This window comes from Streptomyces johnsoniae (assembly GCF_031845565.1).
In the GTDB taxonomy this organism is placed as follows: domain Bacteria; phylum Actinomycetota; class Actinomycetes; order Streptomycetales; family Streptomycetaceae; genus Streptomyces; species Streptomyces johnsoniae.
This window is the reverse complement of record NZ_JAVREV010000010.1, coordinates 170,981-228,651: the sequence shown is the minus strand read 5'-3', so window position 1 is coordinate 228,651 and position 57,671 is coordinate 170,981. Positions and strand designations below refer to the sequence as shown.

38 protein-coding genes and 1 pseudogene (2 of these 39 running past the window's edge) are annotated in these 57,671 nt (G+C 72.8%); 27 read left to right on the top strand and 12 right to left on the bottom strand.

The window, feature by feature from the left end:
• The 6 genes from RM779_RS19450 to RM779_RS19425 form a co-directional block, all read left to right on the top strand.
• A protein-coding gene (locus tag RM779_RS19450; protein ID WP_311619007.1) for a sugar ABC transporter ATP-binding protein crosses the window boundary here: on the top strand, positions 1–55 show its end. It extends 1,493 nt beyond the left edge of the window; the window shows 55 of its 1,548 coding nt (coding positions 1,494–1,548); the start codon falls outside the window, past its left edge; its stop codon occupies positions 53–55.
• Positions 52–1,023, top strand: a complete 972-nt coding sequence (locus tag RM779_RS19445) for an ABC transporter permease (RefSeq protein WP_311619006.1) — start codon at positions 52–54, stop codon at positions 1,021–1,023. The genes RM779_RS19450 and RM779_RS19445 overlap by 4 nt, the downstream gene beginning before the upstream one ends.
• Before the next feature lie 72 nt (positions 1,024–1,095).
• Positions 1,096–3,222 (top strand): hydantoinase/oxoprolinase family protein, encoded by a 2,127-nt coding sequence (locus RM779_RS19440; RefSeq protein ID WP_311619005.1) that lies wholly within the window; start codon positions 1,096–1,098, stop codon positions 3,220–3,222.
• Positions 3,219–4,934 carry a hydantoinase B/oxoprolinase family protein gene (locus RM779_RS19435; protein WP_311619004.1) on the top strand — a complete coding sequence of 572 codons (1,716 nt, stop codon included), beginning with the start codon at positions 3,219–3,221 and terminating at the stop codon, positions 4,932–4,934. The genes RM779_RS19440 and RM779_RS19435 overlap by 4 nt, the downstream gene beginning before the upstream one ends.
• A gap of 8 nt (positions 4,935–4,942) precedes the next feature.
• A complete protein-coding gene (locus RM779_RS19430) occupies positions 4,943–6,163 on the top strand; it encodes a metal-dependent hydrolase family protein (protein ID WP_311619003.1) in 1,221 nt (406 codons plus the stop codon).
• A gap of 93 nt (positions 6,164–6,256) precedes the next feature.
• Positions 6,257–8,002 (top strand): ABC-ATPase domain-containing protein, encoded by a 1,746-nt coding sequence (locus tag RM779_RS19425; RefSeq protein WP_311619002.1) that lies wholly within the window; start codon positions 6,257–6,259, stop codon positions 8,000–8,002.
• On the opposite strand, the pseudogene RM779_RS19420 reads toward RM779_RS19425, so the two are convergent.
• Both RM779_RS19420 and RM779_RS19415 read right to left on the bottom strand, forming a co-directional pair.
• A pseudogene (locus RM779_RS19420) lies at positions 7,968–8,796 on the bottom strand (helix-turn-helix domain-containing protein). The gene RM779_RS19425 and the pseudogene RM779_RS19420 sit on opposite strands and share 35 nt — an antisense overlap.
• 163 nt (positions 8,797–8,959) lie before the next feature.
• A complete protein-coding gene (locus RM779_RS19415; protein WP_311619001.1) occupies positions 8,960–10,882 on the bottom strand; it encodes a GDSL-type esterase/lipase family protein in 1,923 nt (640 codons plus the stop codon).
• Positions 10,883–11,076: 194 nt separating this feature from the next.
• On the opposite strand from RM779_RS19415, the gene RM779_RS19410 reads away from it, so the two are divergent.
• Both RM779_RS19410 and RM779_RS19405 read left to right on the top strand, forming a co-directional pair.
• Entirely contained in the window at positions 11,077–12,537 is a 1,461-nt protein-coding gene (locus tag RM779_RS19410) for a pectinesterase family protein (protein WP_311619000.1), read from the top strand.
• A 101-nt stretch (positions 12,538–12,638) separates the two neighbouring features.
• Complete coding sequence (locus RM779_RS19405) at positions 12,639–13,853, top strand: hypothetical protein (protein WP_311618999.1); 1,215 nt, start codon at positions 12,639–12,641, stop codon at positions 13,851–13,853.
• A 37-nt stretch (positions 13,854–13,890) separates the two neighbouring features.
• On the opposite strand, the gene RM779_RS19400 is transcribed toward RM779_RS19405, so the two are convergent.
• Both RM779_RS19400 and RM779_RS19395 read right to left on the bottom strand, forming a co-directional pair.
• The gene (locus tag RM779_RS19400; RefSeq protein WP_311618998.1) at positions 13,891–15,315 is read right to left on the bottom strand and encodes a glycoside hydrolase family 28 protein; all 1,425 of its coding nucleotides are present in this window, start codon (positions 15,313–15,315) and stop codon (positions 13,891–13,893) included.
• Between the two features lie 2 nt (positions 15,316–15,317).
• Positions 15,318–16,565: an FCD domain-containing protein gene (locus RM779_RS19395; RefSeq protein WP_311618997.1), complete on the bottom strand. Its 1,248-nt coding sequence runs from the start codon at positions 16,563–16,565 to the stop codon at positions 15,318–15,320.
• Positions 16,566–16,729: 164 nt separating this feature from the next.
• Between RM779_RS19395 and RM779_RS19390 the strand changes: the two genes are divergently transcribed.
• From RM779_RS19390 to RM779_RS19360, 7 genes are all read left to right on the top strand, one after another.
• Complete coding sequence (locus tag RM779_RS19390) at positions 16,730–18,703, top strand: hypothetical protein (RefSeq protein ID WP_311618996.1); 1,974 nt, start codon at positions 16,730–16,732, stop codon at positions 18,701–18,703.
• A 65-nt stretch (positions 18,704–18,768) separates the two neighbouring features.
• Positions 18,769–19,536, top strand: a complete 768-nt coding sequence (locus tag RM779_RS19385) for an RraA family protein (protein ID WP_311618995.1) — start codon at positions 18,769–18,771, stop codon at positions 19,534–19,536.
• Between the two features lie 79 nt (positions 19,537–19,615).
• Positions 19,616–21,478 carry a right-handed parallel beta-helix repeat-containing protein gene (locus RM779_RS19380; protein ID WP_311618994.1) on the top strand — a complete coding sequence of 621 codons (1,863 nt, stop codon included), beginning with the start codon at positions 19,616–19,618 and terminating at the stop codon, positions 21,476–21,478.
• Between the two features lie 211 nt (positions 21,479–21,689).
• Positions 21,690–22,610, top strand: a complete 921-nt coding sequence (locus RM779_RS19375; protein ID WP_311618993.1) for a CoA transferase — start codon at positions 21,690–21,692, stop codon at positions 22,608–22,610.
• On the top strand, positions 22,607–23,803 hold the full coding sequence (locus RM779_RS19370; RefSeq protein WP_311618992.1) for a carbohydrate ABC transporter substrate-binding protein: 1,197 nt from the start codon (positions 22,607–22,609) through the stop codon (positions 23,801–23,803). The genes RM779_RS19375 and RM779_RS19370 overlap by 4 nt, the downstream gene beginning before the upstream one ends.
• A 74-nt stretch (positions 23,804–23,877) precedes the next feature.
• Positions 23,878–26,322 (top strand): glycosyl hydrolase family 95 catalytic domain-containing protein, encoded by a 2,445-nt coding sequence (locus RM779_RS19365; RefSeq protein ID WP_311618991.1) that lies wholly within the window; start codon positions 23,878–23,880, stop codon positions 26,320–26,322.
• Between the two features lie 31 nt (positions 26,323–26,353).
• Entirely contained in the window at positions 26,354–28,624 is a 2,271-nt protein-coding gene (locus RM779_RS19360) for an Ig-like domain-containing protein (RefSeq protein WP_311618990.1), read from the top strand.
• On the opposite strand, the gene RM779_RS19355 is transcribed toward RM779_RS19360, so the two are convergent.
• Both RM779_RS19355 and RM779_RS19350 read right to left on the bottom strand, forming a co-directional pair.
• Positions 28,614–30,551: a glycoside hydrolase family 127 protein gene (locus tag RM779_RS19355; RefSeq protein WP_311618989.1), complete on the bottom strand. Its 1,938-nt coding sequence runs from the start codon at positions 30,549–30,551 to the stop codon at positions 28,614–28,616. The two genes, RM779_RS19360 and RM779_RS19355, sit on opposite strands and share 11 nt — an antisense overlap.
• 6 nt (positions 30,552–30,557) lie before the next feature.
• Positions 30,558–31,289: a GntR family transcriptional regulator gene (locus tag RM779_RS19350; RefSeq protein WP_311618988.1), complete on the bottom strand. Its 732-nt coding sequence runs from the start codon at positions 31,287–31,289 to the stop codon at positions 30,558–30,560.
• 193 nt (positions 31,290–31,482) lie between these two features.
• Between RM779_RS19350 and RM779_RS19345 the strand changes: the two genes are divergently transcribed.
• From RM779_RS19345 to RM779_RS19305, 9 genes are read left to right on the top strand one after another with little or no spacing between them, the layout of a single operon-like run.
• The gene (locus tag RM779_RS19345; protein ID WP_311618987.1) at positions 31,483–32,463 is read left to right on the top strand and encodes a dihydrodipicolinate synthase family protein; all 981 of its coding nucleotides are present in this window, start codon (positions 31,483–31,485) and stop codon (positions 32,461–32,463) included.
• Positions 32,453–34,447: an ABC transporter substrate-binding protein gene (locus RM779_RS19340; protein WP_311618986.1), complete on the top strand. Its 1,995-nt coding sequence runs from the start codon at positions 32,453–32,455 to the stop codon at positions 34,445–34,447. The genes RM779_RS19345 and RM779_RS19340 overlap by 11 nt, the downstream gene beginning before the upstream one ends.
• A gap of 18 nt (positions 34,448–34,465) precedes the next feature.
• A complete protein-coding gene (locus RM779_RS19335) occupies positions 34,466–35,467 on the top strand; it encodes an ABC transporter permease (RefSeq protein ID WP_311618985.1) in 1,002 nt (333 codons plus the stop codon).
• Positions 35,468–35,473: 6 nt separating this feature from the next.
• A complete protein-coding gene (locus RM779_RS19330) occupies positions 35,474–36,655 on the top strand; it encodes an ABC transporter permease (RefSeq protein WP_311618984.1) in 1,182 nt (393 codons plus the stop codon).
• A 22-nt stretch (positions 36,656–36,677) separates the two neighbouring features.
• Positions 36,678–37,751 (top strand): ABC transporter ATP-binding protein, encoded by a 1,074-nt coding sequence (locus RM779_RS19325; RefSeq protein WP_311618983.1) that lies wholly within the window; start codon positions 36,678–36,680, stop codon positions 37,749–37,751.
• 26 nt (positions 37,752–37,777) lie between these two features.
• Positions 37,778–38,821 carry an ABC transporter ATP-binding protein gene (locus RM779_RS19320; protein ID WP_311618982.1) on the top strand — a complete coding sequence of 348 codons (1,044 nt, stop codon included), beginning with the start codon at positions 37,778–37,780 and terminating at the stop codon, positions 38,819–38,821.
• Positions 38,818–39,915 carry a sialidase family protein gene (locus tag RM779_RS19315; protein ID WP_311618981.1) on the top strand — a complete coding sequence of 366 codons (1,098 nt, stop codon included), beginning with the start codon at positions 38,818–38,820 and terminating at the stop codon, positions 39,913–39,915. The genes RM779_RS19320 and RM779_RS19315 overlap by 4 nt, the downstream gene beginning before the upstream one ends.
• A complete protein-coding gene (locus RM779_RS19310; protein WP_311618980.1) occupies positions 39,912–41,327 on the top strand; it encodes a DUF5060 domain-containing protein in 1,416 nt (471 codons plus the stop codon). The genes RM779_RS19315 and RM779_RS19310 overlap by 4 nt, the downstream gene beginning before the upstream one ends.
• Positions 41,324–42,547, top strand: a complete 1,224-nt coding sequence (locus RM779_RS19305) for a DUF5605 domain-containing protein (protein ID WP_311618979.1) — start codon at positions 41,324–41,326, stop codon at positions 42,545–42,547. Before RM779_RS19310 ends, RM779_RS19305 begins: the two co-directional genes overlap by 4 nt.
• Positions 42,548–42,574: 27 nt before the next feature.
• Here RM779_RS19305 and RM779_RS19300 read toward each other — a convergent pair whose 3' ends face one another.
• Positions 42,575–44,065: an ABC transporter substrate-binding protein gene (locus RM779_RS19300; protein WP_311618978.1), complete on the bottom strand. Its 1,491-nt coding sequence runs from the start codon at positions 44,063–44,065 to the stop codon at positions 42,575–42,577.
• A 153-nt stretch (positions 44,066–44,218) separates the two neighbouring features.
• On the opposite strand from RM779_RS19300, the gene RM779_RS19295 reads away from it, so the two are divergent.
• On the top strand, positions 44,219–46,276 hold the full coding sequence (locus RM779_RS19295; protein WP_311618977.1) for a hypothetical protein: 2,058 nt from the start codon (positions 44,219–44,221) through the stop codon (positions 46,274–46,276).
• Positions 46,277–46,295: 19 nt separating this feature from the next.
• Here RM779_RS19295 and RM779_RS19290 read toward each other — a convergent pair whose 3' ends face one another.
• Genes RM779_RS19290 through RM779_RS19275 form a run of 4 tightly spaced genes read right to left on the bottom strand, consistent with a single transcriptional unit; the run spans position 46,296 to position 52,507 of the window.
• On the bottom strand, positions 46,296–47,996 hold the full coding sequence (locus RM779_RS19290) for an acyltransferase (RefSeq protein WP_311618976.1): 1,701 nt from the start codon (positions 47,994–47,996) through the stop codon (positions 46,296–46,298).
• Positions 47,983–49,335 carry a glycoside hydrolase family 28 protein gene (locus RM779_RS19285; protein ID WP_311618975.1) on the bottom strand — a complete coding sequence of 451 codons (1,353 nt, stop codon included), beginning with the start codon at positions 49,333–49,335 and terminating at the stop codon, positions 47,983–47,985. Before RM779_RS19285 ends, RM779_RS19290 begins: the two co-directional genes overlap by 14 nt.
• On the bottom strand, positions 49,332–50,792 hold the full coding sequence (locus RM779_RS19280; RefSeq protein WP_311618974.1) for a glycoside hydrolase family 28 protein: 1,461 nt from the start codon (positions 50,790–50,792) through the stop codon (positions 49,332–49,334). Before RM779_RS19280 ends, RM779_RS19285 begins: the two co-directional genes overlap by 4 nt.
• On the bottom strand, positions 50,786–52,507 hold the full coding sequence (locus RM779_RS19275; RefSeq protein ID WP_311618973.1) for a glycoside hydrolase family protein: 1,722 nt from the start codon (positions 52,505–52,507) through the stop codon (positions 50,786–50,788). Before RM779_RS19275 ends, RM779_RS19280 begins: the two co-directional genes overlap by 7 nt.
• Positions 52,508–52,820: 313 nt before the next feature.
• Here RM779_RS19275 and RM779_RS19270 point away from each other — a divergent pair, with 313 nt between their 5' ends.
• Positions 52,821–53,579: a DeoR/GlpR family DNA-binding transcription regulator gene (locus tag RM779_RS19270; protein ID WP_311618972.1), complete on the top strand. Its 759-nt coding sequence runs from the start codon at positions 52,821–52,823 to the stop codon at positions 53,577–53,579.
• 24 nt (positions 53,580–53,603) lie between these two features.
• Positions 53,604–56,240, top strand: coding sequence for a family 78 glycoside hydrolase catalytic domain (locus tag RM779_RS19265; protein WP_311618971.1), 2,637 nt, complete (start codon positions 53,604–53,606; stop codon positions 56,238–56,240).
• On the opposite strand, the gene RM779_RS19260 is transcribed toward RM779_RS19265, so the two are convergent.
• Positions 56,224–57,671: the 3' portion of a beta-L-arabinofuranosidase domain-containing protein gene (locus RM779_RS19260; RefSeq protein WP_311618970.1), read on the bottom strand. Its footprint extends 400 nt past the window's final position; only the last 1,448 of its 1,848 coding nucleotides appear in the window; its start codon lies off the right edge, out of view; the stop codon is at positions 56,224–56,226. The two genes, RM779_RS19265 and RM779_RS19260, sit on opposite strands and share 17 nt — an antisense overlap.

Genomic DNA, 57,671 nt, shown 5'->3' with positions numbered 1-57,671 from the left:
CATCGACCGCATCCTCACCGTCCTGTTCGACACCGATCAGAAAGCAGCACCGTGACCGCCACCACCGCAGAGACGCAGCGCAAGGCACCCGTGCGACCACTGCTGCTGGCCAAGGATCACGCCGTGCTGATCCTGCTGGCGGCCGTCATCGTGTGGCTGTCCATCGCCAGCCCCGCGTTCTTCACGTCGGACAACATCCTCAACATCCTCAACCAGAACGCCCCGCTGGCGATCATCGCGGCGGCCGGCACGTTCGTCATCGTCTCGGGCAACTTCGACCTGTCCACGGCCAGTATCTTCGCGGTGGCCAGCGTCTCCGCCGCCTGGCTCGCCGTGGAGACGGGCAATCCGCTGCTCGCGCTGGTCGCCGCGCCGGTGATCGGGATGGCGCTCGGGGCGCTCAACGGCCTGGTCGTCGCCTCCCTGCGCATCCACTCCTTCCTGGCCACCCTGGCCTCCTCGATGGTCTACTCCGCGCTCGCGGTGCTGATCACCGGCGGCGCGCTGATCACCGTCGACGTCGACGGCTTCGCCGACTTCGGCCGCGGCAGCTTCCTCGACGTGTTCATCCCGGTGTGGGTGCTGGCCGCCGTGGTCGCCGCGCTGTGGTTCCTGCTGTCGGGAACGGTCTTCGGCCGGCACGTCTTCGCCACGGGCGGCAACGCGGAGGCCGCCGAGCTGTCCGGCATCAAAGTGGACCGCGTCAAGGTGCTCGTCTTCGTGCTCAGCGGACTCGCCGCGGGCATCGCCGCGGCGATCGCGGTCTCCCGCATCTCCTCGGGGCAGCCGCAGGCGGGTGCGGGCATGGAGTTGCAGGCGATCGCGGCGATCATCCTGGGCGGCACCAGCATCCACGGCGGTGTGGGAGCGGTGTGGCGCTCGGTGGCCGGCGTGTTCCTCATCGCGCTGGTCGGCAACGGATTCGACATCATGAACTTCAACCCCCAGCTCAAGGATCTGGTCACCGGACTGATCATCCTCGCCGCGGTCGCCCTGGCCGCCGTGGGCAGGCGCTCCCGTTAGCACCGCCCGCTTCCGCCCAGCTCTCCGGAAGAACCACAAGCACAACGCAGGAAACAGGAAAGGTGCGCCCGCATGCCGCAGGACATCCGCGTCGCGATCGACGTCGGAGGAACGTTCACGGACGTCGTAAAGCTCGATCCCCGAACGGGTGAACTCCGCTTCGACAAGGTCCCCACGACGCCCGCCTCCCCGACCGAGGGCGTACTGAACGCGTTCGACCAGATCGCGGTCGACATGCCGGACGTGGCCATGTTCAACCACGGCACCACGCTGGGCCTGAACTCGCTGCTGACCAGGTCGGGCGCCAGGGTCGCGGTCATCTCCACCCGCGGCTTCCGCGACGTGTACCTGCTCGGCCGCACCGACCGGCGCGCCATGTACGACATCCGCCACCGCAAGCAGGCCCCGCTGCTCGAGCGCTACGACACCTTCGAGGTGACCGAACGCTCCTACTTCGACGGCACCGTGGGCGCCCCGCTGGACGAGGACGACGCGCGCCGGATCGCGCGGGAGATCGCGCACCGCGGGTACGAGGCGGTCGCCATCGCGTTCCTGCACTCCTATGCCAACCCCGCGCACGAGGCGCGGATGCGCGACATCCTGCTGGAGAGCAGCCCCGGCATCGAGGTGACGGTCTCCCACGAGCTCTCGCGGGAGTACCGGGAGTACGAGCGGACCTCCACCGCCGTCCTCGACGCCTACATCAAGCCCGTCGTGCGCAGCTACCTCCACCGCCTCGAAAACGAGCTGGAGAGCCGCGGCTTCGCCGGGCGCTTCCTGATCTCCCGCTCGGGCGGCGGCGGCATGACCGGCACGGCGGCCAGGGAGCAGCCGGTCAACCTGATCCTCTCGGGCCCCGCGGGCGGCGTGGTGGGGGCGGCGGCGTTCGCCAGGCTGACGGGCCGGCCCAACCTGATCACCATCGACATGGGCGGCACCAGCCTGGACGCCTCCCTGGTGCTCGACTCCCAGCCCGTACTCCAGCACGGCACCGAGTTTGAGGGGCTGCCGATCAACACGCCCTCGCTCTACATCCACACCATCGGCTCGGGCGGCGGTTCGCTCGCGTACCTGGACGACGCCGGCGCCCTCCAGGTCGGCCCGCAGAGCGCGGGCGCGGTGCCGGGGCCCGTCGCCTACGGCCGCGGCGGAACCCAGCCGACGTTCACCGACGCCGCGCTCGCGGTCGGCTACCTCGGCACGGACACCCCGCTGGGCGGGACCCTCACCCTGGACGCCGAGGGCGCCCGGGCCGCGCTCGGGTCCATCGCCAATGACCTCGGCCTCGGCACGACCGAGCTGGCCCGCGGCATCCTCCAGATCTCCAACACCAAGATCACCGGTGCCGTGCGGGCCATCACCGTCGAGCTCGGCCACGATCCGAAGGACTTCTCGCTGCTGTCCTTCGGCGGCGCGGGCGGCCTGGTCGCGGTGGACGTCGCACGCCAGCTCGGCATCCCTTCGGTGATCATCCCGCCGGGCCAGGGCGCGTTCTCCGCGCTCGGCATGCTCATGGCGGATGTGCAGCACGACTTCGCCAGAACCTCCGTCACCGCGCTCGCCGACGTGGACCGGGCCACCGTGGACGCGGCGTACGCCAGCATGGCGGCCGAGGCCGACGCCGTCCTGGCCGAAGAGGGCTTCGGCCCCGGGCGGCGGGAGCTGGCCCGCACCGTGGACGTTCGCTACACCGGGCAGGAGCACTCGGTCAGCGTGGCGCTGCCCGAGGACGCCGCGGACCCCGCGGCCGTTGTCGAGGAGGTCTTCGCGACCCTTCACGAACGGCAGTACGGGCATGTGATGACGGACCCACTGGAGATCACCGCGCTGCGGCTGCGAGCGGTCGGCGTGGTCGACAAGCCGGGGCTGCCCACCCTGGCCCCCCGCGAGAGCGGCGAGCCGGCCCCGCGCGGAACGCGCCAGGTGCACGCGCCCGACGGCGCGGCGGCCGCGTACGCGGTGCACGTGCGCGAGGAACTGCTCGGCGGCGACGCCATCGAGGGCCCCGCGATCATCACCGAGCACACCGCGACCACCGTGCTGCACCGCGGCGACCGGCTGACGGTGGGCCGGTACGGGGAGCTGGTCATCGCCATCGGCCGGGAGGCCGGGGACCCGGCGGGCGACGAGCGGAAGAACGAGCAGGGCAGCGAGCAGCGCAGCGAGCAGGAGAACAAGGGGAAGGACGAGAGCCGATGACCGACGCCATCACCATCGAGATCATCCGCCACGGGCTGCTGTCGGCCGCCGAGGAGGTCGCGCGCAACCTGTGCAGGACCGCCTACAACACCGTGGTCTACGAGATCCACGACTACGGCATCGGCATCCACGACGCGGCGGGCGACGTGGTCGCCGACGCCCCGGGCATCGCGATCTTCACCAGGGGGAACGACTACGGGATCAAGAAGTCCCTCGAATTCCTCGGCGCCGACGCGATGCGCCCGGGCGACGTGTACCTGCTGAACTACCCCTACTGGTCCTCGGCGCACACCCTGGACCCGCTGGTCTTCGCGCCGATCCACTTCGAGTCCGAGCTGATCGGCTTCGCCTCCTGCCGCATCCACGTGCTCGACCTCAACCAGAAGGACCCGGGCTACGTCCTGGACTCCACGCACAGTTCGCAGGAGGGACTGGTCTTCCCCGCCACCAGGCTGTACCGCGAAGGCGAGCAGAACACGGACGTGTTCAACGTCATCAGGTTCAACTCGCGGATGCCCGAGCGGACCATCGGAGACATCCAGGCGCAGGTCTCGGCCTGCGTGACGGGCGTTCGGCGCACTCAGGAGATCGCCCGCAAATACGGCAGGGACAGCCTGCTCGACGCCATGCGGGCGATCAACGAGCACGGCGAGAAGCTCGCCAGGATCGGTCTCGGCAAGCTGCCGAAGGGCACCTGGAGCGCGACCGACTTCGTCGACAGCGACGGCGTGGACCGCGAGACGCTGGTGAAGCTGACGGCCACCGTGACCGTCACCGACGAGGAGATGGTCGTCGACTGGACGGGCAGCGCCCGCGACGTGCGCGGGCCGATCAACCTGCCGCGCGGCCAGACCGAAGCCCTCTCCAGCCTGATCTTCAAGGCGCTCACCACCCCCGACAGCCCCGTCGTCGCGGGCAACTTCGCCCCGCTCCGGGTGGTCACCGAGCCGGGCTCGGTGATGCACGCCGAGCCGCCCATGCCCACCTTCACCCTGTGGACGGGGCTCCTGGCCGGCGAGGTGATCCTGAAGGCGCTCGCCGAGGGCATGCCCGACCTGGTGCCCGCCTGCTCCGGCGGCGACGTGTGCTCCATGATGGGCCTCGGCGTCAACCCCAGGACGGGCGAGGCGTGGCAGGAGGCCACCAACGAGGCCGTCGGCTTCGGGGCCACGAGGGACGCGGACGGCGAGGACGGCATCATGCACCTGTCCGAGCCGGGATGCCGCAACAACCCGGTCGAGGTCTTGGAGACCAAGTCCCCCATGGTCATCGACTCCTACGGCTACCGCCCCGACACCGGAGGCCCCGGGCGTTTCCGCGGCGGCGTCGGCGTCAGCCGCGTCTACCGCTTCACCGCCCCCGCCACCGGCATCTGCCTGGTCTACAAGACCCGCACCAACCCGTGGTCCATCGACGGCGGCGGCGAGGGGAAGCCCAACAGGATCGTGCTCAACGCGGGCACCGACCGCGAGGTCGTGCAGGGCGGCAGCTACAACCACCTCGAAACGGGGGAGACGCTGGCGAACGAGACGGGGGGCGGCGGCGGTTACGGCGATCCGTTCACCCGCGACCCGGCGGCCGTGGCCAGGGACGTCCGCAACGGCTTCGTGTCGGCGCCGGCCGCCCGCGAGCGCTACGGCGTGGCCGTCGACACCACCGACTTCACCGTCGTCGCCGCCGAGACCGCGGCGCTGCGCGCCGCGGGGAGGTGAGCCGCGCCATGACCGCGGGTGAGCTGACCCTTGACAACGCCCTGGTCTTCGACGGCTGGTCCGCCGAGCTGTCCGAGACCTCGCTGTTCGTGCGCGACGGCGCCATCGCCGAGATCGGCCCCTCGGTCACCAGGGCGGAACGGGTCATCGACGCCCGTGGCCGCGCCGTGGTACCCGGGCTGATCGACGCGCACTTCCACGCCTACGGCATCTCCCTGCACAACCTGGAGTTCGACGCCGGGCCGCTCAGCTACCTCGCCCTGGCCGGCGCCCGCAGGCTGCGGCGGGCGCTGCACCGCGGCTTCACCACGGTGCGGGACGTGGCCGGCGGCGACCCGGGGCTCGCCAGGGCGGTGACCACGGGCCTGATCGACGCGCCGCGCTACCTCTACACCGGGCCCGCGCTCAGCCAGACCGGCGGGCACGGCGACGCCAGGCCGGCCGAGTACGACATCTGCCTGCACGGCGGCCATATGAACGAGGTCGTGGACGGCGTGGAGAACCTGCGGGTGGCCGTGCGCGAGCGCTTCCGCCGCGGCGCCCACGCCATCAAGATCATGGCCTCGGGCGGGGTGGTGTCGCCCACCGACCCGATCAGGCCGGCGCAGTACTCCGCCGAGGAGATCGCGGCGGTCACCGCGGAGGCCGCGCGCCGCGGCTCCTACGTCGCCGCGCACGCCTACTCCCCGGAGGCGATCCGGCACGCCGTGGCGAACGGCGTGCGCTCGGTCGAGCACGGCAACCTGCTGGACGAGCCCACCGCGGCGCTGCTGGCCGAGCACGGCGCGTACCTCGTGCCGACGCTGGTGGCCTACGACGCGATGAACCGCAGAGGCGAGGAGGTCGGCCTGCCGGCCGTGGGCAGGGCGAAGAACGCCGAAGTCCTCGACGCCGGGCGGGTCGCCATCGAACGTGCCCACGCGGCCGGGGTGCCGGTGGGCTTCGGCAGTGACCTGATGGGCGATCTGGAGGACGACCAGCTCCTCGGCCTCCGCCTCCAGGCCGAGGCATCCGGGGCGCTGGCCACCCTCCGTTCGGCGACCTCGGTCAACGCCCGCCTCATCGGCCGGGACGATCTCGGCCGGATCGCCGTCGGCGCCCGCGCCGACCTGCTGCTGCTCGACGCCGACCCGCTGAACGACCCGGCGGCCCTGTGGGACGCCGCCAGGCCGCGCCTGGTGATCCGCGCCGGAACGCCGGTGGCCGCCGGGGACGAGCCGCTCGCGTGAACCCGCCCTGCCAGGACCCGGCGGAACGTTCGCCGCCGTATTCGACCCCCGGGCAGGACGGCGGGGACAAGTTCAATATCGTGAACGTCGATCATGGCCCAGTCGTTCGGAAACGGGGAGCACATGCGGCAGCAGGCGGGCGGACAAGGGCGGCGGGAACGGTCCGGTCTTGACCGCGAGCTGGAGCGGCTCGACGGCGCGCCGTACGGGCGCTACAAGGGGCTCGTCGGCGCCTGGGAGCTGCCCGGGGGAGCCACCCTGGAGCTGGTCAGGAGCCAGGCAGACCCGTTCGCCCCACCCGCCCGCGTCGCCGTGCACGTACCCGGCCGACAGGCCGGGTTCCCCCGCGAGTTGTGGGACTCGCCGGTGCGCCGCAGGGCGTTGGCCGGCTACCTGGTGCGCCGCGCGGCACGGGAGGCCGCGGGGGAGTCGGCCTACCAGGTGGACGCGGGCGGGCAGGAGGTGCTGGACCGCGGTTCGTGCACGATCGGCGCCGCCGACGGATCGGTCACGCTGCGCCTCGGCGTCGCGCTGCCGGGACCGCGTCGGCGGATCGACGGCCGGGACGCGCGGCGGCTGCTGTGCCAGGGCCTGCCGCGGCTCGCCGAACGCGCTCTGCGCCACGCGGCGCCGGACGAGGCGGCGGTGCGGGAGTTCGTCGCGACCGTGGAGGACTCCGACGCGCTGCGCGCCGCGCTGCCGGGACTCGGCCTCGTCGCTTTCGTCGCCGACGGGGCGCTGCTGCCGCGCCGTTCCGGGGCGGACGACCGTCCCGCCCGGGGCTCGGGTCTCGTCCCCTTCCTGGCGCCAGACGAGCTTCGGGTGACCGTGCGGCTGCCGCACGCGGGCCCGGTCACCGGCATGGGCATTCCCGAGGGGGTGACCCTGATCGTCGGCGGCGGATTCCACGGGAAGTCGACCCTGCTGCGCGGCCTGGAGTCCGGCATCTGGGACCACGCGCCCGGTGACGGGCGGGAACGCGTCGTCGCCCGTCACGACACGGTGAAGATCCGCGCCGAGGACGGCCGCCGGGTGGAGCGCGTGGACGTGCACGCCTTCGTGGATCACCTGCCGGGCGGGGCGGACACCACGGACTTCTCCACCCCCAACGCCTCCGGCTCCACCTCGCAGGCGGCCTCCCTGTGCGAGGCCGTGGAGGCGGGCGCCCGGGTCCTGCTCATCGACGAGGACACCGCCGCGACCAACCTCATGATCCGGGACGCCCGGATGCAGGCCCTGGTCGCCAAGGAGCGCGAGCCGCTGACCCCGCTGGTGGACTCCGTGCGCTCCCTCCACCGCGATCACGGCGTCTCGACCGTGCTGGTCATGGGCGGCTCCGGGGACTACCTCGAAGTCGCCGACCGGGTCGTGATGTTGGACGCCTACCGCCCGTACGACGTCACCGGGCGGGCCCGCGAGATCGCCGCCCGGCCCACCGGACGGCGTGCCGAGGCGGACTCCTTTCCCGGCGTGGTGCCCCGCCGTCCGGACCCGTCCTCCCTGGACGCCACCGCCCGGGGGCGTTCCCGCATCCGCGCCCGGGGCACGGACCACCTGGTCTTCGGCGAGCACGAGCTGGACCTGCGCGGCGTCGAGCAGCTCGCGGACGCACCGCATGTCACCGGCGTCGGCCTGGCGATGGAACTGCTGGTGCGCCGCGGCCACTTGGACGGACGGCGGTCCCTGGCCCAGGCCCTGGACCTGCTCGACCTGGATCTCGACGGCCAAGACGGCGTGGCGGCGCTGAGGTCGGTGCACGACGACGACTTCGCCGTGCCCCGCCGCTACGAAGTCGCCGCCGCCGTCAACCGGTTGCGGACCCTGCGGGTGTTCCGCTGACGGACGGCCGACGTCCCGGCTGCACGAGCTCGTGTTCCGTGGCCGGCCATGCGACATCGTCAACCCCTCAGAAACGGCTCGTGGGGCACGGTCGCGGGGGTCGCTCCGGTGAACGCCAGGACGTCCCGGTGCAGGTGCGACTGGTCGCTGTAGCCGCCGTCGGCCGCGACGCGGGCCGCGCCCTCACCCGCGACCAGGCGGTGGACGGCAGGGGCGAAGCGGACCAGCTTCGCGACCCGTTTGGGCGGCAGGCCGAGCTGCGTGTGGAACCGGGACCACAGGCGCTTGCGGCTCCACCCGAGGTCGGCCGCCGGTTGGCCGACCCGGACCCGGACCCGGCCGCGGCTGACGACGATCAGGTCCAAGGCCCGGGCCACCTCCGGGTCCACCCGCGCCCGCGCCGCCCAGCGGCGGGCGAGCAACGCGTCCGTCAGCGCGAAGCGCGCCTCCCACGAGGAAACGTCGCCCAGTTGCTCACCGATTCGGGACGCCTCCCGGCCCCACAGATCGTCGAGGGCCACCACCGCGCCGTCCAGATCGGCCCGGCAGGCGCCCAGCACCGCACGTGCGACCACCGGGGAGAGGCGCACCTGCACGCACGCCACGTCCTCGCCCCGCGCCCGGACCGCGCCTCCGCACCCGAATGCGGGCCAGGCGACGAGACTTCCCCACCGCCGCCGCCCGGCGGCTTCCTCCACGACGGGCCGCCCGGCGCCGAACACCAGAACCAGCATCACGGCCGGGTGCGGGACCATCCGGAGGCCGGTCAGGCTGCGGGCGGCGAACCCGGCCATGCTGATACCGGCCACCCGGCCGGGCCGCCGCGGACGTGCGACGTCCCACTGAGCCGGATCGTCATGTGCACCCGCCGTGGACCGCATCAGCCTTCACCGCCCGCCACGCCACGCCACGCCGCGCGGACGGACTGAACGGGACGGGGGCACCGGTCACTCGCCGTCAGGGGAGAGGCGGCGGGTCGGCCGTTCCGCGCAGGTCCTCGGGCGCGAGCAGCCCCGCGGCACACAGACCGCGCGCGACCAGGCGCGCCACCTCGGCGGCGCCGTGCGGCCGGAAGTGGGTGTCGTCCCGGGCACCGCGCGGGTGGTTGGGGTGCTCGCCGGGGGAGAGCCACAGAAAGGCGTCCTTGCTCCCTTTTGGCCCGAGCCGCTGCCACAGTGCGAGCGTCTCGGCCTGGAGGTCCAGCAGCGGAACGCCCTCCGCCGCCGCCAGTTCGCGCACCACCCCCGGGTAGTCGCCGTGGGTGGCCACGGCGCGGCCCGCCGCGTCGAAGCGGCGGCGTTCCACCGGCGTGAGGAGCACCGGACGCGCGCCCCGGTCGCACGCGGCCCGCACATAGCGCAGCAGGCAGTGCCGGTAGGTGCCGAACGGGTCGGTCAGCCGCGAGGCGTCCTCGGTCTTCTGGTCGTTGTGGCCGAACTGGACCAGCAGCAGATCGCCGGGGAGCAGGGCCCGCAGTATCGGGTCGAGCCGGCGCTCCAGCAGGAAACTGCGCGAACTGCGGCCGTCGGCGGCGTGGTTCGCCACGGCCAGGTCCTGGGCGAGGAACCGGGGAAGTGCCGTGCCCCAGCCGGTCATCGGAGCGGCCGAGGCCGGTTTCCCGGCCGCGGTGGAGTCGCCGGCGAGGTGGAGGGTGCGGCGCGCGGTCCGCCCGCCCCCGGCGCGGCGCCGCGGCGGGATCTGGGTGCGCCGGACGGCCCAGGGGGCGCCGAGCTCCGAGAAGAGGGAGAGGGACGCGGCGCTCGCGTCCACCAGCGCCCCGACGCCGGGAATCACGCGGCGCGGCGCCGCCCCGTCCGTCTTCACGTGCCAGGCCCCCGGCGGCAGGCGCGCCGGGTCCGGGGCCGTGCGGATCGCCTCGACGACGCGGGTGAAGGCGCCGCTGCGTTCCAGCGGGCTCAACAGCGCGTCACCGTCCCGCAGATGCGCGATCAGATTGTCCAGCAGATCGGTGCGGGGATGAACGCGCTCCTCCGGCCCGTGGCCCGCGCGCTCCAGGAGGACCCGGTCCTCGGTGTACCACAGGACGATGCGGCCCCGTTCGCCGTGCACGACGACGTACGGTGCGGCGTTCCGTTCGGCGCACAGGGTGGCGGCGACGGTCACGGTCGTCCCGCGCGTGGTCGTCAGCCGCAGGCAGGAGGTGTCGTCGGCCTCGATGTCGTGGGCCCGGAAGAGTTCGAGCTCCACCGCGGCGACGTCCTCGGCGCGGTCGCCGCCGTCGATCCGCAGGGCGGTGGCCACGGCGTGCGCCAGCGGGTTGGTCAGCACGCCGTCCACCACGTCGACCGCGTCCGCCGCTCCCGAGCCCGTGCCGAGACGGCGGCGCCCGGCCCACGGCGTGCGGACGTAGTACCGGGCGTCGCGCACCCAGGCGCCGGCGGCGCCGATGCCGTGCGGCCGGCCGATGGCGTCGTCCGCCACCAACTCCTGTACGGCGGCCAGGGCGCGGGAGCCGAAGGACTGGAAGCCCACCTGGCATGCCAGCCCCGTCGCCCGCAGCGTGCCCGCCAGCTCCAGGAAACCGGCGAGCGAAGGGGCGGGCGGCTTCTCCAGCAGCAGGTGGGAGCCGGACCGCACGGCGGTGAGCGCGAGGTCCAGGTGCGTGTGGATCGGCGTGGAGACGACCGTGATCGCGGGCCGCCGCTCGTTCAGCAGGGTGGCGAGGTCGGCGGACCACGCGGGCTCGCCGAGGCCGTCCAGCTCGCCGTCGGCGGGCGCCGCCGGATCGCAGACGCCGACGACACGCACCCGGCCTTCGCCGGCCAGCCGCCGCAGGTTCGCGCGGTGGTGGCCGCCGTAGCCGCGGATGCCGCAGAGCACGACGGGGACCGGCGCACCGGCCTGCGGGGGAACGGTCATGCGGACACTCCTCGGAGGAGACAGGCGTTCGGCGCGGGCGGTCCCGAAAGTGACCTCAAGGGGGGTGTTCAGCGCGGTGCCGCTGTGCTTCCATCAAGCTGGTATGCCAGATGCATGCCAAGGAAAGAGTAGCAGCGCTCTTCCGGTCTGCCGAGTCGTCGCTCCGCGGCGCGTCGGCGTAAGGAGCCCGTCCCATGCGCCTGTTCCGCCCACTCGTGGCACTCGCCGGGGTGCTCACCGTCCTCGTGCCGGTCGCATCCCAGCAGGCCGCCGCCGACACCCCCGCGGCGCGTCCCGCGCCTGACCTCCAGCCGCGCGGGCTCGCCGATCCCGTCTGCGTGGACACCGCCCTGCGGCTGACCTTCGACGGCCCGGTACAACTGGGCGACAGCGGCCAGTTGCAGGTGCACCACGCCGACGGGACGCTGGTCGACAACATCGACCTCGCCGACCCGGGCACGTACCAGCGCAGCATCGGCGGCGCGCTGTCGGACTACGGCGAGGTGCACCGCTGGTTCTACGAGCCGGTGGTGGTGGACGGCCGGACCGTTTCGGTCCACCTGCACTACGTCCTGGACCCCGGCCAGGAGTACTACGTCACCATGGACGAGGGCTTCGTCCGCGGCCGGGCGGGCATCGAGGACCCGGAGACCTGGCGGTTCCGTACCCAGGAGGGGCCGGCGCCCGGCGCCCGGGAATTGACGGTCGACCAGGCGGGTGGCGGTGACTTCTGCACCGTCCAGGGGGCCGTCGACTTCGTTCCCGAGGACAACACCGAGGACGTCCGGATCGACGTGGCGCCCGGGATGTACCGCGAGATCGTCTACGTGCCGCAGACGAAGCCGCACCTCACGGTCGGCGGCAGCGGCGCGGGCCGCACCGTGATCGGGTATCCGAACAACAGCGTGCTCAACGGCGACGCGGCCATGGCCGACGTACCGGCCCGGCAGAGCTACTGCCCGCGCCGTGTGCTCCCGCACCCCGACCGATTCAACTGCTGGCGGGCGGCGTTCGGTGTGGACGCGGACGACTTCCGGCTGGAGGACCTCACCGTGCACAACCTCACGCCCGACGGCGGTTCCCAGGCCGAGGCGTTCCGCGGCAACGGGGACCGCATCGTGCTGGAGCGCGTCGCCGTGCTCAGCCACCAGGACAGCCTGCGGCTCCAGGGCCGGGCCTTCGTGACCGACAGCTACGTCGAGGGCGATGTCGACTTCGTCTGGGGCACCGGCGGCGTGTTCGTCCAGGATTCCGAACTGCGCTCCCTCGACGCCGGTTACGTGACCCAGATACGCAACGCCGAGGACGGCCCCGGCAACGTCTTCGTCGACACCCGGCTGACCCGGGCCCCGTCGGTGCCCGAGGGGTCGGTGCTGCTCGGCCGCATCGACAGCCGTTTCCTCGGCAGCCAGGTCGTCTTCATCGACTCGGCCATGGACGACCACATCGCCCCCGAGGGCTGGGGCCTCACGGACGCCGAGTGTGCCACGGCGGACCGGCTGCGCTTCTGGGAGCACGGCAGCACGGACCTGGCCGGCGACCCGGTGGACGTCGGCGACCGGCTGCCCTGCTCGCGGCAGCTCGACGCGGCCGAGGCCGAGCGATGGCGCGACCCCGCGACCCTGCTCGACGGCTGGGACCCGCGCCGGCCGTAGCCGTCGCCCGGACCCACCGCCCGCCCCACCGCCCGGACCCGTCGCCCGGACCCTGCGCCCCCTCGAACGCGGCGACCACGACCACGGCAGGAGATCGCCTCATGTCCCCGGTATCCCGCAGAGCGCTCATCGGCACCCTCGGCACGGCGGCGGCCACCGCCGCCGCCGCCGCAGGACCGGCGGCCGGCGCCGCGCACGCCGCGGCGTCCCGGCCCGTTCCGGCGCCGCCCCGGCCGCGGCCGGTTGCCCCCGTCAACGCGGAGGTGGCCGCCGCCCACGGCATCGACTACAAGGCGCTGCCGCAGGAGGCCGTCGGCGTCGACTGCGAGCAGCTGATGACGGTGCACACCGAGGAGGACGCGCGCACCCTCAGAGCCGCCCTGGTCGCGGAGGTCTGGAAGTCCGCCGACGGCCTGCTGCCCACGTCGCTGCCGGCGGTGGAGCGCGGCGTCGCCGCCCCCGAACTGCCGGCGTTCGAAGGCGTGCGCCGCGTCGACCGGCTCACCGTGCGCATGCCGTTCGAGCTGCGGTCGGTCGTCTTCCTGCTCCTGCCGCGCCACAGCGACCACACGCGCTTCGCGTTCTACCACAACGGCCACGGTGAGGAGCCCGGCACCATGGCCCGCACCGCGCAGGCGCTACTGGACGCCGGCTACGCGGTGCTGCTCTTCGCCATGCCGTTCTACCACTGGAACCCCAAGGAACTCCGGGACCCCGACGATCCGGCCCGTACGGTCACCGTGGAGTCGCACGACGACCTCGGGCCGTGGGAGACGCCGGGGTTCTCGACGCTGCGGTTCTTCCTTGAGCCGTTGACCGTCGCGATGAATCACGTGCGGCGGGAGTACCGGCCGTCCTCGGTGCAGATGATCGGCCTGTCGGGCGGCGGCTGGGCCGCCACGGTCTACCCGGCCCTCGACCCCCGGGTGACGCGCAGCTATCCGGCCGCCGGCTCGCTGCCGTTCTTCCTGCGCTCCGCGCCGCCGAAGCCGAGCCCCACGACCGGCGACTGGGAGCAGCGCAGGGACAGTCACCCGGCGTTCTATGGCATCTCCGACTTCATGGACCTGTACGCCCTGGCCGCCGTGGGAGAGCACCGCCGGCAGCTGCAGATCCTCAACCGCTTCGACGAGTGCTGCTTCAACGCCGTCGGGCACCGCGCATACGAGCCGGTGGTACGGCACCGCGTCGAGGTGATCGGTAATGGACACTGGGAACTGCTGGAGGACGCCACCCACGGGGACCACACCATCAGTCCCTTCGCCCTCTCCGTCGTCCTGTGGGACCTCGACGTGGCCTGCGGCCATCTTCCGTAGGCCGGCCGCCCGGGCGAACGGGCGGCCGGCCCGGGCGTCAGAGCGGCCCTTCCTGGGGTTCGCCGTTGACGACCACGTCGTGCAGGCGGAGGCCGGTGACGGACTCCAGGAGGATGTCCTGCGCGGCGTCGTCGAAGGTCAGGTCGGCCAGCCGCACGTCGCGCACGGGAGCCGCCGGGCGGGCGCGGACGCGCACCGGGTACTCGCAGGGGCCGCCCAGGGACCAGCGCGCCGCCGAGAGCCGCGAGACCTCGGCGAAGTGCTCGCCGCCGGTGCCGCCCGCGTACTGGAAGGTCACCTCGAACGGCACGTACGTCCAGGCGGGCGCGTCGACGTCCGTCACCCGGACATCGCGCACGTAACCGCCGCGGGTGGGAGTCGACTTGACGTTGAGGACCCAGCCCACCGAGTCCTCTTCGAGGTCCGGGTGGCGCGGCAGGTACAGCCGGCGGGCGGTCACGTCACGGACGCCGCCGCTCATCTCGCTGCCGATCGCCACCGCGGCGCCGCCGCTGAGGTAGACGCAGTCCTCGACGAGGATGTCGCGGGACGGGACGCCGACCCGCCAGCCGTCCTGGTCGCGACCGGACTTGATGGCGATGCAGTCGTCGTGGGTGGCGAAGGTGACGCGGCGGATGGTGACGTTCCGGCACGAGTCGGGGTTGCAGCCGTCGCTGTTGGGGCCCTGGGACTCGATCCGCACGTCCCGGACCGTGACGTCGCGGCTCAGGACGGGGTGGATGTTCCAGAAAGGGGAGTTGCGCAGGGTGACGCCCTCGACGAGGACGTTCCGGCAGGAGTGCGGCTGGAGGAAGCTGGGCCGCAGGTAGTGCCCTTCTCCGAAGACCCGGTCCGCCACCGGGACGCCCTCCGCTCCCCACCGCTCCAGGTCGCCCCAGTCCGCCAGCTCGCTGGGCATGCCCGGCTCCCAGCCGTACTGGCCCGACCCCTTCCACGGCCACCAGTGCTCCGTGTCGCCCCGCGCGTCGAGGACGCCGCGGCCGGTGACGGCGATGTCGTGCTGCCGGTAGGCATAGATCAGGGGGGAGTAGTTCCACGCCTCGACCCCCTGCCAGCGCGTGAGCACGAGGGGCAGGTACGCCGCCGGATCGGTGTCGAAGAGCACCGTGGCGCCCTCGGTGACGTGCAGGTCGACACCGCTGCGCAGGTGGATCGCGCCGGTGGCCCAGTCGCCCGGCGGGACCAGCACGTGCCCGCCGCCGGCGGCGTGGCAGGCGCGCACGGCCGCCCGGATGGCGGCCGTGCAGTCACTCACGCCGTCGCCGACGGCGCCGTAGTCGGTGATCGGGAACCAGGCTCGGGGGAAACGCGGGCACGCGGTGGCCCCGGTGACCCCGGAGGCTCCGTGCGCGTCGCGGACGCCCGCGGCGCCGGCCAGGGGAACGGTGGCGGCCGCCGCGGCGCCCAGCCGCAGGACCTTTCTGCGTGCGGGACGGCTCATGGTCACGACTCCCGGTGCGGGGGACAGGGTAAGGGACCGGGTTCACCGGTCGGGTGGTGCGCGGGCGCGGGGTGCTCCCGGTGGTAGCGAGTCGCCTCACCGGCGGCGTGTGCCGCGAACATCGGCCCCGCCGTGTCCGGGTCGCCGGCCCGCAGGGCGTCCAGCAGCTCGGCGTGGTACTCGGCCATCGCCCGCCAGTCGCCGGTGTAACGGGGGTTGCCCAGCACGTGCAGGCCCCACATGCTGGACTCGATCATGCGCCAGAGGCGGGTCAGCGCCGAATTCCCCGCCGCTTCGCAGACGTGGCGGTGGAACGACATGTCGGCATCCCGGAAGTCGCCGATGTCGCCCTCCTCGGCCGCCCGGCGCAGCCGTTCGATGTCGTCGGTGAGCAGCCGCAGGTGTGCACCGTCCAGATGCCCGCTTGCCCGGCGCGCCGCGTACTCCTCGAACATCACGCGGATATCGCGGACGTCCTGCGCCTGCTGCTCGGAGACCTGTGCGACGTACGTGCCCCGGTGCGACTGGGAGATCACGAGCCCCTCGTGCGCGAGCCGCTTGATCGCCTCACGGGCGGGGGCCTGGCTGGTGCCGACCCGGCGGGCGATGTGCGACTCGACGAGCCGCTGGCCGGGCAGCAGTTCGCCCCCGACGATCCAGCCGCGCAGCAGCGCGTACACGTGGTCGGAGAGCAACTGCCTGGGCAGCGGCGTGGCGAGGGCCGCGTCGCCGCCGTCGGCGGAGGCGACGTCGGCGAGGGACGCGTCGGCGAGGGACGCGTCGGCGGGGGCGGCGCCCGCCGTCGGCCGCGCCCCCTCCTGCTCGCGCTGCTGCTCCTGCCAGATGCGGGCGACCGTGGACTGGGACAGGCCGAGCGCCCGGGAGAGCACGCGGGTGGAGGGAACGGGGTCGCCGCGCCGGGTCTGTTCGAGCACGTCGGCGATACGGCTCTCCGCGTCCTGCCGGCTGCCGCTGCGCGGGCGCCCGGACCGGGGGGCGTCGCCGAGCCCGGCCACTCCCCGGCTCAGGTAGCGCTCCCGCCACTTGGCCACCGTCGCGGGGCTGACCTGGAGGCGCCTGGCGATCTCCGCGTTCGTCAGCCCCTCGGCGCAGGCCAGCACCATGCGGCTGCGCATGCGCAGTGCCTCGGGCGGTCGCGAGGACCACTCGCGCAGGGTCGCGCGGTCCTCCTCGCTCAGCTGCGGAAACCTCGGCAAACGGGGATCGGTCACGGGCTCTGGTGTCTCCATGATGCAGAAATTTATGACTCGCTCGGCGGGGACGGCAATGTCGCCGTCATCAATTTTTCAGTTCTGTCCTGCGCCTTGACGGGCGATTGACGTGAATCTATCAAATTATCGTTGCTCGATTATTGACCCACTAAACCATGATCGCCCAAGTCGAGGAGGCAGCCATGAGCCATGGGCAGGGAGAGGCGGAGGCGGCTCCACCGCGCGTCACCGCCTCCGTTCCCGTCGGTGTGCCGCCCCTGTGGGCCGTGCTCCAGCGCAGGCTCTTCGACGCGCTCGACGAGGCCTGGCGCGCCTTCGCCCGGCGCTACTGCGCGCCCGACGGCGGCCTGCGCTACGAGGGGCCCTCGGCCAGCCGCGACGGGGCCGACGACTTCTACGAGGCGTTCTTCAACTGGCCGACCCTCTACCAACTCGGCGGCGCCGACGACCTTCTCGACGCCGCCAAGCACCACTGGCTGGGCGTCACCGCCCAGCTGACCGAACGCGGCTACGTCGTCGACGAGTTCGAGCGTGGCTACGACTGGTTCCACCTCGGGGAGTCGATGCTGCTGTTCTACGGCATCTGCGCCGCCGACCCGGGCGACGAGCACTTCGAGGCGCGCGCCCACCGCTTCGCCGAGCTGTACCTGCCGTCCTCACCGACGGGGAACTACGACCCGGAAGCGGCCGTGATCCGCGCCCCGCACAACGGTGCGGGCGGCCCCCGTTACGGGATCAACGAGGAGTGGGCCTCCTACGGCACCGGCCTGGCCTCGATGCGGCCGTACGGACTGCCGCTGCGCGACCTGCCGGGCATCTCCTCGTGGGCGGACCTGGCCGATCCGGCGAACGCCGCCCGCATGGGCGCCGCCATGCGGGAACGGATCGGCCGCGGTGACGCCGTCGTCAACCTCGCCGCCACCAGCCTGGCCACCAACGCCTGGCTGTACGGCCACGACGACCGCTACCGCGACTGGGCGCTGGGCTACGTCGCCGCCTGGCGCCGGCGCGCCGAGGAGTGCGGCGGCGTCCTGCCGGACAACGTGGGCCCCTCCGGCCGCGTGGGGGAGCTGCACGGCGGCCGCTGGTACGGCGGCAACTACGGCTGGACCTGGCCCCACGGCCTCTACAGCGTCGGCAACGCCGCCGTGATCGCCGCGGTCAACAGCGTGCTGCTGACCGGCCGCACCGACGGGCTCGACATCGGCCGCGGCCCGCTCGACCTCGTGGCCCGGCACGCGGTGACCGGCGCTGTCACGGACACCGAGATGAGCATCAGCGACCGGTGGTACGCCGAACTCGGCGAGGACGCGGCCCGCCCCACCCTGCTGGTGCCCAACCGGTACGCCGACGGCGGCTGGTTCGACTACCAGCCGCCCCAACTCGCCCTGCCCGTGTGGCTGTGGCACGCCGGAGCGGCGGCCGAGGACGCGGAGCGCATCGAGCGGCTGCGCGCGGCCGGCGGTTACGACTGGCGCACGGTGCGCTGCTTCCGCAACAAGGAGGAGGCGGGGCACGAGGCCCCCTGGCTCGCCTACCTGCGCGGCGAGAACCCGGACTACCCGACGGCCGTCCTCGGCGTCGCCCTCGCCCAGGTGGAACGGCGCATGGCGCTGATCGCCGCCGACACCACCACCCCGGGCAGCCTGGACATCCACCACTGGCAACGCCACAACCCCGTGCTCACCGAAGCCCTGCTGCACCTGACCACCGGCACCCCCCAGGTGCTGTACAACGGCGGGCTGCTGCCGCTGCGCCTGGCCTACGAGGACGCGCGGCGCGGCAGGCCGGGGCTCCCGGCCGACATCGCCGCCCTGGTCGACGACATCGGCCCCGACCGCACCTGCGTGCAACTCGTCCACACCGGCCTCACCGGCACCCGCCGCGTCGTGGTGCGCGCCGGTTCGTTCGGCGAGCACCGCATCGAGACGGTCCGCCTCGACACCCTCCGCTCCGGCGCCGCCGGGCCCGGCTACCCCGGCGACCCGCGCGCGTACACCGCGCCGGAAACCGTCACCGGCACCCGCGAACTGCCCGTCGGCGGCCCCCGGCTCGAGGTGGAGCTGCCACCCGGCCGCCGGGTCCGCCTCGAACTCCGCCTGACCCCGCGCGCCTACCCGGCGGCCCACCACCGGCCGGCCCGCCCCGCCCCCTGACCCCGGTATGCCTCACCCGAGCACCCGACACGACCACAACCAGCGGAACGATGAGGAGAGCGTCAGTGGAGGACCACCCCGTGTGGGACTTGCCCGTGCGCGGCGCCACACCAGGCACCGCCGCCCCAGAACTCCTGCGCGAGCTGTCCGGCATCTCGTCGGCCACCGCGTGCGCCAAGCTGCACGCCCAGGGCATCCGGCGCACGTTCGTCTCCGGGCCCCGCCCGCTGACGGCCGGGCAGGCGGTCGTCGGCCGCGTCCGCACCCTCCAGTTCATGCCGCAGCGCGAGGACGTCGCCTCGGGCCTCGGCCACGAGTACGTCGAACGGCACACCGCCCTGTGGGCGGTGCTCGAAGCCGTCGAGCCCGGGGACGTGCTCATGGTCCAGGCCTACGGCAGCACGCACACCGGCTGCTTCGGCGACATGCTGGTGCGCTACTTCCAGCGCAAGGGCGGCGCCGGGATCGTCGTCGACGGCTGCGTCCGCGACCTCCCCCGGGTGCGCCAGACCGGCCTCCCCATCTGGTCGACCGGCGCGACACCGCACTACGCCTCGCAGGCGGAGCTCTTCCCCTGGGCCTACGACGTGCCGATCGCCTGCGGCGGCGTCCTCGTACTCCCCGGCGACCTGGTCGTGGCCGACGACGACGGAGCCGTGGTGGTGCCGCGGCGGCGCGCCGAGGCGGTGGTCGCCGCCGCGCGCGAGCACGAGGAGTGGGAGCGCTTCAGCCGCGCCCGGATCGAGGAGGGAGGAGCACTCGCCGACTACTACCCGCTGACCGCAGAGACCCGTGCCGAGTACGAGCGCTGGCGCGACCGGAACTCCGCCTGACGACCCCGCCCCCCACCTTAAGAACCCTCAATCCCGGAACCGGAGAAGCCGACGTTCCGACACGCAAGGAGATCCCGTTTTGCTCAGAACCCGTAGACCGAACCGGAGCCTTCCGGTACTGGCGGCGAGCACCCTGCTGCTGGTCGCCGGAGCCGCACTGCCCGGGGACGCCGTCACCGCCGCCGATGGGTGCGAGCCCCGGCAGTTCTTCGTCTCCCCGGACGGCAGCGACCGGGCGGAGGGCGACAAGGACGACGCCTGGCAGACGATCGAGCACGCCCGCGACCACCTGCGCGAGGAGGGCCTGACCCGGCGGATGCGCTGCGACATCGTGGTGAACCTCCGGGCCGGTGACTACCAGGTGGACCAGGCCCTGGAGTTCGACGAGAACGACTCGGGAACGCGCGGCCACGAGGTGATCTACCGCAGCTACGACGGCCCCGGGGAGGCGCGCGTCGTCGGCGCCGAGCGGGTCACCGACTGGGAGGAGTACCAGGACGGCATCTACCGTGCCGACGTCGGTACCGACAACCCGTTCCACACCCTCTTCGAGGACGGCCAGCGGGCCACCACCGCCCGCTACCCCAACCGCGCCTCGGACGAGGAGTGGGCGCCGTACCTGTTCTCCGTGCTGAAGGAGCCGGAGAAGGAGGGCGTGCGCCAGTGGTTGTACTCCAACCCCGGTGACTGGGACCCGAGCTGGGACCTCGACGACGCCGAGGTGTTCATCTGGTCGGGCGGCAGCTGGAGCTGGTTCACCGACACGGTGCCGATCCAGAACCCCACCTGGGAGGACAACCAGATCACCATGGAGTACTGGACCCGCTACGCGCTGATCAACAGCCGGAGCGGATCACGGTACTTCCTCCAGAACTCCCTGGACTTCCTCGACCAGGCCGGCGAGTACTACCTCGACTACGACGAGGGCCAGCTCTACTACAAGCCGCGCGGCAACATCGAGGACGTCGAGATCATGGCGCCGGTCGCGGACACCCTCATCGAAGTGGCGGGCAGCAGCCCGGAGGAGCGGGTCGAGAACATCACGTTCGACGGTCTCGCCCTTCAGTACAGCGACTTCGTCGACTGGTACCGCTTCGGCTGGATCAGCGCGGGCGACTCGGGTTACCGGCACGAGTATCCGGAGTACGACCGGCAGATCGAGATGCCCCGCAACCGCTTCGGCGCGGTGACGGTGACCAACAGCCGCGACATCACCCTGTCGAACATGCGCATCTCCGACACCGGCTACCACGCCGTCTACGCCCTCTTCGCCAACGAGGGGCTGACCGTCCAGGGCAGCCTGCTGGAGAACATCGGCGCGGACGGCATCAAGGTCGAGGGCCCCTACCCGGGCGAGGGCGACACCTCCTACGGCCACCTCTTCACCAACAACTACATCACGCACTACGGGGAGCTGGTGCCCGGCGACGCCGCGGGCGTGGAGCTGATGAACACCGGCCGGAACGAGGTCAGTTACAGCCACATCGAGCACAGCGCCCGCTACGGGGTGAGCCTCGAAGTGCGCCCCGAGGTCGCGGCGGAGGACAACTACGCCCGCGACAACGTCTTCGAGTACCTGCGCATCGAGGATGTCGGGCTGGACAGCGGCGACATGGGCGCCTTCTACACCTACGGCGTCGACAACGCCGAGCCGCACCCGATCGACAACCACGTGCGGCAGGTCGTCATCGGCGACGTCATCCCGGACGATTCGATGCCCGACAGCGGCACCCGCGGCGTGCACATGGACGCCGGCGGCTGCGGGTTCAGTTTCACCGACATCGAGGTCGGCGAGGTCACCGACGACAAGTACCAGAGCTACCAGTGCAACACCGTGGAGAACGCCAACTGGCAGGAAGAGTTCGACACTTCGCGGATGGAGTACGACCGGATCGGCGTCCAGGACTCCTTCCCCTACCCGGTGCCGGAGGAGACCTCCTGACAGTCGGCTGAACGGGCCGCACCGGCCCCCTGAGCACCGCGGGCGGCCCGCCGCCGGGCCGCCCGCGGCGGGCGATCCACCACACGCGCGATCCGCGGACGGCGTGCCCGGCACCCCGAGCGCCCCGGGCGAAGCCGCCGACACAGCACCCCCGGGACGACGGGACACCGGACGACGGACAACGGGACAACGGGACAACGGAGGAAGCACCATGGGAATTCTGGACGGCTACCGGGTGGTCGACCTGTCGGTCACCGGGGCGGGGCCGCCCCCGGCGACGCGCCTGGGCGACCTCGGCGCCGACGTGGTCACGGTGGAGGAGCAGCGGCCGGAGCGGCCGGAGCGGCCGGACGACGCGGGGAACGGCCGGGCGCGGGCCGCCGGGAGCACCGCGACCATCGCCCTTCCCGCCCGCGGCAAACTCTCCCTCACCGTGAACCTCGCCACCGCCCGGGGGCGGTCGGTGGTGCTCGCCCTGGCCCGCGACGCGGACGTTCTCCTCCAGGACTACCTGCCCGGAGTGGCCGAACGGCTCGGCGTGGACTACCCGACGATCCGCCGGGCCAACCCCGGCATCGTCTACGTCTCGGTCTCCGGCCGGGCCCCCGCGGGGCCCCGGCCGGACGACGCCCTGACCGCCGACTCCGCCCTGGAGGGGACGCTGGCGGCCCTGCTGCACCGGGAGCGCACCGGAGAGGGCCGGTTCGTCTCGGTGACCGCCGGGCGCCCGGCGCGAACGCCCGAGCCGCCCGGCCGTACCCGGGTCCGCGCCCCCTACCGGGTGTTCGCGACCAAGGACGGCCACCTCGCCCTGGCCATGCCGCCGCTCGAACCCCTCGGTGACGCCCTCGGCCTGCCGGAGCTGGGCGGCCGGGGCACAGGCGGCCACAACTGCCGGGACGAGATCACCGCGCTGGTCCGGCTGCGGCTGCCGCGCCGCACCACCGCGGAATGGCTGGACCTGTTCGCGCGGCACGGTGTCGAGGCCGGACCCGCCACCCCGGACTCCGGGAACGGCACCGCCCCCAGGACCCGGCACGACGGCTCCCGCGCCGGGCCCGGCGGCCCCGGGCACCGGGTGTGGCCGCTGCTCGCCGAGGACTCCCTCGGCGTTCGGGGGGAGGCGTCATGACCGTTCCGGTGATCGCACCGCGCACGGCGGCCGACGAACTGCGCGGCCTCACCTGGGACCACCCGCGCGGCTACGGCCCGCTGGAGGAGCTGAGCCGGATCGACGCCTCGGTGCCGACCGGCTGCGAGACGGTCGGCCGTCCGCTGCGCTGGGACCGGCAGCCGCTGTCGGGGTTCGAGTCGACGCCGATCGCCGCACTGGCCGCCGACTACGACATCCTCGTCGTCGACCACTCCGGGCTCGGCGGCGCGGTCGAGGCCGGCTGCCTGGTGGCGATGGAGGTGCTCTTCGGCCCCGCCGAGCTGGCGTCCTGGCGCGAACGCAGCGTCGGCGCCAGCTTCGACAGCTACGTCCTGGACGACCGCACCTGGGCGCTGCCGCTGGACGCCGCCGCCCAGGTCGCCGCCGTCCGCCCGGACCTGATGGGGGAGCGGGACCTGCCCCGCACCTGGGAACAGGTATGCGCGCTGCCGAACGAAGTGCCGGTCACGCTCTGCCTGGGCGGGCCGCACGCCTTCCTCACCTTCTGCTCGCTCTGCCTGGCCCAGCGCGGGGAGCCCGCCCCCGACGGCGGCGACGACGCGCTCTTCCCGCGCGAACACGGGCTCGCCGCGCTGGAGACGATGGCCCGGCTCGCCGCCCGCACCCCGCCGGAACTGCGTTCCGCCGACCCGGTCGCCGTGCTGCGGACGATGGCCGCCGGCCAGGGCCCGGCCTACTGCCCGCTGGTGCACGGCTACGTCACCTACACGCGCTCGGGCCCCTATCCCGTGACCTTCTCCGCACCGCCCGCCTGGCTGCCCGGCGGCCGACCGGGCAGCGTGCTCGGCGGTGCCGGGCTCGCGGTCTCCAGCCGGCGGACGGGCGACGCCGCCGCGCGCGCCGCGGTCCGCGACCACCTGCGTCGACTGCTCGCCGACCCGGTGCAGCGCGAGCTGTTCCCGGTCACCGGCGGACAGCCCGCCGCCCGGTCGGCCTGGACCGACCGCTGGACCAACGACCAGTGGGGCGGCTTCTACCGCTCCACCCTCGCCACCGTCGAGCAGGCCTGGGTGCGCCCGCGCTGGCCCGGCTACCCCGCGTTCCAGCAGGCCGCCGCGAGGCTGCTGCGCGACGGGCTGGCCGAGGGCCGGCCGCACCGGGTGCTGCTGGACGAGCTCGACGCCCGCCACCGTGCGGAGAGACGCCGATGACCACGGACCCCGCCCGGCCGGGTGCCGGACCCCCGCCGTCCCCGCCGCCCCCGAGACGCAACTGGAGCCGAGCCATGCCTGAGTTGTCCCGACGCCATGTCCTGGCCACCGCCGGAGCCGGCGCGGCGGCCACCGCCCTGTCCCCCCGAGCCGCCGGTGCCGCGGAGCACGCCTCGAACGCCGAAACCCCCGGGGGAGCGCACGGGGAAGCGTCCGGTGCCGGCGGACACGGGCCCAACCCCATGCGACTGTGGTACGTCGCCCCGGCCGCGGAGTGGTTGCAGGCGCTCCCCGTCGGCAACGGCCGCCTCGGTGCCATGGTCTTCGGCGGCACCGACACGGAACGCCTGCAACTCAACGAGGACAGCCTGTGGGCCGGCGGTCCGCACGACTACGCGCGGCCCGACGCCGGGGAGTACCTGGAGGAGATCCGCCGCCTGGTGGTGGAGGAGAAGTGGTACCAGGCGCAGCTTCTGGCCGACACCCACTTCCTCGGCACCCCCTCCGAGCAGGCGGCGTATCAGGTGCTCGGCGACCTCGAACTCGCCCTCGCCGGGACCGGCGAGGTCAGCGGCTACGAGCGCGAACTCGACCTGGAGACCGCCGTCACCCGCGTCCGCTACACCCGCGGCGGGGTGCGCCACACCCGGGAGGTCTTCGCCAGCTCGCCCGACCAGGTCATCGTCGTGCGGCTGACCGCGGACGCCCCCGGCGCCATCGGCTTCACGGCCCGGTTCACCACCCCGCAGCGGGCCACCGGTTCGGCCGTCGACGATCGCACGATCGCGCTCGACGGCGTCAGCGGCGACTGGTTCGAGCTACCCGGCTCGGTGCGCTTCCGCGCCGTCACCCGCGCGGTCACCGAGGGCGGGCGGACGAGCACCGACGCCCAGGGCGCCCTGAGCGTGGCCGACGCCGACGCGGTCACCCTGGTCATCTCCCTGGCCACCAGCTACCGCGACTACCTGGACGTACGAGCCGACCCGGTCGCCCGCGCCCGCCGCCACCTGATCCCGGCCGCCGGAACGCCGTACGCCCGGCTGCGGGAGCGCCATGTGGCCGACTACCGCAGGCTGTTCACCCGCGTCGACATCGATCTGGGCACCTCGGACCGCGTGAACCTGCCCACGGACGAGCGGATCGGGCTCTTCGCGGACGGCGGCGACCCGCAGCTCGCCGCGCTGTACTTCCAGTACGGCCGCTACCTGCTGGCCTCCTGCTCCCGCGCCCCGGGCCAGCCGGCCAATCTCCAGGGCCTGTGGAACGACAGCATGAACCCGTCCTGGGAGTCCAAGTACACCGTCAACATCAACTTCGAGATGAACTACTGGCCGGCCGGGCCCGCGAACCTCGCCGAGTGCTGGGACCCCGCCGTGGACATGATCCATGAGCTGGCCGAGTCCGGCGCGCGCACCGCCAAGGCGCTCTACGACGCCTCCGGCTGGGTGCTCCACCACAACACGGACGGCTGGCGCGGCACCGCGCCCGTGGACCACGCCCATTACGGCCTGTGGCCCACCGGCGGCGCCTGGGTCAGCCTGATGCTGTGGGACCACTACCTCTTCACCGGGGACACCGGGGCCCTGAGCCGCAACTATCCGGTGATGAAAGGCGCGGTGCGGTTCTTCCTCGACACCCTGGTCGAGGACGCGGGCACGGGCTGGCTGGTCACCAACCCCTCGCATTCGCCCGAGGTCACCCACCACCAGGACGAGGGCGAGAGCGTCAGCGTCTGTGCCGGACCGACCATGGACATGCAACTGCTGCGTGACCTCTTCGACGCCTTCCGGCAGGCCACCGACGTGCTCGACCGGGACCACGGTTTCGCCGAGCGGGTCGGCGAGGTCCGCGACCGGCTGGCGCCGATGCAGATCGGCTACCTCGGCCAGCTCCAGGAGTGGCTGGTGGACTGGGAAGAGGCGGCGCTCGCCAAGAACCGGCACGTCTCCCACCTGTACGGGCTGTTCCCCAGCGCGCAGATCACCCCCAGGGGCACGCCCGAGCTGGCCGCCGCCGCCGTGAAGACCCTGGAGCTGCGCGGCGCCGCCGGAACGGGGTGGTCGCTCGCCTGGAAGATCAACATGTGGGCGCGGCTGCTCGACCCCGTGCGTGCCTACGAACGGCTTGGCGAGCTGCTCACCCCGGCCCGCACCGCGCCCAACCTCTTCGACCTTCACCCGCCGTTCCAGATCGACGGCAACTTCGGCGGGGTGTCGGGGATCACCGAGATGCTGTTGCAGAGCCACGCGGGCGAGGTGGAGCTGCTCCCCGCGCTCCCGGACGCCTGGCCCGCCGGCTCCTTCCGCGGGCTGATGGCGCGCGGCGGCTTCGAGATCGACCTGGAGTGGGGCCCGTCCGGCGTGACGCGGGCCGTCGTGCGCTCCCTGCTGGGCAATCCCGTCCGCGTCCGTACGCCGCACCGCGTGGATGTCACGGGTGCCGAGCCCGACCGGCCGGAGGAGCACGTGGTCGCCTTCGGCACCCGGCGGGGGAGCACGTACGTGCTCCGCCCCGCGTAGGCCGTTCCCCACCGACCAAGGAGTAGCGAACGTGACCGATATCAACGGAAGAGCCGCCCGGCCCACGGCATTCGGGCGGCGCGCCTTCGTGACCGCGGCCGGCACCCTGGTGGGCACCGCCGCGTTCGGCGGCGTGGCCCGCGCCGCCGCGCCGCGCGGGGAGGCGGTCGCCGCCCCCGCGGACGTGCTCGCGTTCCCCGGCGCCCAGGGCGGCGGCCGGCATGCCACCGGCGGCCGCGGGGGTTCGGTGTACGAGGTGACCACCCTCGCCGACTCCGGCCCTGGCTCGCTGCGCGACGCGGTCTCCGCGGGCGACCGCACCGTGGTCTTCCGGGTCTCCGGGACGATCCACCTGGCGGGCGGCCTGGACATCACCGGATCGAACCTCACCATCGCCGGGCAGACCGCCCCCGGCGACGGAATCTGCGTCGCCGGCAACGAGACGGAGATCAAGGCGGACAACGTCATCCTGCGCTACCTGCGCTTCCGCGGCACCGACGTCCTCGGCACCCCCATCGACACCTTCAAGATGGAGGGGCGCCGGGACGTCATCATCGACCACTGCTCCTTCAGCTGGGGCGTGGACGAGACCTGTTCCACCTATGGGAACCGGAACGTCACCGTGCAGTGGTGCATCGTCGCCGAGGGACTCACGATGTCCGCGCACGAGAAGGGCCGGCACGGCTACGGCGGGCTGTGGGGCGGCGACAATGTGACGTTCCATCACAATCTGTTCACCCACAACGGTGCGCGCAACCCCCGCTTCAGCTTCGTGGAGGACGTGGACCTGCGGGCCGACCTGCGGAACAACGTCATCCACAACTACGGCTACAGCTCGGTGCACGGCGGCGAGTGGTCCGTCGGGGTCAACGTCGCCGACAACTACTACAAGCCCGGCCCTGACACCCTCGCGGAAGCCGCCCCCGTGCTCCTCGCCCCCGGGCGCGGCGGTATCTGGTACGTCGGCGGCAACGTCATCGAGGGGCACCCCGACATCACCGCGGACAATGCGCGCGGCGTGGACATCCCCGTCGGCGGCGTCACGCTGCTGGACGAGCCCGTCACCTTCCCCGACGAGATCGAATGGCAGACCCCGCAGGAGGCGTACGAGGCGGTGCTCGACGGCGCGGGCGCGATCCTGCCCCGCCGGGACGCCGTGGACGCCCGGCTGGTCGCGGACGTGCGCGCCGGGACGGGCCGCATGATCAACTCCCAGTCGGAGGTGGGAGGACTGGTCACCCTGGCGTCGACGGCTCCGCCCGCCGACAGCGACCACGACGGGATTCCCGACGACTGGGAACGGGCGCACGGCCTGGACCCGGACGACCCGGCCGACGCGGCGGCGGTCGACCCGGCCACCGGCTACACCCATCTGGAGCTCTACCTCAACTCCCTCGGCCGCACCGGCGCGCCCAACCCGGTCGCCGGGATCACCGCCCCGGCGCCCCACACGGTCCTCACCGGCGAGTCCGGCAGCCACGACGTGGTGATCGAGGCCGAGGCCACGGCGCAGGAGGACGCGGACATCGCCCGGGTGGACTTCTACGCCGGCGCGGAGAAGCTCGGCGAGAGCACCGCCGCTCCGTACCGGCTGACGTGGCGGGACGCGCCGGAGGGCACGCACTACCTGACGGTCCTGGTCACCGACACCACCGGCACCGCCACCACCTCCACCGGGGTGCCGGTGCACGTCAACCGCGTCACCGACCTGGGGCCCTGGACCTCCGTGGACATCGGCGACGTGCCCATCCCGGGCGCGGCGGCGCTGGTCGACGGGGAGTTCACGGTGCGCGGCTCCGGCCGCGTCCAGGGCCGGAAGGACTCCTTCCACTTCGTATACCAGCCGATCGAGGCCCCGGACGACGAGGTGGTGGAGATCATCGCCCGGGTCGACTCCGTGAGCCCCGTCTACGCGGACGTGCTGGGCGGCATCATGATCCGCGAGAACCTCACCGAGGACTCCGCCTTCTGCCTCATGGGCGTCGCCGTCTCGGCGGACGGGCTGGTCGGCACCTGCAAGCGCATCGCCTCGACCGGCGAGGAGATGAGCGTCGGCACCTACCCCTTCGAGGAGGGCGAGGTCCTTGAGGACCAGCCCTACTGGCTGCGGCTGACCCTGCGCGGCGACGAGTTCACCGCGGAGATCTCACCCGACTCGCTCCAGTGGACCCGCGTGGGCTACGAGCGGATCTCCATCGGTCCCGACCTTTACGCCGGGCTCGTGGTCGACGCCAACAAGGAGGCGAACCTGACCGCCAACTACACCACGGCCAGGTTCAGCCAGGTGCGGATCAACCGCTGAGCAGCGGCATCCACACGCGCATCGCGCCGTCGCCGCGGTTGTCCCACTGGAAGTAGGGCACCGCGGTGACGGCCGCCGCCCGCCGGCGGTCGGCGGCGTGCGGCCCGCCGTGCCTGCGGTACGGCAGACCCGCCTCGTGCTCGCCCGCGACGGCCACCGCGTCGGCCCGCAGCACCACGGTGCGGCCGGCCCCGTCGAGGTCCTCGCGCTCGACCTCCTGGAACGTGACGCCGGGCGGCAGCGCCAGGTCGTCGACGTCGGTGCCCGCCTCCTGGTCGACCTGCTCGAAGCAGTAGACCAGCGGCCCGCGTTCGACCGCCGCGCAGCCGCGGACGGCGTCGACCCGCGGGTGGGGCACGGTCAGCCGGGGCGCCATGTCCAGCCGCAGCGTGACCGTGTCGCCGGAGCGCCAGTCGCGGCGCAGCACGGCGTAGCCCCGCTCGTCACGTTCGGCGGGGTAGCGCTCGCCGTCCACCTCAAGAGAGGTCCGCGCGCTCCACGGGGGTATCCGCAGGGCGAGCGCCCACGGCTGCGGGGGCGCCTCGGTGACGGTGACCCTGACGGCGCCGTCCCACGGGTACCCGGTCTCCACGCGCAGCCCGAGCCCGCCGCCCGCGAGCGGGCAGGACAGCGTCAGGGGCGTGAACTGCTGGAGGTGGAGGGTGGGGCAACCGGCGTCCTCCGAGACCGTCACCGCGTAGTGCTCGAGGGAGCCGACCAGGCGCGTGACGGCCGGCGGGCAGCAGGCCGAGAAGAACCACTCGTCCCGCCAGCGCGGATCGCCGACCGCCTCCGCGTGGTCCGCACGGCGTTGCAGCGGATTGCCCTTGTAGTAGCGCCGGCCGTCGGCGGAACGGGCCGCGCCGAAGGCGTTGAACACCGTCCGCTCGATCAGGTCGGCGTACCGGGCGTCCCCGGTGGCCAGCAGCAGCCGCCAGCTCCACTGGACGCTCGCGGCCGACGCGCAGGTCTCGTTGTAGGCCAGGTCCGGCGGCAGCTCGTAGCGCTCCCCGAAGACCTCGCCCACCTGCCGCGAGCCGAGCCCGCCGGTCAGCGCCGTCTTCGTGGCCGCCATGTCGGCCCAGCGGGCGGCGGAGGCCGCCAGCAGCGCGGAGTCGCCCGTCTCCACCGCGACGTCGACGATCCCCGCCTCCAGGTAGAGGCCGCGTACGGCGTGCCCGGTCAGCGTCGGTGCCTCGCGCACCGGGAGGTGGTCCTGCCGGTGCGCCGAGCCGTGCTTGTGCCGGCCGACCAGGCCGCGGCCGCGGCGCTCGACGAACGCGGAGGCCAGCTCCAGGTACCGCCGTTCGCCCGTCACCCGGTACAGCTCCACCAGCGCGGTCTCCACCTCCGGGTGGCCGTCGAGCCCGGGTCCCGGGCCGGCGAGGAAGACGTCGGCGAGATGGTCGGCGAAGCGCCGGGCCACCGTGAGCAGCCGCCCGTCCGCGTCCGCCGCGGCGCGGTGCGCGGCCACCGCCGCCTGCATCAGGTGCCCCGCGCAGTACATTTCGTGGCTGTCCACCAGCCGGGACCAGCGCCGGTCCGGCTCGGCCACCTGGTAGTGGGAGTCGAGGTAACCGTCCTCCTCCTGCGCCCGTTCCAGCAGGCGCGCCGTGCGCCCGACGAAGTCCGACAGCGCGGCATCGGGGCCGTGCCCCAGCTCCCAGGCCGCCGATTCGAGGATCTTGTGGACGTCCGAGTCCATGTACACCGGCCCGCGGTACCCGCCCTCCGCCTCGCCCGCGGCGATCCGCAGATTGCGCAGGTTGCCGGCCTTCTCCAGCCACTCGAGCGCAAGCGGCAGGCTGACCTCGCGGTTGACCCGCTGCCACCGAAGCCAGGGGCCGCCGGTCAGCCGGACGTGGGACGAACTGGGCGGCCGGTGGGCCGTATGGGCGGTGGGGGAGGGGAGAGCGGGTCCTTCCATGAGCTTTCACTCCATCCTGGGTCGGGCGAGGAAGGCGATGGTCTGGTCGCGCACGCGGAGGATGTGACTCTCCAGCAGCTCCCTGGCCCCGAGCCGGTCACCGCTCTCCAGCGCGTCCACGATCGCGCGGTGCTCGGAGACGGCGGCGTTCAGCCGGGAGGCGGTGATGGGGGCTTCGAGACCGGTGCGCGTGACGTGGATGCTCAGGTGCAGGTCGTCGTGGAGGTCCAGCATCATGGGCAGGCCGCCCAGCTCGACCAGGGAACGGTGGAAGGCGCTGTCGTTCTCCCGGAACTCGATGTACCGCTCCGGGTCGCGCAGCGACAGCCGGGCCAGCTCCCCGGCCTCGTCCACCAGTTCGCGCAGGCGCGCGGGCGGCTCCCGGTCGGTGCGCTCCGCGAAGAGGCGCAGGCTGTGCGACTCCAGCATCAGCCTCAGCTCGAAGAGCTCGTAGAGGCTGGACAGCGAGGGGATCGCCACGGTGAAGCCGGCGGTGGCGTCGTACGCCAGCAGGCCCCGCTCGTACAGGCGCCCCACCGCGCTGCGGACGGGGGTGCGGCTCATGCCGAGCCGCCGGGCGAACTCGCGCACCGGCACGGGCTGGCCAGGGGCGGGCCTCTCCTTCGTCAGCCACTCCACCAGGGCCCGGCGCGCGTGGTTCTCAAGGCTCTCCGCGGCGGGCGCCGCGGACGACGACGCCGACCCCTGCTGGGCCGATGTCGTTCTCGGTGAGATCATGCCGCCTCCCTGGCGCTCCACGACTGGGTGTCCGGGCACTCGGCCCGGCCCCTCCGGCTCGGGGCCATGGTATGCCGCTGGTCGATCGTTCGTCTGCCCCGCTCGGACCGCTCCGATACCGCCGCGGAGAATCCAGTCGCACGAGGGTTGACGCTATATTACCCGCCCTGCACACTCGTGGCATACCACTGACATGCCCCCGGAGATGCCCATGCCGTTCCGGAACCTTCACGGCGTCATCGCGCCCATCATCCTGCCCATGGCCCCGGATGGGGCGGTCGACGTCCGTTCCCTGGAATGCCACCTGCGTCACCTGTTCGACGCCGGGGTCCACGGACTCTGGGTGAACGGCACCACCGGTGAGTTCCACGCCCTGGACGTGGCGGAGCGCGCCGTCGCCGTCCGCGTCGCGGCCGAGGTCGCCGCCGGCCGCGCGCCGGTGGTGGCCCACGTGGGCGACACCGCGACCCGGCTCGCGATCCGCCACGCCCGGGCCGCGGTGGACGCGGGCGCCGACCAGGTGTCCGTCATCGCGCCCTACTTCGCCGAGCTGAACCGCGAGGAGCTGCGCGACCACTACCGCCGGATCGCGGAGGCCGTGGGCTTCCCGATCCTCGCCTACCACATGCCGCGGCTCACCAAGTTCGCACTGACCGCGGACTGCGTGGTGCGGCTGGCGCAGGAGGGGGTGCTCGCCGGGATCAAGGACAGCGACGGCGACATGGCCTGGTTCCGGCGGCTGGTACGCCGCTCCGCGGCGGCCGGCTCGGAGCTGCGGTGCTTCACCGGCGGCAGCGCCATCAGCGACCTCTCCCTGTTCGTCGGGGCCTCCGGGGTCACCTCCTCGCTGGCCAACCTGACCCCCAGCCACCTCGTGGCGCTGTACGACGCCGCGCGGGCGGGCGACTGGGCGCGGGCCCGGCTGATGCAGGACCAGCTCGACGACCTCCTGGAGGCGATGCGCCTGGCACGCCGGGCGCCGACCCTCTCCACGGTCGTCAGCACCTACAAGTTCGTACTCGCGAGCCTCGGCCACATCGACGCCGACCACGCCGCGGAGCCGCTGGCCCTCCTCGACGAGGACGAGCGGCAGCGCCTCACCTCGACGGTGGTGCCGATGGTCCGCGAGCTGGAGTCGGCGGTTCGCGCGAAGGAGCGTGGAGATGACACCTGAACGGAATGCAGGCCGGACCCTGAACAGACGGGACCTGCTGCGCGGCGGTGCCGGGCTGTTCGTGGTCGCCACCGCGTCCGGCTGCGGCTTCTTCGACACCGACCCCGCGGGGGAGGAGAGCAGCTCCGGGGCGAAGGGCAAGGAGGCGCCGTCGCTGCGCGAGCGGGTCGAGCGAGGCGAACTGCCTCCGGTGGAGGAGCGCCTGCCCGACAGCCCGCTGGTGGTCGAGCCGCTGGAGCGGACCGGCGTCTACGGCGGCACCTGGCACTCGGCGATGCTCACCCAGGAGGACGTGTCCTGGCTGCGCTACACCCTCGGCTACGAGCCGCTGGTGCGCTGGGCCCCGCACTGGGAGGGCTCGGCGGCCACCGAGATCCTGCCCAACGTCTGTGAGAGCTACGAAGTGGTGGACGGCGGCAAGGAGTACGTCTTCACCCTGCGGCGCGGACTGAAGTGGTCCGACGGCGAGCCCGTCACCGCCGACGACTTCGACTTCGCCTTCAACGACTACAACATCTACTCCGAGCTGCACCCGGACTCCATCTACGCCCTGTGGCTCTCCCAGTCCGGGGAGCCCGCGCGGTTCGAGAAGGTCGACGACCACACCGTTCGCTACGTCTACGAGGAGCCCAAGGCGGGCTTCCTGGAGCAGATCGCCGGCACCTCGGGCGTGGTGATGTGCCTGCCCAAGCACTACCTGAGGCAGTTCCACGCCAAGTACAACGACGACGCGGAGGGCGTGGCCCAGGACGCCGGGATGAACCGGTGGGTCGATCACATCGTGGTCCAGGCGGACCCGTGGGCGAACCCCGAACTCCCCACCCTCAACGCCTGGCTGGCGCAGAACGAGGTCGGCGAGGGCCCCTCCGTGATCGCCGAGCGCAACCCGTACTACTGGAAGGTCGACCCCGACGGCAGTCAACTGCCCTACATCGAGAAGATGGTGTGCGAGGTGGTGCAGGACGTCGAGGTCGAGGTGCTCAAGGTCTCCAACGGCGACCTGGACATGCAGCTGTACCACTTCGGCACCATCCGCAACAAGCCGGTGGTCGCCGCCAGCCAGGAGGAGGGCGGCTACGAGCTGATCGACTTCGTTCCCAGCACCGTCAACACGATGGTCATCGGCTTCAACCAGACCCACCCGGACGCCGCCCGGCGCGAGGTCTTCGCCAACAAGGACTTCCGGATCGGCCTGTCCCACGCGATCAACCGGCAGAAGATCATCGACACCCTCTTCGGCGGACAGGGCCATCCCTGGCAGTGCGCGCCCATCCCCGGCAGCGACCTGCACGACGCGGAAATGGGTGAGCAGTACACGGCGTACGACGTGGACCTGGCGAACGACTACCTGGACCGCGCCGGCTACACCGAGCGCAACGGGGACGGCATCCGGCTGCGCGAGGACGGCGGGGCCATCTCGTTCAACGTGCTCGTGGTGTCCGACTATGCCGATCAGGTCGACGCGCTCGACCTGATCCGCGCCGACTGGCGGGAGGTGGGCGTCGAGGTGACCATCCAGCGGATGGCGGAGACGCTCTACTGGGAGCGGGTCGAGGCGGGCGAGGCCGAGGCGTCCACCTGGACCGGTGGCCCGTTCGACATCCGTACCGGCGCCGGCGGCAACCACTACTACCTGCCGTCCAATCCGCGCGGCTCCTCGCGGTTCGCCTCCGAATGGGCCAAGTGGTACACCCGCCCCGGCCGGGACGGCACCGAGCCGCCGGAGCGGATCAGGCAGCAGCTCGAACTCTTCGACGAGATGCTCGTCACCTTCGACGCGGCGGAGGCCACCGCCCTCGCCCGGCAGATCCTGGAGATCACGAAGGAGGAGTTCTTCTACATCGGGATCTCCACCCCGCCCACCGAGTACGGGGTGGTGAAGACGAGCTTCCACAACGTGCCGGACTCCTTCACCGGTTCCGTGGCCTACCAGGCCCCGGGACCGAGCAACCCGGAGCAGTACTTCATCTCCGACGAGGCGTGACGGAGGCGGGGAGAGAAGATGCTCACGTTCCTCGTCCGGCGCCTGCTGCTCATGGTCGTGACCCTGTTCGCGATCTCGCTGGTCTCCTTCTTCATCATCAGCCTGCCGCCCGGCGACTACGTCTCCACGCTCGAGGCACAGGCCGAAGCAAGAGGCGAGCTGATGAGCGACGGCGAACTGACGGCGCTCCGGGCGAGATACGGCCTCGACCAGCCCTTCTTCAGTCAATACTGGACATGGATATCCAATATCGTCCTGCACGGAGACTTCGGCCAGGCGTTCGCCTGGAACGGCAGGCCGGTCTCCGACCTGATCTGGGACCGGGTCGGCCTGTCGTTCTTCCTGTCGGTCAGCACCCTGCTGTTCGTGTGGGCGATCGCCTTCCCGATCGGCATCCTCTCCGCCGTGCGGCAGTACTCGACCGGCGACTACCTCGCCACGTTCTTCGGGTTCGTCGGCATGGCGATCCCCGAGTTCATGCTCGCCCTGCTCTTCATGTACATCGGCATGCGGTACTTCGGCCAGAGTCCGGGGGGACTGTTCTCACCGGAGTACCAGGACGCGGCGTGGAACCTCGGGAAGCTGCTCGACCTGGCCTCCCACATGTGGCTGCCGGTGCTGATCATCGGCATGTCCGGGACGGCAGGGCTGATCAGGATCACGCGGGCGAACCTGCTGGACGAGCTGTACAAGCCCTACGTGGTCGCCGCCCGCGCCAAGGGCCTGCCCGAGTGGAAGCTGCTGCTGAAGTACCCCGTGCGGATGTCGCTCAGCCCCTTCTTCAGCACCGTGGGCTGGCTGCTGCCCGGCCTGATCAGCGGCGAGACCATCATCTCGATCGTCATGAGCCTGCCCACGACGGGGCCGCTGCTGCTCGGCGGGGTGGAGAACCAGGACATGTACCTGGTGGGCAGCTTCGTGCTGATCCTCAGCGCCCTCACCGTCGTCGGCACGCTCATCAGCGACCTGATGCTGGCCTGGTGGGACCCCCGCATCCGGTACCGCTACGAGGGAAAGTGAGCGCGCATGCTGTCATGGCCCCGTGCGCTGGTCAGGAAGGGACGGCGGGACACCGGCGGCGGCTCCTCACCCGAGGAGTCCGCGGCGCGGGAGGCCGGCGCCGACCCGGAGCTGGGCCGCGCCTCGCAGTGGCGCCTGGTCTGGCGGAAGTTCCGCAAACACAAGCTGGCCGTCGGCGGCGCGGTCGTGGTCCTGGCCGTCTACCTCGTCGTCGTCTTCGCCGAGTTCCTGGCGCCCGCCTCCGCGAGTGCCACCGACGAACGGCTCACCTACGCGCCGCCGCAGACGATCCAGGTGGACTTCAGCTTCTCCGACGGCCTCGATCTCTACGTCTACGGGTACGAGACCCGGCGGGACCCGGAGACGTTCGAGCAGAAGCACACGGTCGACACCTCGCAGAAGATCCCGCTCCGGCTCCTCCCCCGCGGGGAGTCGTACGAGATGTGGGGCCTCATCCCGATGGACCGCCACCTCTTCGGTCCGGTGGACGCCGACCAGCGGGCCTACTTCCTCGGTGCGGACAGATCCGGGCGGGACCTGCTGTCGCGCATCATCCACGGCGCGCGGGTCTCGCTGTCCATCGGGCTCATCGGAGTGGTCGTGAGCTTCGCGCTCGGACTGTTCTTCGGCGGCATCTCCGGCTACTTCGGCGGGGCACCCGACACCATCATCCAGCGCATCATCGAGTTCCTCATGGCGATCCCCACGCTGCCCCTGTGGCTGGCGCTCTCGGCCGCCGTGCCCCCCGACTGGGGGCCGCTGATGCGCTACTTCGCCATCACCACGATCCTGTCGGTGATCGGCTGGACCGGCCTGGCCCGGGTGGTGCGCGGCCGCTTCCTCTCCCTGCGCGAGGACGACTTCGTGATCGCGGCCCGGCTCGACGGGTGCGGCAGACGCCGGATCATCTTCCGCCACATGGTGCCCTCCATGTCCAGCCACGTGATCGCCTCGCTGAGCATGGCGGTGCCCGCCATGATCCTCGGCGAGACCGCCATGAGCTTCCTCGGCCTCGGCCTCCAGTCCCCTGCGGTCAGCTGGGGCGTGCTGCTCCAGGAGGCGCAGAACGTGCGGACCATCGAGACCGCGCCGTGGCTGATGCTCCCCGGTCTTGCGGTGTTCGTCACCGTCCTGGCCATGAACTTCGTGGGCGACGGGCTGCGCGACTCCGCGGACCCGTACAAGTGAGACCCGAGCCGAAGGAGAAGCCGTGAGCGAGACCGTCCTGCGGGTGAGGGGCCTGCGCACGCACTTCGCCCTGGACGACGGCGTGGTCAAGGCCGTGGACGGCGTCGACCTGGACATCGCCCGCGGGGAGACGCTGGCCGTGGTCGGCGAGTCGGGCTGCGGCAAGAGCGTGATGGCCCGCTCGATCCTCCGCCTCGTCGACCGGCCCGGGCGGATCACCGGGGGCGAGATCTGGGTCAGGCAGCCCCCGGACGGCATGGTCGACCTGGTGTCCGCCGACACCCGGGCCGTCCGCGCCGTGCGGGGCAAGCGCATCGCCATGGTCTTCCAGGAGCCGATGACGTCGATGAGCCCGATGCACACCCTCGGCAACCAGATCGGCGAGGTCATCCTGCTCCACGAGCGGGTCACGAAGGCCGAGGCCCGCAGGCGCACCATCGAGCTGCTCGGCCGGGTGGACATCCCCGACCCCCGGCGCCGCGTCGACGAGTACCCCTTCCAGATGAGCGGGGGCATGCTCCAGCGGGCGATGATCGCCATGGCCCTGGCCTGCAACCCGGAACTGCTCATCGCCGACGAGCCGACGACCGCCCTGGACGTCACCACCCAGGCCCGCATCCTGGAGCTCCTCCGCTCCCTCCAGGACGACTTCGGCATGGCGGTCATGCTGATCACCCACGACCTGGGGGTGGCGGCGCAGATGGCGGACCGCGTCGCCGTGATGTACATGGGCAACGTCGTCGAACGCGGCGATGTCGTGTCCGTCTTCCGCTCCCCCCGCCACCCGTACACGAAGGCGCTGCTGCGCTCGATCCCCAGACTGGGCACCGGGGCGCGCGAACGCCTCAGGCCCGTGCGCGGCATGGTGCCCCACGCCTACCGCAGGCCGTCCGGCTGCCCCTTCCACTCGCGCTGCGAGGAGTTCATGGCCGGGCGGTGCGACGTGACGGTGCCCATGCCCGTCGCGGGCCCGGAGCCGGGCCGTGAGGTGCGCTGCCTGCTCTACGAGGACACCGGGGCCGCCCCCGACCGGGCCGGCGGCCCCGGGAACCACCCGGACAGCCACCGGGAGAGCCGCGAGGAGGAAGGCACGTGAACCCGCCGCCGGGAAAGGATGGTCCCGTGACCAGCACCACCGCAGCCCCGCGCGAGGACGTCGCGCTGCTTGAGACGCGCGGGCTGACCAAGCACTTCCCCCTCCGGCGCGGCCTGCTGGGGCGCGTCGCCGGCCAGGTGCGCGCCGTCGACGGCGTCGACCTGCGCGTTCCCGCCCGGCGCACCGTCGCGCTGGTCGGGGAGTCCGGCTGCGGCAAGTCCACCCTGGGGCGCTGCCTGCTCCGGGTGTACGAGCCGACCGCCGGACAGATCCTCTTCCGGAACCCCGCCGACGGCGGCACCGTGGACCTGGCCGCGCTCGACGAGGCGGCGCTCAAGCCGTACCGCAGCCAGATCCGCATGGTCTTCCAGGACCCGTTCGCCTCCCTGAACCCGCGGATGACTCTGCTCCAGATCGTCGGCGAGCCGCTGCGGGTCAACCGCGGTCTCGGCCGGGAGGAGCTGGAGGAACAGGTCGCGGAGCTGCTGCGCCGGGTCGGCCTGCGTCCCGAGCACATGCGGCGCTACCCCAACGCGTTCAGCGGCGGCCAGCGCCAGCGCGTCGGCATCGCGCGGGCACTGGCGCTCTCCCCGCGGCTGGTGGTGGCCGACGAGGCGGTCAGCGCCCTGGACGTGTCGGTGCGCGCGCAGATCCTCAACCTGCTGAAAGACCTCCAGGACGAGGAGGACCTGACCTACCTCTTCATCTCGCACGACCTCGGCGTGGTCGAGTACATGGCCGACGAGGTGGTGGTCATGTACGTCGGCAGGGTCGTCGAGACCGGCGCCACGGACGAGTTGTACGGCCGGCCGCTCCACCCCTACACCGAGGCGCTGCTGTCCGCCGTGCCCGACCCGGACCCGACGGCGCGCCGCCAGGAGCGCATCGTCCTGCGCGGCGAGGTCGCCGACCCCTCGCGGGTGCCGGCCGGCTGCCCCTTCCACCCGCGCTGTTTCCACGCCCGCGACCGGTGCGCCACCGAGGTCCCGGCGCTGCGCGAGATCCGGCCCGGCCGCAAGGCGGCCTGCCACTTCGCCGAGGAACTCGAACTGAGGGGAGTCCGCTCGTGAACGATCCGCGCTTCGACGGCGTGGTCAGGACATCGCCGGGGGACCCGGCGCTGCGGGAGGCGCTGCTGCCCGTGCGCCACCCGGGCGACAGCCACGCGGCCAACCTCCTGGAGCTGGACGACGGGGACCTGCTGTGCGCGTGGTTCAACGGCCCCGAGGAGGGCGACCCGGGCACCGACATCGTCCTCTCCCGGCTGAGCCGGGGCGGGGAGCGCTGGTCACAGCCGCTGCCGCTGGCCCAGGACCCGGAGCGCTCCGAGCAGAATCCGGTCCTCGCCCAGGACGCCGAGGGCACCGTGTGGCTGTTCCACCCCTCCAACACCCCGCACGACCAGAAGACGGCGCGGCTGATCGTGCGCACCTCGCGGGACCGCGGCAAGACCTGGAGCGAACCGCGCGTCCTCTTCGAGGGGCCCGGCATCTTCGTGCGCAATCCGCCGCTGTTCCTCCCCGACGGCTCCTGGCTGCTTCCCGCCTACTGGTGCCGTCCGGGCGGTGAGCACAGCACCGTCATGATCAGCCAGGACGGTGGCGGAACGTGGCGCGAGCACGACCTGCCGGACAGCGACCACCTGGTGCAGATGACCGCAGTGCAGCGCGCCGACGGAAGCCTGTTCGCCATGTTCCGCAGCCGCGCCGCGGACCGGATTCACGCCTCCGAGTCCTTCGACCAGGGCCGGACCTGGCAGCCGCTGACCAGGACCGAGCTGCCCAACAACAACTCCGCCGTCCAGCTCACGCGGTTGGCCGGCGGCGCCCTCGCCCTCCTCTACAACGACGCCACGCTGGAGCGCGACCAGTTCCGCTGGGTCGGCGAGGGCGCGGGGCGGCGGAAGAAGGCGCTGCGCACCCCGCTGACGCTCGCGCTGTCGGAGGACGGCGGACGCACGTGGCCCTACCGTCGCGACGTCCAGACGGCTGATGAGGAGTACCGGGACAGCCAGCTGGGCTACTCCTACCCCAGCATCGTCCAGACCCGCGACGGGGCGCTGCACCTCGCCTACTCCTTCCTCCGCAAGACGATCAAGTACGTGCGGCTCGACGAGGACTGGGTCAGGGCGGCGGCCCCCGGGCCGGGGAAGGGCCGCTCGTGACCGTGGAGCGGTGGGGGGTCTTCGAGATCGCCCTCGACGGACCGGCGCGCGGCAACCCGTACACGGACGTCAGGCTGAGCGCCGCGTTCCAGTACCGCAACCGGACCGTGGAGGCCGACGGCTTCTACGACGGCGACGGCCGCTACCGCATCCGGTTCATGCCGGACCGGGTGGGCACCTGGACTTACGTCACCCGCTCCGACGCGCCCGAGCTCGACGGCCGGCGCGGCACGTTCGACTGCGTCCCGCCAGGGCCGGGCAACCACGGCCCGGTGCGGGTGACCGGCACGCGGTTCGAGTACGCCGACGGCACCCGTTACCTCCCCCTGGGCACCACCTGCTACCACTGGACGCACTACGCGGACGACGCCTTCGAGGAGCTGACCCTCAGCTCCCTCGCCGCCTCGCCGTTCACCAAGGTCCGCATGTGCCTGCTGCCCACCAGGCAGATGACGCCGCCGCTGCTCGCCTTCCCCGGCGACACCCCGGGCGCGCTGGACCGCACCCGCTTCGAGCCCAGGTTCTTCGCCCGTTTCGAGCGGCGGGTGCGCGACCTGCTCGCCCTCGGCATCGTGGCGGACGTCATCCTCTTCCACCCCTACGACGAGGGGCACTGGGGCGTCGACGACATGAGCCGCGAGCAGGACCTCTTCCTGCTGCGCCACACGCTGGCGAGGCTGTCCGCCTACCGGAACGTGTGGTGGTCCATCGCGAACGAGTACGACTTCAACCGTGCCAAGACCCTGGAGGACTGGGACCGGCTGGGCCAGTTCGTCCAGCGGCACGACCCCTACCAGCGCCCGCGGTCCATCCACAACGGCACCCGGATGTACGCCTACGAGCGGATCTACGACTTCACCCGGCCCTGGACCACCCACCAGAGCATCCAGCACTGGGACGCCCGGCTGACCGGCGACTGGCTGGCCGGCTGCCGCAAGCCGGTGGTCATCGACGAGATCGGCTACGAGGGCACGGTCGACAGGCGCTGGGGGAACATCACCGCCCGCGCGCTGACCCGCCAGTTCTGGCACGCGGCCGTGGCCGGCGGGTACGTGGGGCACGGCGAGTGCTACCCGGACGCCGACCGCGACGGCGCCGCCTGGATCTCCAGGGGCGGCCGGCTGCGCGGCGACAGCGTGCCGCGCGTCGCGTTCCTGCGCCGGCTGCTGGAGGAGGGCCCGGCCGACCTTCCCGCGGCGCGGCGGCGGGGGGAGTACTGGCTGGAGTACTTCGGCGACCGGCAGCACGCCCACCGGGACGTCCGGCTGCCGGTCGGCGCCGCGTACCGCGTCGACCTGGTCGACACCTGGGGCATGACCGTCACCCCCCTGGACGGCACGTACCGCAACAACGTCCGGGTGGCGCTGGGCGGCCGGCAGGACATGGCTCTGAGGATGCGGAGGGTGGAGTGAACGACGCCGCGAACCGGGTGCGCCCGTCCGACGAGGTGGAGCGGTGGGGCGTCCTGGAGCTGCCCCTGCCCGGCCCGCCGCCCGGTCCTGGGCCGGACCCCGAGGTGGTCTTCGTCCACGGCGGGCGCCGCTTCACCGCCGCGGGCTTCACCGATGACTCGGGCCGGCGCGTGGCCCGCTTCATGCCGGACGAGGAGGGCGTGTGGCACTACCGCGCCGCCGGCACGGAGGGCACCTTCGTGTGCACCCCCGCCGGGCCGGGCAACCACGGCCCGGTGCGGGTCCGCGGGCTCCGCTTCCACCACGCGGACGGGCTCCCCTTCCACCCCCTCGGCACCACCGTGGCCCAGGTCACACAGCCCACCCTGCGGGCGCTGGCGGCCGGCCCGTTCAACCGGGTCCGCCTCCGCTGCCCGGCCGGCGTGCCGCTCACCCGGCTGGAGCGGCAGGTCCGCGGCCTGCTGGCACTCGGCATCGAGGCCGAGGTGCCGCTGCAGGGGCGCGACATCGCCGGGACCGTCGCCCGGCTGGCGGCGTTCCGCAACGTCTGGTGGTGCGCGCCACGCGACCCCGAACTCCAGGCCACCATCCTGGAGTTCGACCACGGCCGCCACCCGCTGACCGTCCACGGCGGCCCGGAGACCGACTTCGGCGCCCCCTGGATCACCCACGCCAGCGTGCGACACGAAGAGCCGCGGGCCGTCGCCGGACTCATGGCGGACCTGCGCAAGCCGGTGATCCTGGACGACTGCGGCGCCGAGGGCGACGCGCAGCAACCCCGGCTGAGCCTGCCGGCGCCCGAGCTGGTCTCCCGGATCTGGGAGGGAGTGTGCCAGGGCGGCTACGCCACCCACGGCGAGTCCTACGGTTCCCGGCCCTGGCGGACGCACGGCGGCGCCCCGGACGGCGAGGCCCCCGCCCGCATCGCCTTCCTGCGGGAGATCCTCGCCGACGCGCCCCCAGGACTGCGGCACAACCCCGTGTACTACGACGCCTCGACGGTCGAGGTGCCGGGCGAGTACTGCCTGACGTACCTGGGCCCGCACCGGTATCCGGCACGCCACTTCCGGATGGGCGAGGGCACCTGGCGGATCGAGGTGATCGACGTCTGGAACATGACGATCGGCGCGCCGGTGACCGTACGGGCCGACCGGTTCGACGTGGAGCTTCCGGCGCTGCCCTACCACGCGGTGCGCGTCCGCCGGGCGCCCGCGGTGTGAGCCGCGGGCGCCCGGCGGACGCGGCCCTCACCAGTCGAAGCCGGCCTCCGCCTGGGCGCGGATGTAGTTCGGGATGTCCACGGTCTCCGTGATGGTGAGCGCGGAGGAGACGGACAGCCCGTCCTTGAGCACGTGCTGGCGGAAGACCATGTACATCGGGATGTCCCAGTACTCGGTCTGCTCGTAGCCGGTCACCACGGCGTTGTCGCCCCAGAAGACGCCGGAGGTGTCGATCCCCGCGAGCGCGGGGGAGGCGCTGCCGAAGGCGTCGACGACGGCGTCGGAGCGCAGCGCGGGTTTGATGCCGTACGAGGAGAGCGTGACCTGCGCCTCCTCGGAGACGAGCCACTTCACGACGTCGAGCGCCTGCCGCCGCTTGTTCGACTGCGGCGGCACGTAGGCCGCGAGGCTGTTGGGCTGGTACGTGGCGTTGTCGCCCCCGCCGAGGACGGGCACGGAGGTCACGGCGAGGTCGACGTTCTCCGCCAGGCCCCGCCACTGCTCCAGGTCCGCGGGGTCGATGTACATCTCGTTCAGCGCGTAGGAGTTGAACTTCCAGAGGGTGTCGACGGCCATGGCCACGTGGCCGGTCTGGAAGAAGTCGTCCACCGTGGTGAAGATGTTCCGCGGGATGAACAGGAAGCGCTCCATGTTGGCGCCGAGCCGCTGCCATCCCTCCGAGGTGATGTCCACCCGGATGTCCTCCGGCGCGGGGTTCTCGCTGCCGGTCGCCAGGAACGGGTAGCGCCCGAGCTGGTTGTAGTCCAGGTAGTTGTCGGGGTGCTGGAGGTAGCCCTTGTAGGCGACCAGGTCCACTTCCCTGGTCAGCCGCTCGGCCAGCCGGAACGCGCGGTCGTAGGTCATGCCGTTGGTCGGGTACGGCACGCGGAAGCGGTCGAAGATCTTCTTGTTGTGGAGCAGCACGAAGTCGTCGATCAACAGCGGCACCCCGTAGACGCCGCCGTCCGAGCGGGCCCTGATCATCTCCACCGCGGCCGGGTTGAGGGTGCCGAGGTCGATGCCGGCGTTCGCCAGGTCGCCGGTGAGGTCGCTGACCCACCCGCGCGGCTCAAGCTCCCGGTCGATCCGCCGGCGCGGGTCGTCGATGATGATGTCGGGGACCACCCCCGCCGCCTCAAGGTCCTCGTACCGGATCGGCTGGTCCCAGACGGCGACCTTCAGCGGAATGTCGGGGAACGCCGCGGCGAGCCCGTTCCCGATGACGGTGTCGAAGAAGCCGGCCAGCTCGAACGGCTTGTAGTTCGCGACGAAGACGAACAGCTCGTCGTCGCAGACCTCGAACGGCTCGTCGTACTGGTTGGGGACCGGAGTGCAGACCGCTCCGGACCTGGTGGCATACCGGCTGGGCGCGGCGTGCGGAGCCGCCGTCGCGCCGGCCGTGCCCGGCGCCAGGAGCGGCGCGCCGACGCCGGCGGCGCCCGCCAGGGCGCCGGCCCCGACGAATTTCCTGCGGGACAGCCGCCGGGCCTGCCGGTCGGCCTTCGAGCCCTCACTCATGGTCACACTGCTCCTTCTGCCGGGAACTCGGTGGGAGACGTTCAGTTGTGCACGAGGTGGCATACCATATGCATGCCATTATCCTGCGCGGTGCGGCACAGGCGTCAACACTCGTGCAGCGTTTGTCTGCGCTGCCGGACGAAAGGGGGAGCCATGGACACCTCCGGGGCGGCGCGCACGCTGCGCGTCGAGGGCGAGGGGATGATCCTGGAGATCGAGGCCGACGGTCCGGCCGTTCGGCTGAGCCTGTCGGGGGAGGACGGCCGCTATCTCGCCGCCGGACTCGGGGACCTGCTGGCCGTCTCCGTCGGACGGCCCTGGAGCCTGGCGTTCCCCGGCGTGCGCGAGCCCGCCGTCCGCCGCTCCGGCGCCGGGCTCACGGTGCGCTGCGCCGTCGGCCCGCTGGCGGCCGAGGCCACGTTCGCCTTCGGCGACGGCGCGCTGCACACGGAGGTGGTCTGGCGCAACGCGGGCGCCCGCCCGCTGCGGGACGTCGCGGTGGGCCTGGCGCTGCCCCTGCCGGACGCCACGGCGGCGTCGGTCACCCTGCCCGGCGTCCTCTACCGCGGCAACCCCTCCGCCGACCCCGACCGCGTCGTGCCGAGGCTCGGCGTGGGCCCGCACGGCGGGCTCGTCGTCGAGGAGCACCGGCTGCCCGTCCCCGGCGTCCACGCGGAGTGGCCCGGGGCCACCGGCCCCCGTTTCCTGACGCTGTACGCGCTCGACCCCGGCGACGGCTCCCTGGGCGCCCTCGTGCCCGTCCCGGGCGAGGGGACGGCGCTGCTCGCCCTCAGCGGCCCGGTGATGTTCAACGGCGAGCCGGACGTCGCCTACACGCACAAGGCGGCCACCGCGCCCCACCCCGGCGGCTACCGCGACCTCGCCCCCGGTGCGGCCATCACGCTCCGGCACGCCCTGCGCTGGGGGCGGCCGAGCCGCCCCGGCCACGGCTTCCGCGATCTGGTCCACCACGGGCTGCGGCGGTACGCGCCGTCCGGCGCCCGGCCGCTGTCGCTGGACGCGATCGTCGAGCTGAAGACCGCGGCCCTGGACCGCCGGTGGCACGAGGCGGCGGGCGCCGCCGGGTACCTGAAGTTCCACGGACCCGGCCATGTGCCGGGCTTCATGTACGGCTGGACCGGCCAGTGCCTGCGGCTGGCGTGGTGCGACGCGCGCCTCGGCCTCGAACGCGGCGAGGAGTGGCGGCTGAGGCGCTGCCGGCGCGCGGTCGACTTCTACCTCGACGGCAGCGCCCAGGGGGCGCCGCCCGGCCTGCGGCTGAGTTTCCATCACGTCGGGGACGGCCGCTGGACCGGTTTCGAGCGCCACGGCCGCCCCTTCGTCTCCGCCCGCGCGTTCGGCGACACGCTGGGCGATCTGGCCGACGTGATCGTGCTGCTGCGCGACCACGGCCGCGCCGTACCCGACCGCTGGCTCCGCGCCCTGGACGAAGGTCTCGACGCCGTCCGCCGCGGCCTGCTCCCCGACGGTCTGGTGCCGCTCGGCTGGGCGCTCGACGACGGGGCGCCGCTGCCCGAGCCGCCGGGCGCGGCGGGGCTGCCCTGCGTCCTGGCGCTGCTGAAGGCCCAGCGGGTGACGCCCTCGCCGGCGCTCCTTCGCGACGCCGCCGACCTGCTCGGCCGCTACCAGCGGGCCCACGCGGACGACTTCGCCACGCCCTTCTCCCACGCCACCCTGGACGCGGCGTGCGAGGACAAGGAGGGGGGCATCGCGTTCTTCCTGTGCGCGTACGAGCTTCTGCTGCTGACCGGCGAGAGCCGCTACCGCGAGTGGGCCGCGGCGGCGGCCGACTGGCTCCTCACCTGGGTCTACCAGTGGAATCCCGCCTACCCGCCCGGCTCCCCGCTGCGCGAGCGCGGCTTCGCCGCCGCCGGGTGGCCGGTCGTCAGCGTGCAGAACCATCACGTGGACGTGTTCTTCCCGGTCCACGAGCTGGCCCGGTTCGGCGATCTGACCGGGCGTCCGGAGTACACCGACCTGGCCGACACGATGATCCACGCGATGGGCCAGGGCATCTGCGCCCGGCCGGGGGAGTGGGACTTCGCCCACCCGGGCGAGCAGGCGGAGGGCTTCTTCCCGACCAACTGGCAGGCGCGGGGCACCAGCAACACCTGGAACCCGTCCTGGGTGACGGCCCAGGTGCTCGCCGGCGCCCTCCGCCTGCGCGGCGCCCCGGCGGCGGACGGCTGACCCCCGCCGGGAAGGCGTTCTACAGTCCGAGGCGGGCCGGGCCGGGGCGGTGGACGCCCGCGGGGCGGTAGCCGAGTGCCTCGCCGACGCCCAGGTGGTCGGCCAGTAGCCAGGCGGTCGCCAGCCACATCTCGGTGCCCTGGAGGCCCGGTTGGTGGCGCGGCCCGGCGCCTGGCACCAGGGCGAAGGCGAAGCCCTGCCCGTCCCGCCAGCCGTCGAGCAGGCGGTCGAGCTGCCGGCGGGCCCACCGCCGGCCCTCGTCCAGCCGGTGCGCGGTCTGCCGGGCGCACGACCAGAGCGGATGGATGACGTCGAGAACGTTGCAGGCGTTGCCGCGGCCCGCTCCGAAGAACGCGGCATCCGCGCTGTGGGTGAGGACGGTGTCCACGGCCCGCTCCGGGTACGGCAGCCCCAGCCCGAACTGGGCGAAGGTGCCGCGCGAGAGCCGGTAGAGGCCGTTGACCGGCTGGAGCCAGCGGTCGGCCGCGCCGGGGCGGCCCCACAGGCCGTGCCAGGGGTCGGCGTGGGTGAGCAGCCAGCCGAAGAGCGTGTCGGCGGCCGGTGCGCGCAGGCCGAAGTCCTCCAGGTTCACCAGGACCGCCGTGCCGACGCCGTCCACCCAGTGGCCGGAGCGCCAGGCGGCGCGTTCCCACGGCAACGCGTCCAGCCGGGCCGTCAGTTCCGTCGGGGTCAGCTCGTGGACCGCCCGCACGGGGTGCTCGAAACCGGAGCCGAGCAGTTTGAGCGCGTAGCCGACGCACAGGATGTGGTACATCGCGCTGTCGTCGTCCAGCGTCGCTGCCCCGCCCCCGTGCTCGGGAACGAGTCCGGTCCGCCGGTCCTGCGCCCCGCGCAGCCGGGCGACCAGGTCGCCGGCGTCGATGCCGGGCGGCGGGCCGCCGAGCAGCAGGTGCGCGACCTCGACGGCGTCGCAGTCCGCCCGGACGGTGCGGGGCGCGCCCGGCCGGTCGACGAACGCCGGGCTGCCGTCGGGCGCTTCGGCCAGGCAGCGGGCCAGCACCTCGGGCGCCTGCTCGCGGGCGCGCGCGGCGAATCTCTCCAGCCGCGCCGCCAGCCCTGGCGGCCCCGCCGCGGGGGCGGCGGCGCGCGGCGCCGGGGGGTCTCTGCGGTCGCGCAGCACCCGGGCCGGATTGCCGGCGGCGACCGACCACTCCGGCAGGTCGCCGGTGACGACCGCGCCCGCGCCGACGACGCAGTGCGCGCCGATGGAGACCCCGTCCAGGACGACGGCGTGCGAGCCGATCCACACGTCGTCGCCGATCTCGATCCCCTTCGAGACGAGCGGCTGCTTGTGCACGGGCCGGTCGGGGGCCATCGAGTGGTTGAAGCCGAGCACGGAGCTGTGCGCCCCGACGCGCACCCCGTCGCCCATGCGTACCCTGCCGCGCACGACGGTGTAGGGGTTGACCGTGCAGTTTTGGCCCATCGTCACCTCGTCGGTGACGTACGCGTGCGCGGCGACGTAGGAGCGTTCCCCCATGCGCAGCCGGTCGGTGAAGACCCCGGCCCACGGCGACACGTAGACGTCGCCGGTGAGTTCCGTCTCGCCGCCGTGGCCGGCCAGCCGTTCGGTCAGCCGCCGCTGCCACGCGCGCTGCGCGTCGCGCTCCGCGTCGGTGGCGGAGCCGAAGTACAGCCAGGGGCACCAGTCGTGGCGCCCGGGCGCGGTGTGGGGGTCCTGGAGGTCAGGTGGCGTCATGGGGCTCGTCCCTCTGGGTCGGTTCCGGCCGGGACACGTCCTCCAGGACGAGCCCCTCGACGTGTTCGAGCCGGTCGGCCTCGTCCAGCGCGGCGAAGGAGCAGTCGGCCAGCCGGAGACCGCGGATGGGAGCGTGCGGGTAGCCACGCGCGAGGAGCGCGCGCCGGGCCTGCCCCACGGTGACGTTGCGGACGCCGATGTCCCCGACATGCGGGGGGTGATCCCCGGTGTCGCCCTCGCCGCGGTGGAAGTCGCAGGTGAGGAACTCCTTGGTGAGGTGGGTGACCGAGAGGTCGTCCAGCTGGACGTTCTCGGCGAAGCCGCCGCGGACGGAGTTGGTCTTGATGTAGAGGCCGAAGTACAGGCCGGGGCCGCCGATGCGGCAGCGGCGCGCGAAGACGTTGCGGATGCCGCCGGTCATGTCGCTGCCCAGGGTGATGGCGCCGTAGCGGTGGAGCATGACGCAGTCCTCGATGAGGATGTTCTCGCTGGGCACGTTCACCCGGCGGCCGTCGGCCTCCCGGCCCGACTTGACGGCGATGCAGTCGTCGCCCGCGTTGAAGACGCAGCCGCGGATGACCACGTCCCGGCAGGACTCCGGGTCGCAGCCGTCGTTGTTGGGGCCGATGCTGTCGACGGTGACGTTCTGCACGAGGACGTTGCGGCACAGCACCGGGTGCATGACCCACATCGGGGAGCGGACGAACGTGACGCCCTCGACGAGGACGTTCTCGCAGTCGTACGTCTCCAGGAAGTTGGGGCGGAAGTGGTGACCGGTGGCGTAGACCCGCTCCGCCACGGGATCGCCCCGTTCGGCCTGCGCCCACAGCCGCGGCCAGTCGTCCTCCTGCTGCGGCATGCCGGGCCGCCAGCCGAACTCCTCCTGCCCCGACCAGGGCCACCAGTGGTCCGGGTCCGCCCGTCCGTCCAGCACGCCGGCGCCGGTGACCGCGATGTTCCGCTGGCCGTGCGCGTAGACGAGGGGGGAGTAGCCGTACGTCTCCACCCCCTGGAACCGGGTGAGGACGGGCGGCAGGTACGCGGCCGGATCGCGGCTGAACGCGAGCGTGGCGCCGGCGTGCAGATGCAGGTCAACGCCCGAGAGCAGCCGTACCGCCCCGGTGGTGTAGGTGCCCTCGGGGACGATGACGTGTCCGCCGCCCGCGGCGTGGCAGGCGGCGATGGCGCCGGCGATGGCCGCGGTGCAGTCGGTGATCCCGTCGCCCACGGCGCCGTGGTCGGTGACGGGGAACTCGCGGTCGGGGAAGCGCGGCGGTCGCACGCGCGCGGCGATGGCGTCGGCCTGCCGCCGGGCGAGGTCCGCCGGCGAGGCCGTCACGCGCCTCCTCCGTCGCCGGCGTCCGCGCCGTTGATCGTGACCTCGCGCAGCACCAGGCCCGTCACGTTCTCGGTGACGTACCCCTCCTCGATGCCGGCGAAGGCGCAGTCGTGCAGCAGCACGTCGCGGATGGGGTTGGCGTCGTTGCCCAGCAGGTTCCACGCGAGCGAGCCGGATTCGGCGGTGAGGTGGTGCACGGAGATGCCGTGGACGTCCGGGTAGTGGTCGCCGGTGTCGATGTTCTCGTAGTCCAGCGCTATCTCGATCACGGCGTCGCCGACCGTGCCGACGGTGATGTCGGTGAAGACGATGTCGGTGATGTGACCGCCGCGGTTCGGGTTGGACTTCAGACGCAGTGCCCGGTCGAGCTGCGGGCTGTCCATCCGGCAGTCGCGGGCGAGGATGTTGTGCACGCCGCCGGTCATCTCGCTGCCGATGGTGACGCCGCCGTGGCCGTCGCGCATCTCGCAGCCCTCGACGAGCGCGCTGTGGCAGGGCACGTTCACCCGGCGGCCGTCGGCGTCACGCCCGGCCTTGAAGGCGATGCAGTCGTCGCCGGTGTTGAAGACACAGTCCTTGATCAGGACGTAGGCGCAGGACTCGGGGTTGCAGCCGTCGTTGTTGGGGCCGTTCGGGCTCTCCACCGTGACGTCGCGGACGGTGACGTTGCGGCAGAGCACGGGGTGGATGTTCCACATCGGCGAGTCCTTGACCGTCACCCCCTCGATGAGGACGTTCCGGCAGTCGTAGAACTGGATCATGTTGGGCCGCAGGTGGTGGCCGCCGCCGAAGACCCGCTGCTCGACGGGCACGCCCTCCTCGGCCCAGGCGCGCAGGGTGCGCTTGTCGATGCTCTCCGGGGAGTCGCCGCCGTCCTCGCCCCTGGTCCAGTCCCACCAGTGGGTGTCGTCCGCCCGTCCGTCGATCACCCCGCTGCCGGTGAGCGCGATGTTGTGGCAGCCGCGGGCGTAGACGAGGGGGGAGTAGTTGAGACACTCGATGCCCTCGTAGCGGGTATGGACAGCAGGCAGGTACGCGGCGGGGTCCCGGCTGAAGCGGAGCGTGGCGCCGGCGGCGAGGTGCAGGTCGATGTTGTCGCGCAGGTGCACGGCGCCGGTGAGGTAGGTGCCCTCGGGGACGATGACGTGTCCGCCGCCCGCGGCGTGGCAGGCGGCGATGGCGTCGGCGATGGCCGCGGTGCAGTCGGTCGTCCCGTCGCCCACGGCGCCGTGGTCGGTGACGGTCACGGTGCGGCGCGGGAACCGGGGCGGGCGTATCCCCGCCATGATCCGCGCCGCCTGCGCGTCGCTCGGCCGCCGGGCCGGCGCGCCGGCGGCGGCCCCGGTCCCGGCGCCGAGGGCGAGCGCCGCGGTCGAGCCCGCGCCGAGTATGAACATCCTGCGGGCGGGGCCGGTCGCGGCATCGGGGCGCTCCGGTCCTTCGTTGCGGCTCACCACGACCACTCCCGGTCCGGGACGTGGAGGGCGCGGGGGCGCCGCGGGGCTTTCGGTTCCAGGGTGCGGGGACTGTACATCGGTCGCGATCTGCCTTCCGGTTCTATGCCTACGAGGTCGTCGCCGCGCCACCGGGCGCGGAAGACGCGCCCGGCCGCGGCCTCGTCGGTGGTGGATTCCGCGAGGGGGAACGTGACGGTGATCCGCTCGCCCGCCCGGGGGCGTTCGAGGCGGAGATAGCCGTCCGGTGCCCAGAGTCCGGCCTCCCGCCCCGAGGCGGTGACGGCCGGTCCTGAGGCCGGGTGCCGGGCGACGGCGAGGTGGGCGTAACCGGCCCAGGGCGGCACGCGCAGCCGCAGCTCACGGCAGTCGGCGCGCACGTCGAGGTCCACCCGCCCCTCGTGGGGCAGATGACTGAGCACGTCGACGAGCGCGCTGCCGCGGTTGAGCAGCAGGTTGACGCGGAGGAGCCGTTCGTCGCCGGTGACCACCGCGTTCCAGCCCGTGAACAGGCCGCGCACCCCGGAACCGACACAGCACGCCTGGACGTCGCTGGTGTGACCGCGGCCGAGCACCACGTCGGAGACGTAGTCGTTGGGCGCGCCGTAGCCGGCGAAGGCGCCCCGTACCCGCTCCCCGACGCGGTGGTGCGTCTCCCAGCCCGGCGTGTCGAGCGAGCGGTCGGGCGCCGAGCGGACCCAGTCGGTGTCGGTGAGCTGGGAGGCGGCGAGGTGGTTGCGGAGGAAGCGTTCGACCACGGTCCAGTACGCGGTGTGCCCGGCGCGGGCCAGGGTGGTGCCGATGCCGATCAGGTCGACGAGCGAGCAGGTCTCGTGCTCGTAGCGCTGGTCGGCCAGGTCGCCCGGAGTCCAGCCGAAGGCGGTGGCCTGCGTCAGCGCCCAGTCGAAGGCGTTCTTCACGAACTGGGTCAGGGAGTGGTCGCCGATGAGGACGGCGTACCGTGCGATGCCGTCCAGCGTGCCGAGCCGGGTGTGGAAGTGGCCGCTGCGGTAGGCGAGCGCCGGGTTGAAGCTGCCGTCGGGCAGGAACACGCCGCTCTTCTCGGTGATGAGCCGGGTGAACCAGCCGCACAGTTCGAGGGCGTCGGCGCTGCCCGTCGCCTGGTGGTGGCGGAGCAGCGGCATGATGAGCCGGCCGCAGAACGAGGCGGGGTCGGGCGCCAGTCGGAGGTGGACCGCGTTGTCCGAGGGCCAGCCGCGCGGCGTGTATTCCGACGCGGGGTAGTACCAGACGTCGCGCTCCTTGACGGCGATCCGCCGCAGGGCGGCGACGAGCCGGTCGGCGGCCCGCCGCGCCCGTTCGTCGCCGCTGTCCACGTACCAGGTGGTGAGCGCGAGGAGGGTGGCGCGCTGATCGATGAGGTTGGCGTGCGCTGCCCAGTGGCCGCGGGGGTGCGTGCGCCGGTAGCTCAGCCCGTCGTCGGCCAGCAGGTCGAGCAGCGTGGCCTTGTAGCGCTCCTCGGTTTCCTGCCACCAGGATTCGCCGGTCATCTGCCGGGCGAGGACGCAGGCGTCGGTGAGGCGGCCGTGGCTGGAGCCGTAGTCGTAGTCGCCGTGCACCAGCGAGGCCGGTTCGGCGAGGAGGTTGGCGCTGAAGAAGGGGATGTGGCCGAGGTCGGGGTCGGCGAGTCCGGTGACCGCGTTCATCGCCTGCTCGGCGCGCTCCTCCAACAGCAACGTTGCCGGAATGCTGGGCATGGGTCCGTCACACCGTTCTCAATGTTCGAACGAACACGAATGCCGGACAGGCTAGGAGTGGCGGTCGTCGCCGTCAACAAGGCTGGGCAGCTGGATAGATATTCACCCACCGCGCCACCGGCGCTGTTGACGCGGACAAGGTGCGGTTCTAGTTTCTGTTCACTCGAACAATCTGGGTCCGGTGCCGGCCGCCGCCGACGGGGCGTGCGTCCGCGTCACCGGACGGTGCGCGGATACTGCTCGGGGGCGGCGGAACGGGCGGCGACGGCCCGCCAGGCCCCCGGTACGCAGGCGCGAGACGAGGCGGAGTGGCATGGGAAAGAGCGGACGGACGCGCAGGGACGTCATCCTGCGGATGCTGGACGAGCGGGAGCGCCTGGAGGTCGCCGAGCTGACCCGGCGTCTCGGTGTCTCCGCGATGACCGTCCGCCGCGACCTCCACGAGTTGCAGCAGGACGGCGTGCTGCGCCGGGTGCACGGCGGGGCCGTGCGCCGGGAGCGTTCTCCGTTCGAGACCCGCAGGGTCGCCCATGCCGAGGAGAAGCTCCGCATCGCGGCCCGCGCCGCCGGGCTGATCGACGACGGCGACAGCGTCGCGATCGACACCGGCACCACGGCGCACAGCGTCGCACGCGCGCTGCGCGACAGGCGGGACCTGGTGGTCGTCACCAACTCCATCCATGTGGCGGGCGAGTTCCAGGGGGTGCCCGACTCCTCGGCCAAGGTGCTGCTGGCCGGCGGGGTGATCGCTCCGGAGCTGTGCCTGGTCGGAGCGCTCGCCACGGAGACCATCCGCAAGCTGCACGTGAACAAGCTCGTCCTGGGCTGCGGCGGACTCACCGCGGAGCGCGGTCTGACGTTCTTCGACATCGAGGAGGCCGAGGTGCGCCGCGCGATGCTGGAGATCGCCGAGAAGGTGATCGTCGTGATGGACCACACCAAGTTCGGCCGCACGGAGACGATCTCCGTCGCCCGCCTCGATCAGGTGGACGTGCTCGTCACCGACGCCGAGCCCCCGCCCCCGTACCCCCGGCTGTGCCGCGACAGCGGTGTGGAGCTGGTGATCGCCTGACAACGGGCAGACAGGAGACCTGATATGGCCAAGGCCCCCGCCGCGCCGACCCACTTGAGGACCGGGTATCTCACCGATCCCCTCGGCATCGACGCCGAGCGGCCGGATCTCTCCTGGCGGCCCGCCGCCGGACGGCAGCGCGCCTACCGGATTCAGGTGGCGTCCACCCCCGGCCGGCTCACCGGCGGCGAGCCCGACCTGTGGGACAGCGGCCGGGTGGCCGGTGAGCGCGGTGTCGCGGTGCCGTACGCCGGTCACCCGCTCGGCTCCGGCCGGCGGGCCTGCTGGCGCGTCCGGGTGTGGGACGAGGATGGCACGGCGTCCGCCTGGAGCCGGACGGCCGGGTGGGAGACGGGGCTGCTGGAGCCGGCCGACTGGGGCGGCGCGCGCTGGGTGACCGCACCCGAGTGGGCCCCGCCCGCCACCGAGGAGCACGACCCGGACCGCGCGATGCCGCTGCTGGCCCGGGACTTCCACCTGGACGCGCCCCTCCGCAGGGCCCGCCTGTACGCCACCGCCCTGGGCGTCTACGTCCCCACCGTCAACGGGCGCCGCATCGCCGCGGCCGAGCTCGAACCCGGCTACACCGCCTACGACAAGCGGCTGCTGTACGCCACCTACGACATCACCGGCGCGCTGCGGGCGGGCGCCAACACCGTCGGCTTCCGGCTCGCCGGCGGTATCGCCCACGTTCCCGACGTGCCGGGCCGCTACCAGAAGCTGCACGTCAGCTACGGCCTGCCGAGGCTGCTCGCGGTGCTGCGCGTGGAGGCGGAAGACGGCTCCGTCACCACCCTCGTCACCGACGAGAGCTGGCGCACGGCGCCCGGCCCCGTCACCCTCTCCGACTGGTTCGGCGGCGAGGAGTACGACGCCCGCCGCGAACGGCCCGGCTGGGACGCGCCGGGCGCCGCCGCCCGGGCCGGCTGGCGTCCGGCGGTCGCCGTGCCCGCCCCGGACGTCGCACTCACCGCCCGCGCCCACCCGCCGGTCGAGGTCGTGGAGGAGCTGACCGCCGTCTCCGTCGACGAGCCCCAACCCGGCGTCCACGTCGTCGACTTCGGTGTCAACATCGCCGGCCGCCCCGAGCTGCGTGTCGCCGGGCCCGCCGGTACCACCGTGACGCTGCGCCCCGCCGAGCTGCTGAACGACGACGGCACCGTCAACCAGCGCTTCACCGGCCGGCCCTGCTACGACGCCTACACCCTGCGCGGCGACGCCGCGGGGGCCGAGGAGGTCTGGCATCCGGTCACCGTCTACCACGGCTTCCGCTACGTTCAGGTCGAGGGACTGCCCGGGCCCGCCACCACCGCCACCGTCCGCGCGCAGGTGCTGCGCGCCGCCAACCCGCCCGCGGGGGGCTTCGACTGCTCCGACGAGTTGATCACCGGCATCCACCGGCTCGTCGACCGGGCCGTCCAGTCCAACATGTACAGCGTCCTCACCGACTGCCCGCACCGGGAGAAGCTCGGCTGGCTGGAGGAGACCCACCTCGTCTTCCCCGCCGTCGCCGACAACTACGACGTCGCCGCGTACTACCGCAAGCTGGTGCGCGACATGGCGGACGCGCAGACCGCCTCCGGGCTCGTGCCGGGCATCGCGCCCGAATACACCGTGTTCGCGGACAAGTTCCGCGACGACCCGAACTGGGGCGGCGCGATCGTCCTGGCACCCTGGCTCCTCTACCGCAGGTACGGCGACACCCCCACGCTGCGCGCCCACTACCCGCACATGGAACGCTATCTGGACCACCTCGCCTCCCGGGCGGACGGCGACCTGCTCTCCCACGGGCTCGGCGACTGGATGTCCTTCGACAACTCCACGCCGAAGGCGGTCACCGCGACCTACGCCTACCACCGCCTCGCCACCGCGATGGGCCGGATCGCCGCGGTCCTGGGCCGCGAGGGCGACGCCCGGGACTACGCGGCGCTCGCCGACCGGGTCGGCCGCGCCTTCCACCTTGCCTTCTTCGACGCCGGGCGGCACACCTACGCCACCGGTAGCCAGGCCGCCGACGCCCTCGCCCTGGAGCTGGGCGTCGTGCCGCCGGCCGAGCGCGACGCCGTGCTCGCCCATCTCGTCGCCGCCATCCGCGCCGAGGGCGACCACGTCACGGTCGGCGAGATCGCCCTGCCCTCGCTGCTGCGGGTGCTCTCCGCCCACGGGCGCGACGACGTCGTCCACGACCTCGTCACCCGGACCGACAGCCCCAGCTACGGCTACCAGATCGCGCACGGCGCGACCGCACTCACCGAACGCTGGGACGGGCCCACCCGCGGCTCGTCGCAGAACCACTTCATGCTCGGCGCGATCCAGGAGTGGCTCACCGCCTCGCTCGCCGGCATCCGCCAGGCCGACGACTCGGTCGCCTTCGACCGCATCGTCATCAGGCCCGCCCCGGTAGGAGATCTCACCCATGTCGACGCCTGGTACGACACCCCCCGCGGCCGGGTCCGCAGCTCCTGGCGGCGCCCGCCCGGCGGCGGCTTCCTCCTCGACGTCACCGTGCCCTCGGGGGCGCCCGCCCGCGTCGAGGTGCCGCTGCCCGGCGGCGCCGCCCCCGCCCCTGCGCCGCCGGGCGCGCGGGCGCTCGGCGCCGAGGGCGACCGCGCCGTCTACGAGGCGGGTCCTGGCACCACGCGCTTCAGCGCCGGGGAGTGACCGGGAAGTAGACCGCGTAGCTCTCCTCCTCGACCTCGTGCAGCGGCACGAAGCGCAGCCCCCGGTCCTGGCCCAGGGCGCGCCAGGAGCCCCGCCAGGCGAACGGATCGCGCTCCTCGTCGGGGGCCAGCAGCGTCTCCGGACGGTCCGGGTCCCCGACCAGGCGGCGCTCCTCGTCGCACAGCCCGGCCAGGACCACGGGCCCGTGGCGGAACGCCACCGCATCCGGCCGGTCGGGCAGGGGCACCGCCCGCAGCGCGCGCGGCAGTTCCAGGCGGACGACGTCGTCGTGCCACACCCGGCGCACGGTGGCGCGCCGGGCGCCGTCCGGCACCTCCCGCCGCTCGCCGTTCACCGTGAGCGTCACCGGGCCGCTCACCCACTCCGGCACCCGCAGCGCGAGCTCGAACTCGCTGGGCTCCGCGGCCCGCACGGTCAGCTCGACGGCCCAGTGGCCCGGACGGCCGCGCGCGCCTTGGTCGTCGGTGGCGGCGATGTGCGTGCCGACCTCCGGGTCGGGCCGCTGCGTGAGCTCCACCTCCCCGGTGCCCGCGCCCCAGCGGGCCGTGGAAGGTATGTACTGGCAGACGGACACGCCGCCGTCGTGGTTGTAGTACGCGTAGGCGTTGTGCCGGGTGTGGGCCTGCACCATCGTGCCGTAGCAGCACCAGAAGCTGTCCGTCGCGGTGCCCCACCGCTTCCGCGCGCCGGGCCGCAGCGGCAGGTAGTAGGCGGCCATGCCGGTGCGCGGGTGCTGCTGCGCCAGGACGCCGTTGTAGAGATTGAGTTCGAGATAGTCCGCGTATGCGGGGGCGCCCGTCCAGCGCAGCAGGGTGTCCGCCAGCCGCATCATGTTGTACACCGTGCAGTGCTCCTGCGTCTTCGTTCCCAGGCGGGCGGCGAACGCGTGCGGCGGTGTCCACACCTCCTCGCTGCTCTGCCCACCGGTGGCGAAGTACCCCCGGTCGGTCACCGCGCACCGCCAGTACGCCTCGGTGACGCGCCGCCAGCGTTCCTCGCCGGTGACCTCGTAGGCGCGGGCCGCGCCCAGGGCCTCCGGAATCGTGGTGTTGGCGTGCCGGTTGGTCAGCGGGTCCTCGCCGGCGAGCAGCCGGTCGAAGAGCCGGGGCCGGTCGTAGCGGTACACGAGGTCCAGGTGGGCGGGGTCGCCGGTGATGCCGTAGAGGTCGGCCCAGACCTCCAGCATGCCGCCGGTCTCGTAGTCGAGGATGTCGTCGAGCCCGGCCCGGGAGAACCCGCCCGTCCACCGGTGGAACCACCGGGCCGCGCCCACGACCGTCTCCAGCGCCTCGTCGCTGCCCAGGTGGCGGTACGCGTCGAGCAGCCCCATCAGCGTCTTGTGCACGGTGTAGTGCGGGGCCCACACGGGCTTCCCGGCCGCCATGCGGTGCAGGTACTTCTCCGGGATGG

Bases quoted from the DNA above. Each gene is read 5' to 3' on its own strand.
- RM779_RS19440 (WP_311619005.1), top strand. From the start codon at position 1,096: ATGCCGCAGGACATCCGCGTCGCGATCGACGTCGGAGGAACGTTCACG.
- RM779_RS19435 (WP_311619004.1), top strand. From the start codon at position 3,219: ATGACCGACGCCATCACCATCGAGATCATCCGCCACGGGCTGCTGTCG.
- RM779_RS19430 (WP_311619003.1), top strand. From the start codon at position 4,943: ATGACCGCGGGTGAGCTGACCCTTGACAACGCCCTGGTCTTCGACGGC.
- RM779_RS19425 (WP_311619002.1), top strand. From the start codon at position 6,257: ATGGCCCAGTCGTTCGGAAACGGGGAGCACATGCGGCAGCAGGCGGGC.
- RM779_RS19415 (WP_311619001.1), bottom strand. From the start codon at position 10,882: ATGACCGTTCCCCCGCAGGCCGGTGCGCCGGTCCCCGTCGTGCTCTGC.
- RM779_RS19410 (WP_311619000.1), top strand. From the start codon at position 11,077: ATGCGCCTGTTCCGCCCACTCGTGGCACTCGCCGGGGTGCTCACCGTC.
- RM779_RS19405 (WP_311618999.1), top strand. From the start codon at position 12,639: ATGTCCCCGGTATCCCGCAGAGCGCTCATCGGCACCCTCGGCACGGCG.
- RM779_RS19400 (WP_311618998.1), bottom strand. From the start codon at position 15,315: ATGAGCCGTCCCGCACGCAGAAAGGTCCTGCGGCTGGGCGCCGCGGCG.
- RM779_RS19395 (WP_311618997.1), bottom strand. From the start codon at position 16,565: ATGGAGACACCAGAGCCCGTGACCGATCCCCGTTTGCCGAGGTTTCCG.
- RM779_RS19390 (WP_311618996.1), top strand. From the start codon at position 16,730: ATGAGCCATGGGCAGGGAGAGGCGGAGGCGGCTCCACCGCGCGTCACC.
- RM779_RS19375 (WP_311618993.1), top strand. From the start codon at position 21,690: ATGGGAATTCTGGACGGCTACCGGGTGGTCGACCTGTCGGTCACCGGG.
- RM779_RS19370 (WP_311618992.1), top strand. From the start codon at position 22,607: ATGACCGTTCCGGTGATCGCACCGCGCACGGCGGCCGACGAACTGCGC.
- RM779_RS19365 (WP_311618991.1), top strand. From the start codon at position 23,878: ATGCCTGAGTTGTCCCGACGCCATGTCCTGGCCACCGCCGGAGCCGGC.
- RM779_RS19355 (WP_311618989.1), bottom strand. From the start codon at position 30,551: ATGGAAGGACCCGCTCTCCCCTCCCCCACCGCCCATACGGCCCACCGG.
- RM779_RS19350 (WP_311618988.1), bottom strand. From the start codon at position 31,289: ATGATCTCACCGAGAACGACATCGGCCCAGCAGGGGTCGGCGTCGTCG.
- RM779_RS19345 (WP_311618987.1), top strand. From the start codon at position 31,483: ATGCCCCCGGAGATGCCCATGCCGTTCCGGAACCTTCACGGCGTCATC.
- RM779_RS19340 (WP_311618986.1), top strand. From the start codon at position 32,453: ATGACACCTGAACGGAATGCAGGCCGGACCCTGAACAGACGGGACCTG.
- RM779_RS19335 (WP_311618985.1), top strand. From the start codon at position 34,466: ATGCTCACGTTCCTCGTCCGGCGCCTGCTGCTCATGGTCGTGACCCTG.
- RM779_RS19330 (WP_311618984.1), top strand. From the start codon at position 35,474: ATGCTGTCATGGCCCCGTGCGCTGGTCAGGAAGGGACGGCGGGACACC.
- RM779_RS19300 (WP_311618978.1), bottom strand. From the start codon at position 44,065: ATGAGTGAGGGCTCGAAGGCCGACCGGCAGGCCCGGCGGCTGTCCCGC.
- RM779_RS19295 (WP_311618977.1), top strand. From the start codon at position 44,219: ATGGACACCTCCGGGGCGGCGCGCACGCTGCGCGTCGAGGGCGAGGGG.
- RM779_RS19290 (WP_311618976.1), bottom strand. From the start codon at position 47,996: ATGACGCCACCTGACCTCCAGGACCCCCACACCGCGCCCGGGCGCCAC.
- RM779_RS19275 (WP_311618973.1), bottom strand. From the start codon at position 52,507: ATGCCCAGCATTCCGGCAACGTTGCTGTTGGAGGAGCGCGCCGAGCAG.
- RM779_RS19270 (WP_311618972.1), top strand. From the start codon at position 52,821: ATGGGAAAGAGCGGACGGACGCGCAGGGACGTCATCCTGCGGATGCTG.
- RM779_RS19265 (WP_311618971.1), top strand. From the start codon at position 53,604: ATGGCCAAGGCCCCCGCCGCGCCGACCCACTTGAGGACCGGGTATCTC.